Origin of the sequence: Albimonas marina (assembly GCF_029223255.1) — a bacterium.
In the GTDB taxonomy this organism is placed as follows: Bacteria; Pseudomonadota; Alphaproteobacteria; order Rhodobacterales; family Rhodobacteraceae; genus Albimonas.
This window is the reverse complement of record NZ_JARHUC010000005.1, coordinates 55,578-112,285: the sequence shown is the minus strand read 5'-3', so window position 1 is coordinate 112,285 and position 56,708 is coordinate 55,578. Positions and strand designations below refer to the sequence as shown.

Annotated in this window: 49 protein-coding genes (2 of these 49 cut by a window edge); 24 read left to right on the top strand and 25 right to left on the bottom strand. The window is 72.7% G+C overall.

Annotated elements, in window-relative coordinates:
- From P2H44_RS15260 to P2H44_RS15225, 8 genes are all read right to left on the bottom strand, one after another.
- Positions 1 to 82, bottom strand: partial view of an amidohydrolase family protein gene (locus tag P2H44_RS15260; RefSeq protein ID WP_275764729.1) — the start only. It extends 1,157 nt beyond the left edge of the window; the window shows 82 of its 1,239 coding nt (coding positions 1–82); its start codon is at positions 80 to 82; its stop codon lies off the left edge, out of view.
- Positions 79 to 654: a hypothetical protein gene (locus tag P2H44_RS15255; RefSeq protein ID WP_275764728.1), complete on the bottom strand. Its 576-nt coding sequence runs from the start codon at positions 652 to 654 to the stop codon at positions 79 to 81. The genes P2H44_RS15260 and P2H44_RS15255 overlap by 4 nt, the downstream gene beginning before the upstream one ends.
- Before the next feature lie 3 nt (positions 655 to 657).
- On the bottom strand, positions 658 to 1,806 hold the full coding sequence (locus tag P2H44_RS15250; RefSeq protein WP_275764727.1) for an iron-containing alcohol dehydrogenase: 1,149 nt from the start codon (positions 1,804 to 1,806) through the stop codon (positions 658 to 660).
- Positions 1,807 to 1,812: 6 nt separating this feature from the next.
- Positions 1,813 to 3,192, bottom strand: coding sequence for an aldehyde dehydrogenase family protein (locus P2H44_RS15245; RefSeq protein ID WP_275764726.1), 1,380 nt, complete (start codon positions 3,190 to 3,192; stop codon positions 1,813 to 1,815).
- A gap of 334 nt (positions 3,193 to 3,526) precedes the next feature.
- The gene (locus P2H44_RS15240; protein WP_275764724.1) at positions 3,527 to 4,891 is read right to left on the bottom strand and encodes a glutamine synthetase family protein; all 1,365 of its coding nucleotides are present in this window, start codon (positions 4,889 to 4,891) and stop codon (positions 3,527 to 3,529) included.
- Between the two features lie 76 nt (positions 4,892 to 4,967).
- A complete protein-coding gene (locus tag P2H44_RS15235) occupies positions 4,968 to 6,005 on the bottom strand; it encodes a TRAP transporter substrate-binding protein (RefSeq protein ID WP_275764723.1) in 1,038 nt (345 codons plus the stop codon).
- Between the two features lie 71 nt (positions 6,006 to 6,076).
- Entirely contained in the window at positions 6,077 to 7,402 is a 1,326-nt protein-coding gene (locus P2H44_RS15230) for a TRAP transporter large permease (RefSeq protein WP_275764722.1), read from the bottom strand.
- A gap of 49 nt (positions 7,403 to 7,451) precedes the next feature.
- Entirely contained in the window at positions 7,452 to 8,006 is a 555-nt protein-coding gene (locus tag P2H44_RS15225; protein WP_275764721.1) for a TRAP transporter small permease subunit, read from the bottom strand.
- A 580-nt stretch (positions 8,007 to 8,586) separates the two neighbouring features.
- On the opposite strand from P2H44_RS15225, the gene P2H44_RS15220 reads away from it, so the two are divergent.
- The 5 genes from P2H44_RS15220 (at position 8,587) to P2H44_RS15200 (ending at position 17,961) form a co-directional block, all read left to right on the top strand.
- On the top strand, positions 8,587 to 10,557 hold the full coding sequence (locus P2H44_RS15220) for a calcium-binding protein (RefSeq protein ID WP_275764719.1): 1,971 nt from the start codon (positions 8,587 to 8,589) through the stop codon (positions 10,555 to 10,557).
- A 217-nt stretch (positions 10,558 to 10,774) separates the two neighbouring features.
- On the top strand, positions 10,775 to 12,553 hold the full coding sequence (locus P2H44_RS15215) for a calcium-binding protein (protein WP_275764718.1): 1,779 nt from the start codon (positions 10,775 to 10,777) through the stop codon (positions 12,551 to 12,553).
- A gap of 143 nt (positions 12,554 to 12,696) precedes the next feature.
- Positions 12,697 to 14,499, top strand: a complete 1,803-nt coding sequence (locus tag P2H44_RS15210; protein ID WP_275764717.1) for a calcium-binding protein — start codon at positions 12,697 to 12,699, stop codon at positions 14,497 to 14,499.
- 62 nt (positions 14,500 to 14,561) lie between these two features.
- Positions 14,562 to 16,241, top strand: a complete 1,680-nt coding sequence (locus P2H44_RS15205) for a calcium-binding protein (RefSeq protein ID WP_275764716.1) — start codon at positions 14,562 to 14,564, stop codon at positions 16,239 to 16,241.
- 166 nt (positions 16,242 to 16,407) lie between these two features.
- Positions 16,408 to 17,961 (top strand): calcium-binding protein, encoded by a 1,554-nt coding sequence (locus P2H44_RS15200; RefSeq protein ID WP_275764715.1) that lies wholly within the window; start codon positions 16,408 to 16,410, stop codon positions 17,959 to 17,961.
- A 60-nt stretch (positions 17,962 to 18,021) separates the two neighbouring features.
- Here P2H44_RS15200 and P2H44_RS15195 read toward each other — a convergent pair whose 3' ends face one another.
- From P2H44_RS15195 to P2H44_RS15185, 3 genes are all read right to left on the bottom strand, one after another.
- Positions 18,022 to 18,873: an ion transporter gene (locus P2H44_RS15195; protein WP_275764714.1), complete on the bottom strand. Its 852-nt coding sequence runs from the start codon at positions 18,871 to 18,873 to the stop codon at positions 18,022 to 18,024.
- Between the two features lie 260 nt (positions 18,874 to 19,133).
- Complete coding sequence (locus P2H44_RS15190; protein WP_275764713.1) at positions 19,134 to 21,101, bottom strand: TRAP transporter permease; 1,968 nt, start codon at positions 21,099 to 21,101, stop codon at positions 19,134 to 19,136.
- Between the two features lie 251 nt (positions 21,102 to 21,352).
- Positions 21,353 to 22,498 (bottom strand): TAXI family TRAP transporter solute-binding subunit, encoded by a 1,146-nt coding sequence (locus P2H44_RS15185; protein ID WP_275764711.1) that lies wholly within the window; start codon positions 22,496 to 22,498, stop codon positions 21,353 to 21,355.
- 354 nt (positions 22,499 to 22,852) lie between these two features.
- On the opposite strand from P2H44_RS15185, the gene P2H44_RS15180 reads away from it, so the two are divergent.
- On the top strand, positions 22,853 to 23,011 hold the full coding sequence (locus P2H44_RS15180) for a hypothetical protein (RefSeq protein ID WP_275764709.1): 159 nt from the start codon (positions 22,853 to 22,855) through the stop codon (positions 23,009 to 23,011).
- 89 nt (positions 23,012 to 23,100) lie between these two features.
- Positions 23,101 to 23,250 (top strand): hemin uptake protein HemP, encoded by a 150-nt coding sequence (gene hemP, locus P2H44_RS15175; protein WP_275765090.1) that lies wholly within the window; start codon positions 23,101 to 23,103, stop codon positions 23,248 to 23,250.
- A 101-nt stretch (positions 23,251 to 23,351) separates the two neighbouring features.
- Here hemP and P2H44_RS15170 read toward each other — a convergent pair whose 3' ends face one another.
- Complete coding sequence (locus tag P2H44_RS15170) at positions 23,352 to 24,122, bottom strand: GntR family transcriptional regulator (protein ID WP_275764708.1); 771 nt, start codon at positions 24,120 to 24,122, stop codon at positions 23,352 to 23,354.
- Between the two features lie 293 nt (positions 24,123 to 24,415).
- Between P2H44_RS15170 and P2H44_RS15165 the strand changes: the two genes are divergently transcribed.
- The 7 genes from P2H44_RS15165 to P2H44_RS15135 all read left to right on the top strand — a co-directional run bounded on the left by P2H44_RS15165 (position 24,416) and on the right by P2H44_RS15135 (position 31,555).
- Positions 24,416 to 25,405 carry an ABC transporter ATP-binding protein gene (locus P2H44_RS15165; RefSeq protein WP_275764707.1) on the top strand — a complete coding sequence of 330 codons (990 nt, stop codon included), beginning with the start codon at positions 24,416 to 24,418 and terminating at the stop codon, positions 25,403 to 25,405.
- A gap of 91 nt (positions 25,406 to 25,496) precedes the next feature.
- Positions 25,497 to 26,798 (top strand): ABC transporter substrate-binding protein, encoded by a 1,302-nt coding sequence (locus P2H44_RS15160; RefSeq protein ID WP_275764706.1) that lies wholly within the window; start codon positions 25,497 to 25,499, stop codon positions 26,796 to 26,798.
- A 208-nt stretch (positions 26,799 to 27,006) separates the two neighbouring features.
- Positions 27,007 to 27,855, top strand: coding sequence for an ABC transporter permease (locus P2H44_RS15155; protein ID WP_275765088.1), 849 nt, complete (start codon positions 27,007 to 27,009; stop codon positions 27,853 to 27,855).
- Between the two features lie 3 nt (positions 27,856 to 27,858).
- On the top strand, positions 27,859 to 28,701 hold the full coding sequence (locus P2H44_RS15150) for an ABC transporter permease (protein ID WP_275764705.1): 843 nt from the start codon (positions 27,859 to 27,861) through the stop codon (positions 28,699 to 28,701).
- A 5-nt stretch (positions 28,702 to 28,706) separates the two neighbouring features.
- Positions 28,707 to 29,387 (top strand): aspartate/glutamate racemase family protein, encoded by a 681-nt coding sequence (locus tag P2H44_RS15145; protein WP_275764704.1) that lies wholly within the window; start codon positions 28,707 to 28,709, stop codon positions 29,385 to 29,387.
- Positions 29,388 to 29,595: 208 nt separating this feature from the next.
- Entirely contained in the window at positions 29,596 to 30,474 is an 879-nt protein-coding gene (locus tag P2H44_RS15140) for a GNAT family N-acetyltransferase (RefSeq protein ID WP_275764702.1), read from the top strand.
- 247 nt (positions 30,475 to 30,721) lie between these two features.
- A complete protein-coding gene (locus P2H44_RS15135) occupies positions 30,722 to 31,555 on the top strand; it encodes a helix-turn-helix domain-containing protein (RefSeq protein WP_275764701.1) in 834 nt (277 codons plus the stop codon).
- 91 nt (positions 31,556 to 31,646) lie between these two features.
- Here P2H44_RS15135 and P2H44_RS15130 read toward each other — a convergent pair whose 3' ends face one another.
- Entirely contained in the window at positions 31,647 to 32,027 is a 381-nt protein-coding gene (locus tag P2H44_RS15130; protein ID WP_275764700.1) for a hypothetical protein, read from the bottom strand.
- A gap of 395 nt (positions 32,028 to 32,422) precedes the next feature.
- On the opposite strand from P2H44_RS15130, the gene P2H44_RS15125 reads away from it, so the two are divergent.
- Entirely contained in the window at positions 32,423 to 33,166 is a 744-nt protein-coding gene (locus P2H44_RS15125) for an SDR family oxidoreductase (protein WP_275765086.1), read from the top strand.
- A gap of 131 nt (positions 33,167 to 33,297) precedes the next feature.
- On the opposite strand, the gene P2H44_RS15120 is transcribed toward P2H44_RS15125, so the two are convergent.
- The 4 genes from P2H44_RS15120 to P2H44_RS15105 form a co-directional block, all read right to left on the bottom strand.
- A complete protein-coding gene (locus P2H44_RS15120; RefSeq protein ID WP_275764699.1) occupies positions 33,298 to 33,978 on the bottom strand; it encodes a class II aldolase/adducin family protein in 681 nt (226 codons plus the stop codon).
- 323 nt (positions 33,979 to 34,301) lie between these two features.
- Positions 34,302 to 35,852, bottom strand: coding sequence for a glycerol-3-phosphate dehydrogenase (glpD, locus tag P2H44_RS15115; RefSeq protein WP_462976297.1), 1,551 nt, complete (start codon positions 35,850 to 35,852; stop codon positions 34,302 to 34,304).
- A 204-nt stretch (positions 35,853 to 36,056) separates the two neighbouring features.
- Entirely contained in the window at positions 36,057 to 36,614 is a 558-nt protein-coding gene (locus P2H44_RS15110) for a histidine phosphatase family protein (protein ID WP_275764697.1), read from the bottom strand.
- Positions 36,615 to 36,734: 120 nt separating this feature from the next.
- Entirely contained in the window at positions 36,735 to 37,568 is an 834-nt protein-coding gene (locus P2H44_RS15105) for an adenosylcobinamide-GDP ribazoletransferase (RefSeq protein WP_275764695.1), read from the bottom strand.
- 259 nt (positions 37,569 to 37,827) lie between these two features.
- Here P2H44_RS15105 and P2H44_RS15100 point away from each other — a divergent pair, with 259 nt between their 5' ends.
- The 3 genes from P2H44_RS15100 (at position 37,828) to P2H44_RS15090 (ending at position 40,517) form a co-directional block, all read left to right on the top strand.
- Positions 37,828 to 38,421 (top strand): pyridoxamine 5'-phosphate oxidase family protein, encoded by a 594-nt coding sequence (locus tag P2H44_RS15100; RefSeq protein ID WP_275764694.1) that lies wholly within the window; start codon positions 37,828 to 37,830, stop codon positions 38,419 to 38,421.
- A gap of 8 nt (positions 38,422 to 38,429) precedes the next feature.
- Positions 38,430 to 39,635 (top strand): cobalt-precorrin-5B (C(1))-methyltransferase, encoded by a 1,206-nt coding sequence (locus P2H44_RS15095; protein WP_275764692.1) that lies wholly within the window; start codon positions 38,430 to 38,432, stop codon positions 39,633 to 39,635.
- Positions 39,636 to 39,770: 135 nt separating this feature from the next.
- Entirely contained in the window at positions 39,771 to 40,517 is a 747-nt protein-coding gene (locus P2H44_RS15090) for a precorrin-6A/cobalt-precorrin-6A reductase (protein WP_275764691.1), read from the top strand.
- 196 nt (positions 40,518 to 40,713) lie between these two features.
- On the opposite strand, the gene P2H44_RS15085 is transcribed toward P2H44_RS15090, so the two are convergent.
- From P2H44_RS15085 to P2H44_RS15060, 6 genes are all read right to left on the bottom strand, one after another.
- Positions 40,714 to 40,992, bottom strand: a complete 279-nt coding sequence (locus P2H44_RS15085; protein ID WP_275764690.1) for an HPr family phosphocarrier protein — start codon at positions 40,990 to 40,992, stop codon at positions 40,714 to 40,716.
- 5 nt (positions 40,993 to 40,997) lie between these two features.
- A complete protein-coding gene (locus P2H44_RS15080) occupies positions 40,998 to 41,411 on the bottom strand; it encodes a PTS sugar transporter subunit IIA (protein ID WP_275764689.1) in 414 nt (137 codons plus the stop codon).
- Positions 41,412 to 41,648: 237 nt separating this feature from the next.
- A complete protein-coding gene (rapZ, locus tag P2H44_RS15075; RefSeq protein WP_462976300.1) occupies positions 41,649 to 42,491 on the bottom strand; it encodes an RNase adapter RapZ in 843 nt (280 codons plus the stop codon).
- 553 nt (positions 42,492 to 43,044) lie between these two features.
- Entirely contained in the window at positions 43,045 to 43,611 is a 567-nt protein-coding gene (locus P2H44_RS15070) for an HPr kinase/phosphorylase (protein ID WP_275764687.1), read from the bottom strand.
- Complete coding sequence (locus P2H44_RS15065; protein WP_275764686.1) at positions 43,608 to 45,680, bottom strand: sensor histidine kinase; 2,073 nt, start codon at positions 45,678 to 45,680, stop codon at positions 43,608 to 43,610. Before P2H44_RS15065 ends, P2H44_RS15070 begins: the two co-directional genes overlap by 4 nt.
- A gap of 7 nt (positions 45,681 to 45,687) precedes the next feature.
- The gene (locus P2H44_RS15060; protein WP_092857550.1) at positions 45,688 to 46,389 is read right to left on the bottom strand and encodes a response regulator transcription factor; all 702 of its coding nucleotides are present in this window, start codon (positions 46,387 to 46,389) and stop codon (positions 45,688 to 45,690) included.
- Positions 46,390 to 46,785: 396 nt separating this feature from the next.
- Between P2H44_RS15060 and P2H44_RS15055 the strand changes: the two genes are divergently transcribed.
- Positions 46,786 to 48,393 (top strand): phosphoenolpyruvate carboxykinase, encoded by a 1,608-nt coding sequence (locus P2H44_RS15055; RefSeq protein WP_275765083.1) that lies wholly within the window; start codon positions 46,786 to 46,788, stop codon positions 48,391 to 48,393.
- A gap of 489 nt (positions 48,394 to 48,882) precedes the next feature.
- On the opposite strand, the gene P2H44_RS15050 is transcribed toward P2H44_RS15055, so the two are convergent.
- The gene (locus tag P2H44_RS15050; protein ID WP_275764684.1) at positions 48,883 to 49,491 is read right to left on the bottom strand and encodes an alpha-ketoglutarate-dependent dioxygenase AlkB family protein; all 609 of its coding nucleotides are present in this window, start codon (positions 49,489 to 49,491) and stop codon (positions 48,883 to 48,885) included.
- A 220-nt stretch (positions 49,492 to 49,711) separates the two neighbouring features.
- Between P2H44_RS15050 and P2H44_RS15045 the strand changes: the two genes are divergently transcribed.
- The 5 genes from P2H44_RS15045 to P2H44_RS15025 all read left to right on the top strand — a co-directional run bounded on the left by P2H44_RS15045 (position 49,712) and on the right by P2H44_RS15025 (position 56,500).
- Entirely contained in the window at positions 49,712 to 50,734 is a 1,023-nt protein-coding gene (locus tag P2H44_RS15045) for an LLM class flavin-dependent oxidoreductase (protein WP_275764683.1), read from the top strand.
- 157 nt (positions 50,735 to 50,891) lie between these two features.
- Positions 50,892 to 51,497, top strand: a complete 606-nt coding sequence (locus P2H44_RS15040; RefSeq protein WP_275764682.1) for a hypothetical protein — start codon at positions 50,892 to 50,894, stop codon at positions 51,495 to 51,497.
- A 423-nt stretch (positions 51,498 to 51,920) separates the two neighbouring features.
- Entirely contained in the window at positions 51,921 to 53,846 is a 1,926-nt protein-coding gene (dnaK, locus tag P2H44_RS15035; RefSeq protein WP_275764681.1) for a molecular chaperone DnaK, read from the top strand.
- Positions 53,847 to 54,058: 212 nt separating this feature from the next.
- Positions 54,059 to 55,213 carry a molecular chaperone DnaJ gene (dnaJ, locus tag P2H44_RS15030; RefSeq protein ID WP_275764680.1) on the top strand — a complete coding sequence of 385 codons (1,155 nt, stop codon included), beginning with the start codon at positions 54,059 to 54,061 and terminating at the stop codon, positions 55,211 to 55,213.
- A 168-nt stretch (positions 55,214 to 55,381) separates the two neighbouring features.
- The gene (locus P2H44_RS15025; protein WP_275764678.1) at positions 55,382 to 56,500 is read left to right on the top strand and encodes an SIMPL domain-containing protein; all 1,119 of its coding nucleotides are present in this window, start codon (positions 55,382 to 55,384) and stop codon (positions 56,498 to 56,500) included.
- 64 nt (positions 56,501 to 56,564) lie between these two features.
- Here P2H44_RS15025 and P2H44_RS15020 read toward each other — a convergent pair whose 3' ends face one another.
- Positions 56,565 to 56,708, bottom strand: partial view of a capsular biosynthesis protein gene (locus P2H44_RS15020; protein WP_275764676.1) — the 3' portion only. The gene runs 1,071 nt beyond the window's last position; 144 of the gene's 1,215 nt are visible here — the last part of the coding sequence; the start codon falls outside the window, past its right edge; the stop codon is at positions 56,565 to 56,567.

Here is a 56,708-nt window from a genome sequence, read left to right as displayed (position 1 = left end):
TCGCCACGTCCACGGGCCCGTCCCGCGCCGCCTCCGGCCCCGGGAAGAGACGCAGGTTGCGCAGGACGAGCTCGGGCCTCATTCCTCGGGCGCCTCGGCTTCCCAGAGCTTCCTGGCGATCTTGCGGAACTCGGCCGGGGGCAGGCGCGGCTTGTCGCCGGCGGCGGCCTTCATCGCGGCGCGGTCGGCCTCGAAGATCGCCTTGGCCCGGTAGCGCGCGTCGAGCATCACCAGCACCACCGCCTGCCACTCGGCCTCGTCCTTGCCCAGGCGCAGGGGGCCCGTGGCCTCGCCCTTGGCGCCGCGCACGGCGAGGCGCAGCTTGCGCCCGGCGGCGTCGGTGGCGTCGTAGTTCGCGTCGGGCTCGGCCAGCGTCAGGCCCAGCAGGCGCGCCGCCTCGGCCGCGCCCAGGCCCTGCGCGGCGCCCAGCGGCCGGCCGGTCGCCTTGCGGAAGGCGAGCGCGGCCATGCGGGCCTGCTTCAGCGCGCCGGGCAGACCGCCGCCGCCGCCGCCGCCGCCGCCACCCTTGCCGCCGCCGCCGCCGCCTTCGCCGCGGCCCTGGCCCCGACCCTTGCCGCCGCCGCCGCCGCCTTTGCCGCCGCCGCCGCCCTGGCCGCCGTTCCCGTTGCCGCGCTTCTTGAGTGCGAGCGCCATGAGTTACATCGCCTTCCTGTAGAGATCCGCGAGCGAGCCCGCGTCGACCGGCACCGGGTTCCCCCCGCAGGAGGGATCCTCGGCCGCCTCGGTCGCCAGCTGTTCGATGTCGGGGTTCTCGACGCCCAGCGCAACCAGCGTCGGCGGAACGCCCAGCTTTTCCCGGAAGGCGATCAGCGCCTCCATGAACCCGTCGAAGCCGCCGGGCACGCCCAGGTAGGCGGCCAGCGCCTCGATCTTCGCCTCGACCGCGGGGCGGTTGAAGGCCAGCACCACCGGCAGGAACACCGCGTTGGTCATGCCGTGATGGGTGTTGAAATGCGCCCCGATCGGGTGGCTCAGCGAATGCACCGCGCCCAGGCCCTTCTGGAAGGCGGTGGCGCCCATGGCGGCCGCGCTCATCATGTGGGCGCGCGCCTCGAGGTTCTCGGGCTCGGCCGTCGCGGTCGCCAGGTTCTCCCACACCAGCCGCAGCCCTTCGAGCGCGATGCCCTGGCTCATCGGGTGGTAGTGGGGGGAGCAGTAGGCCTCCAGGCAATGGGCGAAGGCGTCCATGCCGGTGCCCACGGTGATCGCGCGGGGCATGCCCACGGTCAGCTCCGGATCGCAGATCACCACCGAGGGCAGCAGCCGGGGGTGGAAGATGATCTTCTTCACATGGGTGGCCGAGTTGGTCAGCACGCCCGCGCGCCCGACCTCCGAACCCGTGCCGGCGGTGGTCGGGACCGCCACGATGGGGGCGATGGCGGCGGCGTCGGCGCGCGTCCACCAGTCGCCGATGTCCTCGAGGTCCCACACCGGGATGCTCTGGCGGGCCATCAGCGCCACCAGCTTGCCGAGATCGAGGCCCGAGCCGCCGCCGAAGGCGATCACCCCGTCATGGCCGCCGCCCAGGAACGCTTCGATCCCGGCCTCGAGGTTGTGCTCGTTCGGGTTGGGATCGACGTCGGAGAAGAGCGCCCGCCCCAGCCCCGCGGCCTCCAGCAGGTCGAGCGCCTGCGTCGTGATCGGCAGGGGGGCGAGGCCGCGGTCGGTCACCAGCAGCGGCTTGCGGATGCCGGCGGCGGCGCAGGCCTCGGCCAGCTCCTTGATGCGTCCGGCGCCGAAGCGGATGGCGGTGGGATAGCTCCAGTTCGCGGTCGGCGAGGCCATGCGTCGTCAGCCTTTCTTGAGGTGGTAGGATTTCGGCCGGGTCAGGTTGTGATAGCCGATCTGGGACAGGGCGCCGCCGCGGCCGGTGTCCTTGCAGCCGGTCCAGCACAGCGCCGGGTCGAGGTAGTCGCAGCGGTTCATGAAGACGGTGCCCGTCTCGATGCCGGCGCCGATCTGGGCGGCGGCCTCGGCGTCGGCGGTCCACAGCGAGGCGGTCAGCCCGTAGGGGCTGTCGTTCATCAGCCGCAGCGCCTCGGCGTCGTGGCGCACGGGCATGATGCCGACCACGGGGCCGAAGCTCTCCTCGCGCATCACCGACATCGAGTGATCCACGTTCACCAGGATCTGGGGGGCGAGGTAGGCGCCGCCGTCGTCGGGGAAGCTCTTGGGGTTGATCAGCGGGCGGGCGCCGGCGGCGATCGCCTCGGCGGTCTGCTCGCGCACCACGCGGGCGAAGCGCTCGTGCGCCATCGGCCCCAGGGTGGTTCCGGTCTCCAGCGGGTTGCCCAGCACGTAGTCGTTGACGATTTCGACCGCCTTCTCGACGAAGGCCTCGAACAGCTTCTCGTGCACGTAGATCCGCTCGATCCCGCAGCAGCACTGGCCGGAGTTGAACATGGCGCCGTCGATCAGCCCCGCGGCGGCGGCCTCGACGTCGGCGTCGTGGCGCACGTAGCCCGGATCCTTGCCGCCCAGCTCCAGCCCCATCGGGGTGAAGGTGCCCGCGGCCGCGCGCTCGATGGCGCGCCCGCCGGCGACCGAGCCGGTGAAGTTCACGAAGTCGAAGGCCCGCTCGCCCAGCAGCCGCTCGGTCGTGGCATGGTCGAGGAAGACGTTCTGGAACAGCGCCGGCGGGATCCCCGCCGAGGTGAAGGCGCGCACCATCCGCTCCCCCGCCAGCAGGGTCTGGGTGGCGTGCTTGAGGATCACCGCGTTGCCCGCGATCAGGGCCGGGGCGACGGTGTTGATCGCGGTCAGGTAGGGGTAGTTCCAGGGCGCGATCACCAGGACCACGCCGTGCGGCTCGCGCAGGATGCGCCGCTCGAAGGCGTCGGAGTCCTCGGCCACGATGGGGGCCAGCGCCTCGCCGGCGAGCTTCGCCATGCCCAGCGCCCGCTCCTTCACGCCGCCCATCTCGCCGCCGTAGCGCACCGGGCGGCCCATCATGCGGGCGAGTTCGGGGACCATCTCGTCGGACATCGCGTCCAGCGCGGCGACGCCGGCCTCGACCAGCGCCACGCGCTCGAACAGGGGGCGGGCGGCCCAGTCCGCCTGGGCGGCGCGGGCGCGGGCCACGGCCTCGAGCACCGCCTCATGGCCGGCGACCGGGCGCTCGGCGAAGACCGAGCCGTCGATCGGCGAGATGCACGTGAGAACCTGGGTCATCGACCTCCCCCGATGGATTGGGCCCCGATGGATTGCACCGGCATGGCGAGCGGCCCGCTGCGGCGCGGCGCGCCGGGCCGGCCTCCGGACCCGGCGCCGCCGCAGGACGGCGAGACGGAACCCTGCGGCCCGAAGCGCCCCGATTGCAAGGCGATCCTGCCTTGCGCGCCGCGCATGTCCCGACGGCTGCGGGATGTGCGGCGCCCGCCTGATGCGCGCCGGCCGCGGCCCCCGCCGCCGGCGCGACGCCGGCCCGCCGCGGCGGGCGTCCGGCCGGCCGCGGGCGGGCGCGTCGCGCCGCGGCTCCCGCGCGCCGCGCGGCGGCCGGTCCGGGTCACGCCCGCTCGAAGCCGCGCCTGAGCTCCCAGTCGGTGACCCGGCGGTCCATCTCCATCTGCTCGATCCGCGCGGCATGGACGTAGTGGTCGACCACCTCGTCCCCGAAGGCCCCGCGCAGGAAGGACGATCCGTCCACGATCGCCATCGCCTCGCGCAGGGTCCCGGGGATCTCGGGGATCTTCTGGGCGAGATACGCGTCGCCGCGATGCTCGGGGGGCAGGGTCAGGCCCTTCTCGACCCCGTCGAGCCCCGCCGCGATCATCGCCGCGATCGCCATGTAGGGGTTCAGGTCGGCGCCGCCGATCCGGCACTCCAGCCGCACGGCCCTGGTGCCCTCGCCCACCACCCGGAAGCCGGCGGTGCGGTTGTCCATCGACCAGCAGATCTTGGTCGGCGCGAAGGTGCCCGCCACGAAGCGCTTGTAGCTGTTGATGTAGGGCGCGAGGAACAGGGTGATCTCGGCCGCGTGCGCCAGCTGACCCGCCAGGAAGCTGCGCATCAGCTCCGACATGCCGTATTCGGCGTCGGGGTCGTGGAACAGCGGCTCCCCCTCCGGCCCCGCCAGCGACATGTGCACGTGGCTGGAGCTGCCGGCGTGGTCGTAGCTCCACTTGGCCATGAAGCTCACCGACTTGCCCTTGGCCCAGGCGATCTCCTTGATCCCGTTCTTCAGGATCACGTGCCGGTCGGCCATGGTCAGCGCCTCGGCGTAGCGGACGTTGATCTCCTCCTGGCCCGCGTCGGCCTCGCCCTTCGAGTTCTCGATGGGGATGTCGGCCGCGTTCATGCCGGTGCGGATCGCGCGCATCACATCCTCCTCCTTGGTGGTCTGGAAGATGTGGTAGTCCTCGTTGTAGGCGCTGACCGGGGAGAGGCCCAGGTGGTCCTTCGCCTGCGCCGCCTCGTAGCTTTCCTTGAACAGGAAGAACTCCAGCTCGGTCGCCACGTTGGCGCTCCAGCCCTTCGCGGCCAGCCGCTCGGCCTGGGCGCGCAGCACGTTTCGGGGCGCGTGGGGGACGGGGTGGTGATGGTGGTCGAGCACGTCGCACACCACCAGCGCCGTGCCCTCCAGCCAGGGGATCCGCCGCAGGGTGCCCAGGTCCGGCTTCATGACGTAGTCGCCGTAGCCCTTCTCCCACGAGGTGGCGGCATAGCCCGCCACCGTCTCCATCTCCATGTCGGTGGCCTGGAGGTAGTTGCAGGAGTGGGTCTCCTCGACCGCGCCCTCGAGGAAGAACTCGGCCTGGAAGCGCTTGCCCATCAGGCGGCCCTGCATGTCCGGCTGCACCGCCAGCACGGTGTCGATCTCGCCGTCCTCGACGGCGGCGCGCAGCTCTTCCAGGGTCAGTTTGCCGGGCATGGTCGTCTCTCTCGGGCTCGGTCGGGAGGGGGGAAGGGGGCCGGGCGCCGGCCCCCCTCGTCACGGGCGTGCGGGCTCAGCCCAGGCCGTAGGGCGGGCCGGCCTTCTCGATCACGGCGTTGTAGTCCTCGAAGATCTTAACCACGCGCGCGGCGCGGTCCGAGATCTGGGACTTCTCCTTCCAGAAGACCTTCGCGGCCTCCTCGACCTGCTTCCACTCCTCGGCCGGGATCTCGGTCAGCTCCAGCTTCTCGCCCGAGGCGCGCAGCTTCGCCTCGCCGCCCCAGTACCACTGGGTCCGGTAGAAATGGCCCATGTCGATGCAGGCCGTCACCAGCTGCTGAAGCTCGGGCGTCAGCTTCCCCCAGCTGTCGGGGTTCACGTAGAACGACCCGATCCACGCCCCGCAGATGTTGTTGAGCAGGAAGTAGTCGGTCACGTCCGCCCAGCCGACGGTGTAGTCCTCGGTGATCCCCGACCAGGCCATGCCGTCGAGCTCGCCGGTCTGCACCGCGACCTCGGCGTCCTCGTAGGGGATCGAGACGGGGACCACGCCGAACTGGGCCAGGAACTCGCCCGCCGTGGGGAAGGTGTAGAGCTTCAGGCCCGAGAGATCGGCCAGCGAGGTGACCTTCTTCTTGGTGTTGAAGTGGCACGGGTCCTGGCCGGCCGCGCTCAGCCACTTCACCCCGACCTCGTCGTAGGCCTCGGTCCAGATGTCGGCCAGCCCGTACTGCTTGAACAGCACCGGCACGTCCATGATCTGCTTGGTGGCCATCGGGAAGTAGCCGCCGAAGACCGAGATGTCGACGGGCGCCGCCATCGAGTCGTCGTCCGAGTGCACCCCGTCGATCACCCCGTTCTGCAGCGCGCGGAACAGCTCGCCCGTCGGCACGATTTGGTCGGCGTAGAACAGCTCGATCTCCAGCGCGCCGCCGGCGGCGGCGTTGATCGCGTCGATGATCGGCTTGGTCACGTGCTCGCCCAGCGCCGCGCCCGCATAGGTCTGGAAGCGCCACTTGATCGGGCTCTGCGCCTTCACGATCGACGGCGCGGCCAGCGCGCCGACGCCCGCCAGGCCCACGCCCTTCAGGAACTGTCTTCTGTGGTTCATTGGTCTCACCTCTCTGCTGGTTCAACCGCCCGTTGGCCGGGCGTGTCTGCTTCGACCTCAATTCCCTCCGGTCAGTTTCCGTAGACGAGCCCCGGCAGCCACAGCGCGATCTGGGGGAAGACCATCACCAGGATCAGGGCCAGCACCATCACCCCCACGAAGGGGATGATCGAGCGGTAGATGTCGTGGATCGTGATCCCCGGCGGCGCCATGGCGCGCATCAGGAACAGGTTGTAGCCGAAGGGCGGGGTCATGTAGGCGACCTGGCAGGTGATGGTGTAGAGCACCCCATACCACACCAGGTCGAAGCCCAGCGCCTTGACCAGCGGCACGAACAGGGGCGCCACGATCACCAGCATCGCGGTGTCGTCCAGGAAGGTGCCCATCAGCAGGTAGGTCAGCTGCATCAGGATCAGGATCTCCCACGGACCCAGCCCCAGCTTCTCGGTGAAGAGGCTCTCAAGCGCGCGGACCGCGCCCAGCCCGTCGAAGACCGCGCCGAAGCACAGGGCGGCGAGGATGATCCACATGAACATGCACGAGATGCCCAGCGTCTTGCGCGCGGTGGCCTCCAGCACGTTGAAGGTCAGCCGCCCCTTCAGCAGCGCCGCCAGCGTCGAGGCGACCGCGCCCACGGCCGAGGACTCGACCAGGCTGGTGTAGCCCATCACGAACAGGCCGGTCATCGAGAAGAAGATCAGCAGCGGCCAGATCCCGGCGCGGAGCGAGCGCAGCTTGTCCCCCCAGGTGATCTTCGCCCGCTCCGCCGCCGGCAGCACCGGCCCGAGCTCGGGCTGCAGCCGGCAGCGCACCACGATGTAGATGATGAACATCGTGGCCATCATCAGCCCCGGGATCGCGCCCGCGAGCCACAGCTGGCCCACCGGCGCGCGCGCGATCATGCCGTAGAGCACCAGCACCACCGAGGGCGGCACCAGGATCCCCAGCGAGGATCCCGCCTGGATCACGCCGGTCACCATGATCTTGTCGTAGCCGCGCCTGAGCAGCTCGGGCAGGGCGATGGTCGCCCCGATGGCCATGCCCGCCACCGACAGCCCGTTCATCGCCGAGATCGCCACCATCAGCCCGATGGTCCCGACCGCGAGGCCGCCGCGAAGCCCCCCCGACCAGACGTGGAACATCTCGTAGAGGTCGTCGGCGATGCCGCTCTCGGACATCATGTAGCCCATGTAGATGAACAGCGGCAGCGTCAGCAGCGGATACCACTTCATCAGCTTCATGGCCGAGGAGAAGGCCAGCTCGAACCCCCCGCCCCCCCACAGCAGCACCGCCGAGGCCACGGCGACCGCGCCGATGGCGCCGAACACCCGCTGACCGGTCATCAGCATGACCATCATCGAGGCGAACATCAGCAGGGCGATGGCCTCGTAGCTCATGCGCAGGCGCCCCTGTCCGGGCCGGCGCGGAAGGCTCTTTCGTCGAGGGTCATTCGGGGGCCTCGCCCAGGTGGTCGCGGGTCGGATGCAGGCCCGAGGGCAGCGGCTCGCCCCGCGCCTCGGCGATGTTGCGGATGAACTGGGCGATCGCCTGCAGCAGCATCAGCAGGATCGCCAGGCACATCACCACCTTGATCGGCCACATGTACGGCCGCCACAGGGACCGCGCCCGCTCCCCGAACTCGATGGAATAGGCGGTCGAGCTGATCCCGCCGGCCAGCAGGAAGCCGAGGTAGAAGATCAGGAACAGCACGGTGACCGAGTCCACCATCGCCCGCGTCCTCGGCGACCAGCGCCCGTAGGCGAGGTCCATGCGAACGTGGTCGCCCGTCTGCATCGAATAGGGGCCGCCCAGCAGGTAGTAGGCCACCATCAGGAACTGCGCCGCCTCGAGCGTCCAGACCGAGGGGGTGAAGGCCGCCTTCGAGATCGCCGACCAGAACAGCACGCCGATCATCGCGAAGATGCCCCACATGGCCGCGCGCCCCACCGCACGGTTGATCCTGTCGATCCAGCGCACGTAGGCGCGGGCGAACTCGGGCATGATCTCCCCTCGGCGTCGGGCGTGGTGCGGCGCACAAGCCTCGACTATGAGAGCGGGCTTTTCATTGGTCCACCCTCAATTTCCCCGCCGTCCGCCCTTCCGGCCGCTGCGTCTTCGCGGGGCGGGGCCGGCGGCGGGGCCGGCGCCCGGCGGGGGGATCAAGGACGCCGCCGACAGCCTCGGGCTCCAGGGCCTCTTCGCGGCGCCGTGCGGGAGGCCGCGTTCCTGTCCCGACCGTCGCCCCGCCGCGTCGCCGCCCGCGGACCGGGGCGCCTGTCAGGGGCCGCCTGGGGCCTGCCGCAAGGTCCGCTGTCACGATATCGCCGCATTCGGGCGGATTTGATGTGATCTTTACGTATGGTCGTCCCACGGCGGGGCGGCCGGGGCGGGCTCCGTTTCAGGGCCCGTCCATCCCGGGGGGGGAGCCGACGTCGCCGCGACGCCCGTCGCGACGACCTGGGGAAGTGGGAGGGACCCGACCGTCATCGGCCGCGCCGTCGCCGACGCAGGCTTCGCCCGCGTCCGCGTCCGTGCGCGCGTCCGACCGGCGCGGATCCGTCCCGAGCGACGAAGAGGCGCCATGACCGACATCGTGCAGTCCACCAGCTCGACCCAGCGCGTCCTGACCGCGTCCGACAACCTCTACGTGCCCGACGGCGTGCGCCTGAGCGTCAGCGGCGACGCGGTGGCCGCCGACACGTCCTTCGGGGGCCGCGACATCGGGATCGACGGCTCGGTGATCTCGTTCAGCGGCTACGCCATCGACCTCGGCGCCGACGCCTACGGCTCGCGCATCGCGGTCGGCGACACCGGCAACGTCCGCGGCTTGCTGAGCTATTCGGGCAGCGGCGGCATCTACTCGGCCTCCGACAGCACCCTGGTCAACAACGGCGGCGAGATCACCGGCCAGATCGGCGTCTATTCCTCGCGGGCCTCGTATTTCCATCTGATCAACGACGGGCGCATCGCCTCGATCGGCAGCACCGGCGTCTATCTCTACCAGCCCGTCGCGCCCGTCGTCACCAACTCGGGCGTGATCTCGGGGTCGACGGGGCTCTACGCCATCGACTCCGACGCGCTGATCGTGACCAACACCAGCCAGATCCTCGCCCATGCCACCGGCGGCAGCGGGATCATCGTCAGCAGCGGCACGCTCGAGTTGCGCAACGCCGGCGAGATCGTGGGCAACTATCGCTCGATCAACGCCGCCGGCGCGCAGGTCGACGTCGAGAACACGGGGCTGCTCGGCGGGAACCTCCTCCTGGGCGGCGACGCCGACCGCGTGGACAATTCCGGCGAGATCCACGGCGCGCTCGACATGGGCGGCGGCACGGCGGACCAGCTTCTGACCTCCGGCCTGATCGTCGGCGACGTGGCCTCCGACGGGCGGCTGACGCTGATCAACAGCGGCGAGATCCAGGGCGCGGTCGAGCTGACCGGGGCGCTCGGCTCCCGGATCGTCTCGGAGGGCGACATCACCGGCCTCCTGTCCCTGGGCTCGGGCGTCGACATCGTGCATCTCGGCGGCCTCGTGGGCGGGGCGATCGCGACCGGCGGCGGCGCGGACGAGCTTTACGTCGAGGGCACGGTCGTCGGCGGGATCGCGATGGGCGCCCAGTCCGACCTCGCCGTCATCCGCGGCTGGGTGCAGGGCCCCCTCTACAGCTTCGGCGGCGGCGACGTGATCCGCGTCGGCGGCCGGGTCGAGGGCGACGTCGACGCGGGCCACGGCGGCGCCCGGGTCGTCGTGCGCGGCGAGACCGGCGGCGACGTGACCACCGGCGGCGGCAAGGACCAGGTGCGCGTCCACGGCGCGGTGGCCGGCGACGTCGAGACCGGCGTGCAGAACGACGTGCTGGTGGTGACCGGCGCGCTCGACGGCGCGGCGCAGATGGACGCCGGCCTCGACCTGGTGCGCAACCGCGGCGAGATCGGCGGCGCGGTCGAGCTCGGCGCCGATGCCGACCGGCTGGTGAACACGGGCGTCGTCGGCGGCTCGGTCGACGCCGGCGACACGGCAGACGAGGTGATCAACCGCGGCCTGATCGAGGGCGACGTCCAGATGGGCGCCGGCAACGACACGTATCGCGCCACGGCCGGCGGCGAGGTCCTGGGCCGGATCCGCGGCGGCGACGACAACGACGTGCTGATCGGCGCCTCGGGCGAGGAGACCTTCGAGGGCGGCGGCGGCTTCGACCGCCTGAAGGGCCGCGCCGGCGACGACGTGATCAAGGGCGGCGCGGGCGACGACACGATCGGGGGCGGCGCGGGCGACGACGAGCTGACCGGCGGCTCCAACGCCGACGAGTTCCGCATCGGCAAGCATTCCGGCGCCGACACGATCCTCGACTGGGAGGACGGCGTCGACGTCCTCAACCTGCGCAAGCTGGGCCTGACCGGCGGAACCAAGCTGGGCGACGTGATCGCCGCCTCCGAGAACCGGATCGGGGGCACGGTGATCATCGACCTCGACGACATCGGCGGCGACGGCTCGATCACCGTGGTCGGCTGGAACACCGCCCTGATGAGCGTGGACGATTTCATCTTCTGAGCGCGCGGGCCCGCCCCGGGCCCGCGTCCGACGTAGTCCCGCGGCCCGGCCCTCCGGCCCGGCCGCTTCCCTTCCCCGGCCCCGCCGTTCCGCTGCGGGCCCCGGGACGCGCCGGTCGCGTCCGGCGTTCCGATCCCCGCCCACGCGGGACCCTGACCAAGGATCGTCCCCGCCGCCGGGGGCGGTCGTCCCCTTCGATTTTCGGCGGAGCGTACCCATGCCCAACCACATCCTGACCGCGGACACGACCACCTCCACCCCTCTCGCCAACGGCGAAACCTATTACCTGCGCCACGACGTCTCCCACATCGTCGAGGTCGGCGCGGCCGTGCTGGGCGGAGGCCTCTCGACGGGCGTTTCCGTGGGCGTCGACGGCGCGATCGTCGCCGTGGCCAATCACGGCGTCTCGCTCAGCTCCAACGGCACGGCCATCTTCCTCAACGTGCAGATCGGCGAGGCGGGGACGATCCGCGGCCTCAGCACCACCAACTTCGGGGCCATCCGGCTCGATTCCGGGGGCGGAAGTTCGCAGGTCGCGAACATGGGCGAGCTGACGGCGGACGCCGGCGTGATCCTGATCGACGGCCGCTACACGGTGGACAACGGCGGCCGCATCACCGCCCAGGACGGCTACGGCGTGTGGGTCTCGACCAGCGCCGGCTCGGTCGTCAACAACAGCGGCGTGATCCAGGGCGAAAGCGCGGTGCGCTTCGACGGGCTGTCGGGGACCGGCGCGGTGAACAACACCGGCCAGATGATCGCGGGCGCCGGCAACGCGGTCTACGGCGCGGGCGCCTCCGTCGTGCTGGAGAACGCCGGCGAGATCGTCGCGCGCGACGGCTTCGCCTACTACGCCTCCGTCGGCGGCAGCGTGCTGAACACCGGCGAGATCACCGGCGTGATCGACTTCGGAACCGGCGACGCGACCCTGATGAACAGCGGCGTGATCAACGGCTACGTGCAGATCGGGTCCGGCACGACGTCCATCGTCAACACCGGCGAGATCCTGGGCGACATCGCCTCCGGCGCCGGCCTCGACCGGTTCGAGAACTCGGGCGTGGTCACCGGCCAGGTCAACCTCGGCGCGGGGACCGCGGACGTCGAGAACAGCGGCGAGATCGGCGGCGACCTGCGGCTGGGCACCTCGGGCGACACGGTGCTCAACTCCGGCGTGGTGATGGGCCGGGTGCTGCTGAGCAACGGCGCCGACACGCTCGTCAACGCCGGCGTGGTGGTCGAGGGCGTCGCCGGGGGCAACGACGCGGACAAGGTGATCAACCGCGGCTCCGTCCAGTCGCTCAGCCTGATCGGCGGCGACGACCTGGTGCGCAACAACGGCGTCGTCGACGACTTCGTGCTGTTCTCGTCGGGCGAGAACGTGCTGCGCAACCACGGCCTGATCGGCGGCCCGGTCGGCGGCGGCTCCGGCGCGGACCTGGTCGTCTCGACCGGGACGATCGGCGACGACGTGAACCTCGGCGCCACCGCCGACAAGATGTTCCTGCGCGGCGGCGTGGCGACCGGCGACGTCAACCTGGGGCAGGGCAACGACACCTTCCGCGCCACCGGCGGGGCCGAGGTGCTGGGCGTCATCCGCGGACAGGACGACAACGACCGGATCCTCGGCTCCTCCGAGATCGACCGGATCGAGGGCGGCGGCGGCTTCGACACGCTCAAGGGCCGCGGCGGCGACGACGAGATCAAGGGCGGCGCGGGCGACGACGAGCTGACCGGCGGCATCAACGCCGACGAGTTCCGCATCGGCAAGCATTCCGGCGCCGACACGATCCTCGATTGGGAGGACGGCGTCGACGTCCTCAACCTGCGCAAGCTGGGCCTGACCGGCGGAACCAAGCTGGGCGACGTGATCGCCGCCTCCGAGAACCGGATCGGCGGCGCGGTGATCATCGACCTCGACGACATCGGCGGCGACGGCTCGATCACCGTCGAGAACTGGAACACCGCCCTGATGTCCGTGGACGATTTCATCTTCTGAGCGCGCGGCCGCGGCGCGCCGGCGAGTTCATCGCAGGCCCCGCGGCCGGCCCGCCTCTTCCCGGAGCGTTTCCCCGGGCCCCCGACGCCGGAGCTTCCCTTTTCCGGGGGCGCTCGTCCCCATCGACCCTTTCGGAACCGATCATGTCCGATTTCATCCTGACCGCCGACTCGACCGCGCTGGTCACCCTCGCCGGCGGCGACAACTATTACCTCCGCCAGGACGTCTCCCACATCGTGACCACGGGGCCCGCGGTTTATGGCGCGGGCATCCTGGGCACGGTCGACGCGGGCGTCGACGGCGCGATGATGGCCACCATCGGCCACGCGCTCGACCTGCGCGCCGGCGACTTCGGCGCCACCCTCAAGGTCCAGGTCGGCGAGGTCGGCACGGTCCGCGGCCTGGGCGGAGATACCTACTACGCGGTGCGCCTGGACGCCGGCGGCGGGAGCGCCTCGGCGGTCAACCTGGGCGAGCTGACCGCGGGCAACGGCGTCTACATCGCCCGCGCCGACGCGGAGCTGGACAACGGCGGCTCGATCGTCGGGGCAGAGGGCTACGCGGTCCGCATCACCGAGGGGTCCAGCGCCCGGGTGTCGAACGTCGGCGTCATCCAGGGCGCCGAGGGCCTGCGCTTCGACGCGATGACCGGCGACGGCGCGCTGGTCAACAACGGCGTCGTCGCCGCCCGGTCGGGCGCGGCGGTGTTCATGGACGGCGGCTTCCTGACCGTCGCCAACACCGGCGAGATCACCTCCTTCGGCTCGGCGATCTACGCCGCGGACGGCGCCGATCTCGCCAATTCCGGCGAGATCGTGGGCAGCGTCCACTTCGGGGCGGGCCAGGGGGCGCTGCGCAACTCCGGCACGATCGAGGGCGACCTCTACGGCGGCGCCTCCGGCGGGCGCTACGAGAACACGGGCGACCTGATCGGCCTGCTCGACGGCCAGGACGGCGACGACACGCTCGACAACGACGGGCGCATCACCGGCGCGATCGACCTCGGCGAGGGCGTCGCCAGCGTCGACAACAGCGGCGAGATCGGCGGCGACCTGCGCACCGGCGCCTCGGCCGACACGGTCGGCAACTCGGGGCGGGTCGCCGGCACGATCTACATGGGCGACGGCGCCAACACCCTGGTCAACTCCGGCGAGATCCTCGGCTACGCCTTCGGCGGATCGGGCGACGAGGCGCTGGTCAACCGCGGCTCCCTCGCCGGGATCGCGCTGTCCTACGGCGCCGACACGGTGCGCAACTTCGGCATCGTGGACGACTACGTGAACCTGTTCGACGGCGCCAACGTGCTGCGCAACCACGGCGTCATCGGCGGCAAGGTCTCGACCACCGCCGACGGCGACCTGGTCGTGTCGACCGGCGACATCTTCGGCGACGTGACCACCGGCGGCTCGGCCGACAAGGTGCTGCTGCGCGGCGGCATGGTCGGCGGCGACGTCGAGCTGGGCGCCGGCAACGACACCTTCCGCGCCTCCGCCGGGGCCGAGGTGCTGGGCTTCATCCGCGGCCAGGACGACAACGACCGGATCCTCGGCTCGTCCGAGGACGACCGGGTCGAGGGCGGCGGCGGCTTCGACACGATCAAGGGCCGCGGCGGCGACGACGAGATCAAGGGCGGCGCCGGCGAGGACGTCATCGTCGGCGGCGCGAGCGACGACGAGATGACCGGCGGCTCGCAGGGCGACGAGTTCCGCGTCGGCAAGCATTCCGGCGCCGACACGATCCTCGACTGGCAGGACGGCGTCGACGTGCTGAACCTGCGCAAGCTGGGCCTGACCGGCGGGACCAAGCTGGCGGACGTGGTCGCGGCCTCCGAGAACCGCGCCGGCGGCGCGGTGATCATCGACCTCGACGACCTCGGCGGCGACGGCTCGATCACCGTCGAGAACTGGAACACCGCCCTGATGACCGTGGACGACTTCATCTTCTGATCCCGCGCCGCGCGGTCCCCCTGCCGGGGGCGCGCGGCGCGCCCCCCCCGAAAGGAATTTTCATGACCGACATCGTGCAGACCAACGCCTCCTCCACCGTCGTGGTGGGGGGAGGCGACTCGCTCTACGTGCCCAGGGACGTGCTGGTCACCAGCTCCAACAGCGGCATCACCAACAACGTCGTCGCCGGGACGCTCCAGGTCGCCATCGACGGGACCGTCGCCTCTCTCAACGACTACGGCGCGTTCTTCCTGCTCGACGACGCCATCGACCTCAGCTTCTCGATCGGCGCGACCGGCGTGCTGCGCGCCGCCCCCGGCTCGGGCGGCATCGGCCTCGATGTCTCGGGCTCGACCGAGGTCGACATCTACAACGACGGCTCGATCTTCGGGAACGAGGGCGTGCACCTGGCGATCTCCGGGCCGAGCTCGCGCCTGACCAACCGCGGCACGATCCAGGGCGTGGACGCGTCGGGCATGCGGGTGGTGCACAGCGGCACGGCCTACCTGAGCAACTCCGGCGAGATCGGCGGCCGCTCGGGCGCCGAGCTCTTCACCGGCTCCTTCAAGATGATGAACAGCGGCCTGATCGAGGCGGTCGACCAGGTCGGCATCCTGTTCTCGGGCACGCGGCTGGACCTGACCAACACCGGCGTCATCCTCGGGTCCGCCGCCGCGGTGCGCACCTACGCCGGGACCCTGTTCGTGGACAACCTGGGCGAGATGCGGGGCTCGGTCACCGGCGGGTCGGAGTCCGACTACATCTCGAACGTCGGATCGATCTACGGGTCCGTCAGCCTGGGCGGGGGCGGCAACACCGTCCTCAACTCCGGGCTGATCGAGGGCACCGTGGCCTCCGCCGAGCTGATCGACAACATCACCAACTCCGGCGAGATCCTGGGCGCCATCGACGCGGGGGCCGGCGCCAACAACATCCTCACCACCGGCCTGGTGCTGGGATACATCTTCACCGGCGCGGACCTGGACGAGGTGACCAACCGCGGGGTCGTCGGCGGGCAGGTGATCCTCTCGGGCGGCGACGACGTGCTGCGCAACTCCGGCGACATCGAATCCTACGTCGACCTCGGCGACGGCTCCAACGTCTTCATCAACCGCGGCGCGGTGGCCGGGACGGTCTCCGCCGACGACGGCTTCGACCGCATCGTCAACCGCGGCGTGATCGAGGGCGACGTGGACGTCGGCGACTCCGCCGACCGGATCGTCAATTCCGGCGTCTTCGGCGGCGACGTGAACCTCGGCGCCGGCAACGATCGCTACGTGGCCCGCGGCGACGGCTCGACCGAGGGGCGCGTGCAGGGCGGCGACGAGAACGACACGCTGATCGGCGGCGCGCTGGACGACGACTTCGAGGGCGGCGCCGGCTACGACATGCTCAAGGGCCGCGCGGGCGACGACGTGCTGGTCGGCGGCGCCGGCAAGGACACGCTCGTCGGCGGCGCCGGCGACGACCAGATGACCGGCGGCGGCTTCCGCGACGAACACCGCTTCGGCAAGCACTCCGGCGCCGACGTGATCACCGACTGGGTCGACGGCGAGGACGTGCTGAACCTGCGCAAGCTGGGCATGACCGGCGGAACCAAGCTGGGCGACGTCATCGCCGCCTCCCAGAACCGCATCGGGGGCGAGGTGATCATCGACCTCGACGAACTGGGCGGCGATGGCTCGATCAACGTGGTCGGCTGGAACACCGCCCTGATGAGCGTGGACGACTTCATCTTCTGACGCCCGGCGGCCGCGGGCGGCGCTTGCGGCGCGGGGATGAACGTCCGGTTGACGTTGGGTTGAAAAGCCGGGGCGAGGGGCGTCTTCGCCCTTGCCCTTGCGGCGCCCTCCCGGCTCTGATCGGGGCGGGGGGGCGCTTCGCTCCGCGAAAACGGGGAGACGCGACATGGCGACCATCTTCGAAACCGGCGGCACGACCCCCCGCGTCCTGGCGACGAACGATCGCTACTACGTCGCGCCCGGGATCGTGCTGAACACCTTCTCCGACGCGGTGCAGGGGAACAACGCCAACAACGTCCAGGCCACCATCGACGGCACGGTGGTCTCGCTGGCCGACGACGGCGTCTACCTCAGCGCCAACGGCGACGTCAGCGCCAACCGCGTGGTGGTCGGCCAGACCGGCATCGTGCGCGCCGAGCAGTCGGGCGCCGCGAACTACGGCGTCTACCTCCAGGCCCTGCGGGTCGAGCTGAGCAACGCCGGCCAGATCACCGGCGGCTACGGCGTCTACGCCACCATCGCCGACGCCATGCGCTTCTCGAACTCCGGCCTGATCGAGGGCCTGCAGGCCGCGGGCTTCCGCGCCGCCTACATCGACTACGTCGTCTTCGAGAACGCCGGTCGCCTCGTGGGCGAGAGCGCGGCCGCCGAGATCTACGACTCCGCCGTCTCGGCCCTGAACACCGGCGCCATCGTCTCCGCCGACGGCGGCGCCGACGGGTTCGCGATCGCCAACGGCTCGGGCCAGACGGTGGACCTTGTGAACCTGGGCGAGATATCCGGCGGCCGCCGCGGCGTGCTGGTCGGCGGCTACGGCGACGTCTCGATCGACAACGCCGGCGACGTCGCCGCCCTCTACCAGGCCGGCGTGCGCCTGTCCTCGAACGAGGCGCTGTCGCTGGTCAACTCGGGCCGCATCGCGGGGGGCGCCGGCGTCTCGCTGGTCCAGAACGCCGCCACGATCCTCAACACCGGCGAGATCGTCGCCAACACCGACGTCTCCTCGCCGATCTTCGGCGTGATCACCGGCTGGGCGATCGAGGGCTCGGGCATGGTCGGCGCGCTGAAGCTGATCAACCAGGGCCTGATCGCCGGGCCGCTCTTCGCGCTCGAGACCGACGACGCCAACGACTCCGTGCGCAACGCCGGCGAGATGCTGGGCGACGTCGCCCTGAACGGCGGCGCCGACCAGTTCCGCAACGCCGGCGGCACGGTCGTGGGCGACGTGAACCTGGGCGACGGCAACGACGCCTACGTCGCCCGCGCCCAGGGCTGGGTCGACGGCCGCGTGCAGGGCGGGAACGACAACGACACGCTCAAGGGCGGCGCCTTCGACGACGTCTTCCAGGGCGGCGGCGGCTTCGACCTGCTGAAGGGCCGGGCGGGCGACGACGACCTGGTGGGGGGCGCGGGCGCCGACACCCTCGTGGGCGGCGGCGGCGACGACGAGCTGACCGGCGGCGGCCAGGCCGACGTCTTCAAGTTCGGCAAGCATTCCGGCGACGACGCCGTCACGGACTGGACCGACGGCGAGGACAAGCTCGACTTCCGCAAGCTGGCGATGTCGGGCGGGACCAAGCTCGCCGACGTCGTCGCCGCCTCCGAGAACCGGATCGGCGGCGAGGTGATCATCGACCTGAGCGAGCTGGGCGGCGACGGCTCGATCAACGTGGTCGGCTGGAACACCGCGCTGATGAGCGTCGACGACTTCATCTTCTGACCCGCGCGGCCCGCGGCCCGAGGCGCCCCCCGGGCCGCGGCCGCCCTCAGACCTCGGACCTCAGACCTCTGGGCTCGGCGCGCCGCGCCCGCGCATCTCGCTGCGCAGCTCCGCGATCTCGGCCCGCAGGGCGCGCAGCTCGGCCAGGGTCTCGGCCGCCGCGCCGTGCGGGTGGCCCGAGGCGGCGGAGGCGACGGCCGCGTCGTCCTCGGCCTCGTGATGGGTCTGCATGGCGTCGACCATGATGCCCACGAACAGGTTCAGCACCGCGAAGGAGGTGATCAGGATGAAGGGCACGAAGAAGGCCCAGGCCATCGGGAACGCCTCCATCACCGGGCGCACGATGCCCATCGACCAGCTCTCGAGCGTCATCACCTGGAACAGCGTGTAGGCGCTCTCGCCCATGGTCTCGAACCACTCGGGGAAGGCGCCGCCGAAGAGCTTGGTGGCCATGACGGCGAAGACGTAGAAGATCAGGCTCATCAGCAGCACGACCGAGCCCATGCCCGGGATCGCGCGCAGAAGCCCCGTCACCACCCGGCGCATCGAGGGCACGGTCGAGACCAGCCGCAGCACCCGCAGGATGCGGAAGGCGCGCAGGATCGACAGCGGCCCCGAGGCCGGGATCAGCGCCACGCCCACCACCACCAGGTCGAAGATCCGCCAGGGATCGCGGAAGAAGGCGAGGCGGCGCACGTAGAGGCGCAGCGCGATCTCGGCCACGAACACCGCCAGGATGGCGCGGTCCAGCGCGACCAGCACGGGGCCGATCGCCTCCATGGCGCTGGGCGATGTCTCCAGCCCCAGGATCAGGGCGTTGGCGACGATCAGCGCCACGATGGCGCGTTCGAAGGCGGGGGCGTCGACGAGGTCGCGCAGGCGGTCGCGCAGAGAGGCGCGCTGGGAGGACATGGCGGAGCTCCGGGTCGGTCGCGGTCGGCGGGGCGGCGTTCGAAGCGATCTAGGAACTCGCGCCCGCCAAGGCCATGCGCCCATGCGGTCGCAGCCGCGCGCGGCCGCTGAAAAGTGAGAAGGACGGCGCGGCTCGCCGCCCGTGGAAACGGGAGAGAGACGGCGCATGACGCCGCCCCCTGAAGCGCAAGCGGGGCGGCGCATGGCGCCGCCCCGGGAAAAAAGCTGCTGGCGCGCCGGCGTCGCCGCCGGCGGGCCGCTCAGGTGACGGGCGCGCGGGTGGCGGCCCGCGTGCCGGTGGCCCTCGCCACGATCAGCGGCAGGATCGCCAGCGCCACGCCGACCCCGTTCAGGGTCCAGCGGTCCAGCCCCAGCTCCCCGTCGCCGGGCATGGCCAGCGCCAGGCCCGCGAAGAACAGCATCACCCGCAGCGCCATCCCCTTGAGGTCCGAGCCGAGGTCCCCCACCAGGCTGACGTGCCCCTGCAGCGCCGAGGCGATGAACACCACCCCCGTCAGCGCCGTGGTCAGGGTCACGCACACCTCCCAGGCCGGCGCCTCGCCGACCAGGGCGGGGTTCAGCACGAAGAAGAAGGGCGCGAGGTAGATCACGCCCCCCAGCTTCATCGCCTCGAACCCGGTGCGCATCGGCCCCGCGCCGGCCATCGTCGCGGCGGCGAAGGCGCCCAGCGCGACGGGCGGCGTGATGTAGCTGACCATGCCCCAGTAGAGGATGAAGAGGTGGACGGCGATCTCGTTCAGCCCCGCCTGGGTCAGCGCCGGCGCCAGCACCACCGCGAGGAAGATGTAGCAGGCCGTCACCGTCATCCCCATGCCGAAGATGAAGGCCGTGATCGCCCCCATCGCCAGCAGCGCGAGGGTCGAGTCGCCCGCCAGGAACACCAGCTCGTTGACCAGCGTGCCCGCGAGGCCGGTGGCCGAGAACGCGCCCACGATCAGGCCCACGCCCAGCAGCACCGCCGTCAGCTCGGCCAGCGCCCGGCCGATGCCCACGATCAGGTCGCCGAAGCTCGACAGGCTGAAGCGCTGGCGGCGGATCACCTGGTTGATCAGCAGCAGCAGCGCGATCGAGTAGAAGGGCGCCAGCGTCTCCTGCCGCAGGGCCAGCATGAAGAAGATCAGCACCGCGAAGACGGCGATGTAGGGCCAGCCCTCGGCGAAGGTGGCGCGCAGGGTCGGCGCCTCGCCCGGCGCCAGGCCCTTCAGGCCCCGGCGCGCGGCATAGGCGTCGATCTGCATGAACAGGCCGAAGTAGAACAGCAGCGACGGGATCGCCGCGGCCATGGCGATGTCGACGTAGGGCCGCGACAGGAACGAGGCCATGACGAAGGCCGTGGCGCCCATCACCGGCGGCATCAGCACGCCGCCGGTCGAGGCGCAGGCCTCGGTCGCCGCCGCGTAGCGGGCCGAGAAGCCGGTGCGCTTCATCGCCGGGATCGACACCGCGCCCGTGGTCAGCACGTTCGAGATCACCGAGCCCGACATCGAGCCCATGAAGCCTGAGGCGAAGATCGCGACCTTCGCCGCGCCGCCGCGGAAGCCGCCGACCAGCGCCAGCGCCAGGTCGTTGAAGAACTTGCCGCCGCCCGTGTGCTGGAGCACCGCGCCGAAGACGATGAAGCCGATCACCAGGCTGCCGAAGGCCCCCATCGGGATGCCGAAGGAGCTCTCGGACGAGATCATGTGATAGGCCGCCAGGTCCCAGAACGGCGAGGCGAAGCCGTTCAGCGGGTCGGGCATCACGTCGGCGATGGTGGGATAGAGCGAGAAGGCCGTCACGATCAGGAACAGCACCAGCCCGCCCGCGCGCCGCGTCGCCTCGAGGATCAGCAGGTAGAAGACGATCGAGACCCAGCGCGCCGTGTCGGGGGCGGCGTATTCCCAGCCCTCCTCCAGGCTCGTCTCGGCGGTGATCGCCATGTAGGCGCCCGCGACGAAGGACAGCGTGCACAGCGCCCAGTCCAGCGCCCCCGTCCCTTTCGAGGACGACAGCGGGTAGACCAGGAAGGCAAGGCCCATGAAGGCGGCCCCCAGGATGTACAGGTAGGCCCCCTCGATCAGGACGACCCCGAACGCCTGGATGTTGAACAGCTGGTGGATCGCCAGCGCCACGCCGGCCAGCGTGATCGCGATGGTCAGCGCGCGGGCGACGGGGGGCAGGGGCGCGGGCGCGACCCCGGCGATCTCTCTACGTTCGGCCTCGTCCATGGGCGGCGGGGTCCTTCGGGTTGGGGTGGTGCGGAGCGGTCGGGCGGGCGGCCGGCCGGGCGCGGAACGCCGCGCCGGGGGCGCGGGCGAAGGCGGGCGGGCGGGCCGGAGCAAACGGGCGGGACGGCGGCGGCGGTCTGCGGAGTCGGTCTGGGGCGTCGGTCGGCGGGCGCGCGCTTCGCGCAGGCGCCGCGGCGCGCGTCCCGGAAACGAAAACGGGGGCGGACGCCTGCGCGCCCGCCCCCGCCCGATCAGAACACGACCGACAGGCCCGCGTCGGTCAGGGCCTTGCGGCGCGCCTCGGCCCAGGCGGCCTCCCAGTCGGCGGGCTTCTGCGCCTCGAGCGCGGCCCAGGCGTCCTGGAGGACCTTCTGGCGCTGGATCAGCGCGTCGTTATGCGCCTGCGCCGCGTCCGTCCACGCGCCCGCTTCCTTGAAGTAGCGGATCGCGCCGTCGTGGTAGGGGACCACCCACTCGAAGTTCTGGTACTTCATCGCCCAGCCGTCGATGCCCGGCGCCTTGCCGGCGTACTGGTCGTAGAGCTCGAACATCGCCTTGGTCTGGTTGTAGACCAGCTCCTCGTCCTGGTCGGCGTAGGCGATCAGCACCGGGTAGGGATAGGCGGCCGAGGGGATGCCCCCTTCGGTGGTCGCGGCCACCGCGCCCTTGGTGGCGACGACCGGCTGGAAGTAGGGCGCGATCGCCAGCATGCGGTCGAGCCCCTCCTTGTTGTTCGGATCGATGTGCGGCCACATCAGCCCGCGGGGCGAGGCCTCCATCTGGAAGGCGGAGCCCGAGGTCATGATCGCGTAGGCGGCGTCCACGTCGCCGTTGACCATGCCCTTCCAGCTGTCGCCGTAGCCGCCGAACTCGACCACCTCGACGTCGTCCCAGGTCAGGCCGCCGTAGGCGAGGTAGGCCTCCATGTTCACGTTCAGCGCGGGCGCGCCCTTCACGTAGGCGACGCGCTTGCCCTTCAGGTCGGCGTAGGTCTCGACGCCCACGTCCTTGGCGACGCCCACGGCCAGCGCCGCCTCGCCGGAGTTGTTCATCGCGACCAGGCGCACCGACTGCGGGCCCCAGCGGTCGGTGCCGAACTCGAACACGCCTTCCTGCAGCATGTAGATGCCCACGCCCATCGCCGAGAAGGGCGCCTTGCCCTGGCGGACCGGCTCCATGCGGGCGATATCGTTCTTGCCGGGCAGGATGCGCAGGTTGGTGCCGGTGGCGTCCTGCATGGCGGCGCCGATGGCCACCGACTGCGCGTAGCCGGACGAGCCGGTGTCGTAGGCCGTCCAGACCAGCTGGTCGGGCAGGGTCAGGTCGGCCGCGTGGCCGGGGGCGGAGAGCGCAACGGCGGCGGCGCCCGCGACGCAGAGCGCGCGAAGATGCTTCATGGGTGTCCTCCCAGTTTCGTCTCGACCGCCTCGGCGGCGGCCGGGTCTCGGCGACCGCGTTCATCGCGGTCTTGGTCTTGTCGTGGCGGCGCCAGAGTTTCGGCAATCCTGCCGGGCGTCAAGGTGACGGGCGCGGCGCCGGCGCGGATTCACGTCGCGCGGGCGTGAGCGGCGCGGCGTTCCGCCTCCGGTCGCGAGGCCCGGCATGACGTTGCGGCGGCCTATTCCTGAGTGAGATCATCGGGATTGACGAATCCGACTGTTTCGCTCAGAAAATTGAGGGACGACGGCGCGGCGGGGTTTTCTCCCCCCTGCGGGACCGGCGTCGTATGCGACTGGACGCGGAGCGAACGCATGCTGCGGAACTGGATCAGGCGGACGGCCGCCCCGGCGGGCCCGGCCCGACCGACGGCGGAACGGACCGAGGCCTGGACGGCGCTGCTGACCGGCGACCTCGCCCCGCTCGACATCTCCGTCGAGCGTTGGCTCGACCGGCTTGAGGAGGCGAGATGAGCTATCTCCGACCGATTTCCGAACCCGGCTCCCCCGCCACGCCCGCCCGGGCGACCGAGGCGCGCCGCCCCGAGTTCAGCCGCGGCGAGATCCTGCGCCGGGAAGCCGAGCTGAAGGCCCCGCCGATCCACGACGCCCGCGAGCTGACCGCGGGCGGGGCCGAGGCCCGCATCGTGCTCGACGGGTCCGTCTACACGCTGCGCGTGACCCGGCTGAAGAAATTGATTCTCACGAAGTGATTTCGCCCCCGGCCTCGCCGGGATAGGACCCGCGGAGGGGGCGCACGCAGTCCCCTTCGCGCATTCCGCCCTAGGCCCCGCAGGGCAGGGCGGCGCGGCGCTCAGCGGATCGGGTCGGTCCGGGTCAGCGCCTGGGCCAGCGACATCGCCGGCGCCGGCCGCTCGTCCAGGTCGAGGCCCGAGCGCAGGTCGACGATGTGCCCCCGCATGATCTCGGCCGCCGCCGTCCCGTCGCGGGCCTCCAGCGCCTCGACCAGCGCCAGGTGCGCATGGCTCTCGCAGGTGGCGTCGGCGCGCCGCCAGTAGAGCGCGATGATCAGCGACGAGCGCGCCACCAGCGCGCGCACCATCCCCGCCAGCACCTGCTGATCGGCGATGTCGCAGATGCGGACGTGGAAATCCCCCGACAGCGCCAGCGCCCGGCCCTTGTCGTCGGCGGCGACCGTCTCGTGCTCCCGCTCCAGGTGCGCGCGCAGGGCGGCGCATTGCGCGGGCGTGGCGGACTGGGCGGCCAGGGTCGCGATCCGCGGCTCGACCAGCGCGCGGGCCTCGAACACCTCGTTCGCCTCGCGCCGGGAGGGGCGGGCGACGAAGGCGCCGCGATTGCGCTCGATCGTCACCAGGCCGGAGTGCGCCAGCGCGTGCAGCGCCTGGCGGGCGACGGTGCGCGAGGCACCGAACAGCTCCCCCACCTCGTCTTCCGACAGCTTCGCGCCGGGGCTGACCCGATGCTCCAGGATGGCGTTGTGCAGGCGGGTGCAGATGTCGAGCGCGCGGCCCGGCGGCAGGGAGAACAGCCGCCCGGCCTCGCCGTCGTCCGCGGAGTCCGTCTCGATCTCGTCGAGGCGGGCGTCGTCATCGCCCAGCGTCATCGCCGTTCATCCCTCTGGTCTCCGCAAGCTCTAGCCGATGGCGCCCGGCGGTGCAAAGGCGGACGATTGGATACGATCCATGACGTTGCGGATACGAAGAGAACTATCATCGTGTTCAATCTGCACAGCAATGCGGCGCCTGAAAGGCCGTCGGCGCCCGCGCGGGCGGCAGATGCGCCCGGAACGCGCGCCGACGCCCGGATCAATCTGCGCCAGCGCCGGCCCGCGCGCAACTGGCACGCCGCTTGCTCCGTTCCGGGCTTCGGACGCGGCATCCCAGGGAACGGCAGGGCATGGTCGAGGACAAGACGCTGGAGCTGGTCTCCGTCACCAAGCGCTACGGCACGGCGCTGGCGGTCGAGGCCATCGACCTCAAGATCGCCTCGGGCGCCTACTGCTGCCTGCTGGGGCCCTCGGGCTGCGGCAAGTCCACCACGCTCCGCATGATCGCGGGGCATGAGAGCGTCACCGACGGCGACATCTTGCTGGGGTCCCACCGCATCCACCACCTGCCGCCCGCCAAGCGCGGCACCTCGATGATGTTCCAGAGCTATGCGCTGTTCCCGCACCTGACCATCGTCGAGAACGTGGCCTTCTCGCTGAAGATGAAGGGCGCCTCGAAGCAGGAGCGCCAGGCCAAGGCGCGCGAGATGCTCGACCTCGTGGACATGGGCCAGTTCGGCGAGCGTCTGCCCTCCCAGCTCTCCGGCGGTCAGCAGCAGCGCGTGGCGCTGGCGCGCTCGCTCATCACCCGTCCCCAGGCCCTGCTGCTGGACGAGCCGCTCTCGGCGCTCGACCCGTTCCTGCGCATCCGCATGCGGGGCGAGCTGAAGAAGATCCAGCGCGACCTCGGCCTGACCTTCGTGCACGTCACCCACTCCCAGGACGAGGCGCTGGCGCTCGCGGACCTGGTGGTGGTGATGAACGCGGGCCGGATCGAGCAGGCCGCGCCCGCGCGCGAGGTCTTCGACGCGCCGCGGACCGAGTTCGTCGCCCGCTTCATCGGCGGCCACAACGTCATCAAGGACGGCCCCGGCGCGATGGCCGTGCGCGCCGACCGCATCCAGGTCTCGCGCTCCGGCGCGGGGACCGAGGGGCTGGCCGCGGTGGTGCGCGACGTCGAGTACCTGGGCGCGTCCGTCTCCGTGGCCGCGGCCACGGGGGCTGCGGGCGAGATCACCGCGGTGATCCCCGACCACGCCTATTTCAGCGACCCCGTGCAGATCGGCGACGCGGTGACGCTCGCCTGGAAGCCCGAGGACGCCCACCGGCTCGCCGCCTGAGGGGGCGGCGCGCGGCCCGAAGCACGATCCGTTCGACACGAGCCCGGGGCGGTCGGCCGACCGCCCCGCAACAGGGAGAAGGAAGCAGACCATGACCGAGACGACGAAATACACCACCAAGAACGGCGGCTGGTCCCGCCGCGCGATCCTGAAGGGCGGCGCGGCCGCGGTGGGCGCCGCGGCCGGTTCCGGCGTGCTGGGCGCGCCGATGATCTGGGCGCAGGACATCAAGGACGTGACGCTGCGCCAGTTCGGCACGGGCGTGTCGAACCTCAACGAGGTGGCGCAGAAGGTGAAGGAAGACCTCGGCTTCACGCTCGAGATGACGGCGCTGGATTCCGACTCCGTCACCCAGCGCGCGGCGACGCAGCCCAACTCCTTCGACATCGCCGACATCGAGTACTGGATCTGCAAGAAGGTCTGGGGCGCCGGCAACCTGCAGGCGATGGATACCTCGAAGATCAAGAACTACGACAAGATCGTGGGCATCTTCAAATCGGGCAAGCTGACGCCCGAGAGCGTCATCGCCCAGGGCACCGCCCCCCACACCGTCGGCTTCACCGAAGGCCCGGGCTCCAAGAAGTTCGCCGACACCGAGACCGGCTGGATGACGCTGATCCCCACCATCTACAACGCCGACACGCTGGGCATCCGCCCCGACCTGATCGGCCGCCCGATCAACAACTGGCATGAGCTGCTGAACCCCGAGTTCCAGGGCAAGGCCTCGATCCTCGACATCTCCTCGATCGGGATCATGGACATGGCCATGGTCTGCGAGTCGATGGGAGAGATCGCCTACGGCGACAAGGGCAACATGACCAAGGAGGAGATCGACAAGACCATCGCGATCTTCACCGACGCCAAGAAGCGCGGCCAGTTCCGCGCCTTCTGGAAGAGCTTCGACGAGAGCGTGAACTTCATGGCCTCGGGCGAGGTGGTGATCCAGTCGATGTGGTCGCCCGCGATCACCGCGGTGAAGTCCAAGGGCATCCCCTGCGTCTACCAGCCGCTGGAAGAGGGCTACCGCTCCTGGGGCGGCGGCATAGGCCTGTCGGCGGCGCTCTCGGGCCTCGAGCTCGAGGCGGCCTACGAGTACATCAACTGGTATCTCTCGGGCTGGGTCGGCGGCTTCCTGATGCGCCAGGGCTACTACTCGGCCGTGCCCGAGACCTCGAAGGAGTTCATGTCCGCGAACGAGTGGGGCTACTGGTTCGAGGGCAAGGAGGCCGTGGAGCCCATCACCAACCCCTTCGGCGACGTGATGGCCCAGCCCGGCGAGACCCGCGACGGCGGCTCCTTCTACGAGCGCATGGGCTCGGTCGCCTGCTGGAACGCGGTGATGGACGAGAACAAGTACCTCGTCCGCAAGTGGAACGAGTTCATCGCCGCCTGAGGATCCGGGGCCGGCGGGACGGCTCTGTCGCGGGCTCCGCCCGCGAGGCGCCCGCCCGCCGACCCCGCCCATGACTTCCGGTCCCCGCCCGCCGCGGCGGGGACCGGGCCTTCCCAGGCCCGCCAGACGCAGGGACGCGCCCATGACCGACATGCCCCTCGACGCCGCCCCGCCGGCCGAGAAGACCCCAGGCTCCGAGGTGCGCACGATGCCCGGCTGGCTGGCGTCGTGGCTGCTGGTCGCCCCGCTGGCGCTGGTGCTGGCGGCGTTCCTGCTGATCCCCATCGCGGTGATCTTCATCGTCAGCTTCTGGGGCTACAACGAGTGGGACTTCTTCCCCGACTTCACCTTCGAGAACTACGAGTACCTGCTGACCTCGTCGGTGACCTGGGCGACCTATCTCAACACCCTCAAATACGTGGCGCTGTCGTGGGCCTTCACCGCCGTGATCGGCTTCACGGTGGCCTATTTCCTGGCCTTCCACGTGCGCTCGGTGGTCTGGCAGACGGTGCTGTTCCTGGTCTGCACGGTGCCGTTCTGGACCTCGAACATCATCCGCATGATCTCCTGGGTGCCGTTCCTGGGGCGCAACGGGCTCGCCAACCAGTTCCTGCAAGGAATCGGCGTGATCGACGAGCCGCTGGAGTTCCTGCTGTTCTCCGACTTCGCCGTCGTGCTGGCCTTCGTGCACCTCTACACGCTGTTCATGGTGGTGCCGATCTTCAACTCGATGATGCGCATCGACCGCAGCCTGATCGAGGCGGCCCGCGACCAGGGCGCCTCGGGCTTCCAGATCCTGACCAACGTGATCCTGCCGCTGTCGAAGCCCGGGCTGATGATCGGCTCGATCTTCGTGGTCACGCTGGTGATGGGCGACTTCATCACCGTGCGCTTCATGAGCGGATCCCAGTCCGCCTCCGTGGGGCGCATCATCCAGAACGAGATCGCGCTGCTGCAATACCCGGCCGCCGCGGCCTCGGCGGTGGTGCTGCTGATCACGGTGCTGATCATGATCGCCGTGATGCTGCGGCTGGTCGACATCCGCAAGGAGCTCTGAGCCATGTCCGAGAAGCGCGGCGCCTCCTTCTACATCCTCGCGGGCGTCTTCGCCCTGTTCGTGGCCTTCCTCTACGGCCCGATCCTGACCATCGGCATCCTCAGCTTCCAGGGGCCGCAGGGGGGGCTGACCTTCCCGATGAACGGGGTCTCCACCCACTGGTTCTTCGACCTGTTCGAGCAGCAGGCGGTCGGCGACTTCTGGGGCTCCTTCTCGCGCTCGCTGCGGCTGGGGCTGATGGTGATGGTGGTGACCGTCGTCGTCTCGGTGATGGCCGGGCTCGCCTTCCGGCGGAAGTTCGCGGGCGCGGGCTGGCTGTTCTACCTGGCGGTCACCTCGCTGATCATCCCCTCGATCCTGGTCTCGCTGGGCGTGGGGCTGATGTTCGACATCGCCGGGATCACGCCGAACTGGTTCAGCTCGGCCTTCGGCTCCCAGCTCACCTGGACGCTGCCCTTCGGGCTGCTGATCATGTTCGCGGTGTTCAACCGCTTCGACAAAAGCTACGAGGAGGCGGCGCGCGACCTGGGCGCCTCGCCCTGGCAGACGGTGCGCTACGTGGTGCTGCCGATCATCGGGCCCAGCCTGGTGGGCGTGGCGCTGTTCGGCTTCACGCTGAGCTACGACGAATTCGCCCGCACGCTGATGACGTCGGGCTCCAAGAACACGCTGCCGCTGGAGATCTTCGGCATGACCACCAACGTCACCACGCCGGTGCTCTACGCCCTGGGCACGCTGACCACGGTGTTCAGCTTCGTCATCATCGGCGGCTCGATCGGCGCGGTCGCGCTGATGCGCCGGCGCAAGGCGCGCGCGCCCTCCGACGCCGGCAAGGGAATGGTCTGAGCGGAATGCGCCTGCTGATCCTCAATCCGAACTCCACCGCCTCGATGACCCGCTCGATCGCGGCGGCCGCCCGCGCCGTGGCCGCGCCGGGGACCGAGATCGCCGCGACCAACCCCGCCGGCGCGCCCCCCGCGATCCAGGGGGCCGCGGACGGCGAGGCGGCGCTGCCCCATGTCCTCGCCCTGCACGCGGCCGAGACGGCGCGCAACGCCCCCGACGCCGCGATCATCGCCTGTTTCGACGACACCGGCGCGTGGGAGCTGAAGGCGACCGCCCCCCACCCGGTGATCGGCATCGGCGAGGCGGGGATGATGGCCGCGGTCCTGCGCGGGCGCCGCTTCTCGGTGGTGACGACGCTCGCGGTCTCGGTCCCCGTGATCGCCGCGAACGCCGCGCGCTACGGCTTCGGCGAGCGCTGCGCGAAGGTCCGCGCCTCGGGCGTGCCGGTGCTGGCGCTGGAGGACGACCCCGAGGCCTCGGCCCGCGCCGTGCGCGAGGAGGTGCTGCGCGCGGCCGCCGAGGACGGGGTCGAGGCGGTGGTGCTGGGCTGCGCGGGCATGGCCCATCTCGCCCAGGGCATGGCCGCCGACGCGGGCCTGCCGGTGATCGACGGCGTCGCCGCCGCCGTGCGCCTGGCCGAGGCGATGCACGGCCTGCCGGGCCTCGCCGCCGCCCGCGCCGCCTGAGCCCGGGGCCGCCTGAGCCCGGGGCCGGCGGGGCGGCTCTGTCGCGGGCTGCGCCGCGCGAGGCGCCCGCCCGCCGACCCCGCCCCCGACGCGTCGCCCCCTCCCGGGGCGAGGGGCGTCCACGCGCGGCGCGCGGCCCCCGCGATCCCTCCAATTCCAGGCGCATCGCGCTTGACAGGCGCCCGGCCGCCGGGGCCTCTGCTGGGGCATGTCGAAGCTCTACGTCCCCCCGCCCGGCCTCACCCTCCGCCCCGCCAGCAGGGACGAGTTCGCCCTCGCCATCGACTGGGCGGCGGCCGAGGGCTGGAACCCCGGCCTCGACGACCTCGACGCCTTCGCCGCCGTCGATCCCCGCGGCTTCTGGATGAGCTGGAAGGACGGGGTCCCGATGTCCTGCATCTCGGTGGTGCGCTACACGCCCGCCTTCGGCTTCCTGGGCTTCTACATCGCCGCGCCCGCGGCGCGCGGAACCGGCTGCGGCCTCGCGGTGTGGGAGGCGGGGATGCACCACCTGGGCGACCGGACCGTGGGCCTCGACGGGGTGCCGGCCCAGCAGGACAACTACCGCCGCTCGGGCTTCGAATGGGTGGGGCGCAACATCCGCTTCACCGGCGTGCCGTCGGTGGGCGAGCCGCCGCGGGGCGTCGTGCTGCGCGCGCCCGAACAGGCCGACCTGCCGGCGATCCTGTCGCTCGACCGCGCCTGCTTCGGCGCGCCCCGCGACCGCTTCGCCGCCGACTGGGTCCTGCCCGGCCCCGGCGTGCGGCGGCGCAGCCTCGCGGCCTTCCGCGGCGGCGCCCTCGCCGGCTTCGGCACGATCCGCGAGTGCCGGGAGGGCTTCAAGATCGGCCCCCTCTTCGCGACCGAGCCCGAGGCCGCCCACGCCCTCTTCGCCGGCCTCTGCGCCCTCGCGCCCGCCGGCGCGTCCGTGAACCTCGACGTGCCCGAGGCGAACGCGCCGGCGGTGGCGATGGCCGAGGCCGCGGGCCTCGCCTATTCCTTCGAGACGGCGCGCATGTACCGGGGCGAGGCGCCCGACCTCCCCCTCGGCTGGACCTGGGGCGTCACGACCTTCGAGCTCGGCTGAGACGCCCGCCCCCCCCCGCATCGCGACGGGGTCGGCGGGCGGGCGCCTCGCGGGCGCAGCCCGCGACAGCGCCGCCCGACCGGCCCCGAGCGGAGGGACGGCGGCTCCGAGCGACGCGCCAGGGCCCCGGCCGACCCGCAACAGGCTCACCGCACCCCCGCGCGATCGTCGCTTCCATTACCTCCCAGGTCATCGACCCGCTTCCCCGCCGGGCCTACCCTGCGCGCTTCGGCAAGGGAGGCCGCGCATGACCCAGACCCCCGCTCCACCCCCTTCGGGCGCCCCGACCGTGGGCGACCACCTGCGTGCCTGGCGCCGCCGCCGCCGGCTCAGCCAGCTCGCCTGCGCGCTCGAGGCCGACGTCTCCCAGCGCCACCTCTCCTTCGTCGAATCCGGCCGCGCGAAGCCCAGCCGCGAGATGCTGCTGCGCCTCGCCGACCGGCTCGAGGCGCCGCTGCGCGAACGCAACGCCATCCTCCTCGCCGCCGGCTTCGCCCCGGTCTATCCCGAGCGTCCGCTCGACGCGCCCGAGATGGCCGCCGCCCGCGCCGCGGTGGAGCGGATCCTGAAGGGGCACGAGCCGTTCCCAGCCCTCGCCGTCGACCGCCGCTGGACCCTGCTCGCGGCCAACGCGGGCGTCGAGGCGATGCTGGCGCTGGTCGAGGATCCCGCGCTGCTGGCGCCGCCGGTCAACGTGCTGCGGCTCAGCCTGCATCCCCGGGGCCTCGCCCCGCGGATCGTCAACCTGGCGGAGTGGCGGGCCCATGTGCTGGAGCGGCTGCGCGGCCAGGCGATCCTCGCCCCCGACGCCGCGCTCGACGCGCTGATCGAGGAGCTGGCCGACTACCCCGCGCCCCGCCCCTCGCCCCGCCCGCATCCCGACCCGCTGGCCGGCATCGCGGTGCCGCTGAAGCTGGCGATGGGGGGGCGGGAGCTGTCGTTCCTGACCACCACCACCGTCTTCGGGACGGCGGCCGAGGTGACGCTCTCCGAGCTGACGCTGGAGTGCTTCTTCCCCGCCGACGCCGCCACGGCCGAGGCGCTGACCGGCCTCGCCCCCGCCCCGCGCGCCGAAGCCTGAGCTCGCGCGAGGCGCGAGTTGACAGCTGTCAACTCGACCACGGGCGCCCTGGGCGAGGCCGCCGCGGGCCGGGACCCGCGGCGGCCTCGGGTCACGCGGCCAGCGGCGCGCGGGCGAGGGCCCGGCCCTCGGTCCAGGCGAAGCCCGCCACCACCGCCGCCTGCGCCAGCACCAGCGCCGCGCCGGCCGCGTTGGGCGAAGTCAGGGCCAGCACGCCGAGGCTCGCCGCCGCCCAGGCCCAGTTGCCGACCACGACCAGCCGGGCCAGCGGCCGCGAGGGCGCGCGCCGCCCGGCCGCGAGCAGCATCAGCCCGGCGCAGGGGAACAGCAGCAGACCCGCCCAGAACAGCAGGCCCGGCGGCAGGTCGAGCGCCGCGCCGAGCGGGCCGGCGCCCAGGCTCAGGACCAGCCCGCAGAGCGCGCCGATCAGCGCGTCGAGCCGCAGCAGGGTGCGAAGGGAAAGCGCGTCCATCTCTCATCTCCATTTCCGACAGGGACCGCGCCGAAGCTGGCGCCGGCGGGGAGTCGGGTCGATTACCTGGCGGGTCGTGAGGCGTGGATCGTGAGGCGTGGGTCAGGGGCCGGGGGCTCGGGACGCCGCGACGGAGGAACGAGGGCGGCGGCGCGCCTCGCCCGGCCCCCCGCGGCAGGAGGTCATGGCCCGGCGGGTTCCGCCCTCGGTTGCGGGGACCGGGCGGGGCAGGTCCGGGGCCGTGCGCGCGCCGCGGGGGCGCGGCTTGCAATCGGCGGGCGGGCGGGCTTCTCTCGACCCGCATCCCTCCGGGGCCGCCTTGCGGGCCGGGCCTGCGGGGGCGGGAGACGAGGAACGGGCCGCAGGGCCCCAGGGAGGGACGAGGCATGGCGCAGATGCGGTCGATCGTGATCACGGGCGCGGGCTCGGGCATCGGGCGGGCCACGGCGCGGCGGTTCCTGGCGGCCGGCTGGCGGGTGGCGCTGGCGGGCCGGCGGATCGAGGCGCTGGAGGAGACGGCGGGCGAGGCCGCGGCCTCCGGCCAGGCGATCTGCGTGGCGACCGACGTGAGCGACCCCGAGCAGGTGACGGCGCTCTTCGACGCCGCGCAGGCGGCCTTCGGGCGGATCGACGCGCTGTTCAACAACGCCGGGATATTCACCAAGTCCGCCACCATCGACGAGACGCCGCTGGAGGACTGGTTCCGCTCGGTCAACGTGAACCTCACCGGCTCCGTCCTCTGCGCGCGGGAGGCCTTCGGGCGGATGCGCCGGCAGGATCCGCAGGGCGGGCGGATCATCAACAACGGCTCGATCGCCGCGCAGTCGCCCCGGCCGGGCTCGTTCCCCTATTCGGCCACCAAGCACGCGATGACCGGGCTGACCAAGGCGCTGTCGCTGGACGGGCGGCCCTTCGACATCGCCTGCTGCCAGATCGACATCGGCAACGCGGCCTCCGAGATGACCGAGGCGATGGGCAAGGGCGTGCCCCAGGCCGACGGCTCGGTGCGGCCGGAGCCGCTGATGGACGTCGAGCACGTGGCCGACTCGGTCCTGCACATGGCCGAGCTGCCGCTGAGCGCGAACATGCAGTGGCTGACGATCATGGCGACGAAGATGCCGCTGGTCGGGCGGGGGTGAGCGGATCGCGCCGCCTCCCCCTTCGCCTCGGCGGTGGGGGTGGCGTTGCGATTTAATATTTTGGTATCAAATGGATAGTCGGTCGGATGCGGACGCCCGCGCGCAGGGCGTCCGCGGCGGCCGGCCCGGTCTCAGCCGTTCCCGTAGTTCAGCGAGCGGATCATCTCGCGCGTCTCGTCCATCTGGCCGGGGGTGAGGATCGCGGGGCCGCCGATCTGCAGGGCGAGGTGGTGCTGGCGGGCCAGCGCCTCGAGCTCGACGGCCAGCGCCATGGCCTTCTCCAGCGACGGGCCGCAGGCGAGCAGGCCGTGGTTCGCGAGCAGGCAGGCCTTGCGGCCCTCGAGCGCGCGCAGCGCGTTGTCGGACAGCGCCTGGGTGCCGAAGGTCGCGTAGTCGGCGCAGCGCACGTCGTCGCCGCCGAAGAGCGCCACCATGTAGTGCGAGGCCGGGATGCCCCGCCGCGTCATCGCCAGCGCGGTGGCGTAGGGGGCGTGGCAGTGCACGACCGCGTTCACCTCGGGCCTGGCGCGAAGAATGTCGCGGTGGAAGCGCCATTCGGAGGAGGGGGCCTTGGGGCCCTGCGCGTCCTCGCGCCCGCCGGAGAGGGGCATCAGGGCGATCATCTCGGGCGTGGTCTGCGCGTAGGGGATGCCCGAGGGGGTGATCAGCATCGCCTCGCCCCGGCGGACCGAAATGTTGCCCGAGGCGCCCTGGTTGAGGCCCGCGGCGTTCATCGCCAGGCAGTGCTCGATGATCGAGCGGCGGAGGGCCAGGTCCTCGGGGTCGGATTTCTTGCGCTTGGGCGAGGGCATGGGTCGGGTCTCCGCTGGGTCGGCGGGAGGATGGCGGCGGCGCGCCGGACTGTCCAGCGCCGGTCCGGGGGCGCCCTCCCGCCCGCTGCGCGGCCGGATCGCCCGCCCGCCGGACCTGCCGCCGGCGGGGCGGCGCGGACGGAGAGCCGGGGGACGCGAGCTGGCCTGCGGGAGACGGTCGCCCCCGGCGCCCCGGCCGGGATGCGCCGCGCGCGGGACGGCGGCCGCGGGCGCGCGGGCGGACGCGGCGCCTGCGCGAGGGATGCGGGGGGCGGCGTCCGGGGGCGGTCCGCCCCGGATCGCGGGCGGGCCTGGGGCGGGGCTCAGGCGGGGACGGTCTCGGCGGCCATCCAGGCGTCGAGCGCCTCGACTTCCTGCGGAGAGAAGCGCAGGCCGAGGCGGGAGCGGCGCCAGAGCACGTCCTCGGCGGTGCGCGCCCACTCGTTCGCCATCAGCCAGCGGACCTCGGTCTCGGTCAGGTCCCAGCCGAAGCGGGCGCCGAGGTCGCTCTCCTGCGCGGCGCCGGCGAGGATCTTCCTCGCCTCGGTCCCGTACATGCGCGCCAGGCGCCGGGCCCAGCGCTCGGTCAGGAACGGGTGGGCGGCGCGGAGCTCGGCGACCAGCGCGGGCACGCCGTCCCAGGGCATGTCGCCGCCGGGCATGGGCGCCTCGGCCGTCCAGGGCCCCTTCATCTGCGGGAAGCCGGTCGAGAGCTTCTCGAGCGCGGCCTCGGCCAGCTTGCGGAAGGTGGTGATCTTGCCGCCGAAGACGTTGAGCAGCAGCGCGCCGCCCTCGTCCTCGAGCTGGAGGACGTAGTCGCGGGTGGCCTGGGTCGCGGACTTGGCGCCGTCGTCGTAGAGCGGGCGCACGCCGGAGTAGGTCCAGACCACGTCGTCCTTCTCGATGGGCCTGGCGAGGTACTGGGAGGCGACCTCGCGCAGGTAGTCGGCCTCCTCCTCGGTGCATTTCGCGTCCGCGGGGTCGCCCTGGTGGTCGCGGTCGGTGGTGCCGACGAGGGTGAAGTCCTCCTCGTAGGGGATCGCGAAGACGATGCGCCCGTCGGAGGTCTGGAAGATGTAGGCGCGGTCGTGGTCGAAGAGCTTCTTCGTCACGATGTGGGAGCCGCGGACCAGGCGGATATGGGCCGGCGCGTTGCGGCCGAGCCGATGGCGCAGCACCTCGTCCACCCATGGGCCGGCGGCGTTGACCACGGCCTTGGCGCGGATCTCTCGGATCGTGCCGTCGGGGCCTTCGAGGCGCAGGCGCCAGGCGCCGTCCTCGCGCGAGCCGCCGACGAGGCGGGTGCGCGTCTCGATCGTCGCGCCGCGGGCGGCGGCGTCGCGGGCGTTGAGCACCACCAGGCGGCTGTCCATCACCCAGCCGTCGGAATATTCGAAGCCCTTCACGAACTCCGGCTTCAGGGGCTTGCCGACCTCGGCCTTGCGCAGGTCGAGGGTTTTGGTGGCGGGCAGGATCTTCCGGCCGCCCAGGTGGTCGTAGATGAACAGGCCGATGCGCAGCAGCCAGGCGGGGCGCAGGCCGGGATGGTGGGGAAGCACGAAGCGCAGCGGCCAGGAGATGTGAGGCATGGCGCGGATCAGCGTCTCGCGCTCGATCAGCGCCTTTCGCACAAGGCCGAACTCGTAGAACTCGAGGTAGCGCAGGCCGCCGTGGAACAGCTTGGTCGAGGCCGAGGAGGTGGCCTGCGCGAGGTCGCCGGCCTCGCACATGTGCACCTTCAGGCCGCGGCCGGCCGCGTCGCGGGCGATGCCCGCGCCGTTCACGCCGCCGCCGACGACGGCGAGGTCGTATACGGGGATCGCGGGCGCGGGATCTGCGCTCGGTCCGGGGGCGGGCGATGCGGCGTCGGTCAAGGCGGTCTCCTCGCTGGCGGGGCGGCCGTAGGTTTCAGCCAAGCATGGATGTAGGGCCGGGTAAACCTGCGTCAGGGCGGAGAGTCGCCGCAGGGCCGCCGGAGAGGGGCGGCGGAGCGGCGCTCGCCGGCGCTGCGCGCGCGGCCTCGCCCGCCCGCCGACCCCGTCGCCGGGGCGCTCGGGGCGGGGATTCCGGGGCGGGGATCAGCCGGGCGGGGCGGGGTCGAACGGGGTGGCGTAGGGCACGGGGCGGGCGAAGGCCTGGTCGAAGCTCAGGCCGCGCAGGGCCATCAGAATCGCCCGGATCGGGCCCGCGTGGCACAGGAGCAGCGCGCCGGGCGGCGCCTCGGCCAGCGCCCGGGCGGTGCGGTCGGCGAGCGCCTCGAAGGTCTCTCCGCCCGGGGGGGCGCGGCGGCGGGGATCCTCGGCCCAGGGGTCGCTCTCGTCGCGGGGGATCTCGGACCAGGGACGGCCTTCCCAGGCGCCGAAGTCGAGCTCGCGCAGGCGCGGGTCCTCGGCGAGGGGCAGGGAGAGGGCGGCGGCGAGACGGCGGGCGGGCTTGAGGCAGCGCGGGGCGGGGCTCGTCACGATGCAGGCGGGGCCGGAGGGGGCGCGCAGGCCGGGGGCGAGCGCGTCGATGCGCGCCTCCCATCCCGGCGCGAGGCCGGGATCGTGGCGGCCGTAGCACAGGCCCGGCGCCGCCGCGGTGCGCGGGTGGCGCATCACCAGCAGGGTAGGGCGGGAAGAGGGCGGGGCGCTCATCGGGGCGGTCGGGTCCGGGGCGGGGACAGGCTGGGCGGAGGCGGGCGGGGCGCGTTCGGGGTTGCGATAACCGGCCGCTGGCCGGCGGGTCGGGGCGGCGGCGGGCGCCTCCCCCCTGGATCAGAGGGGCAGGAGGGCGGCGAGGACCAGCAGGGCCGCGATCTCGCCCGCCTGCTCCATCGCGCCCAGCCCGTCGCCGGTGTAGCCGCCGAGCCGCCGGCGCAGCCGCCACAGGACCAGCGCCCCGGCGGCGTAGGCCGCGCAGAGGGCGGCGAGGCCCGCCCAGCCCGCCGCCAGCGCGCAGATCAGGGCGGCGAGCAGGACCGAGGCCGGGAACACCCCCGCCGGCGCCCCCGCCGCGACGGTCGAGGCCGCGCCCTCGGCCCGCGCGTAGGCGGCGAAGCGGATGGCGGGGATCATCGCGGCGCGGCCGGCGGCATGGGCGGCGACGAGGGCGGCGAGCCCCTCGGCCGGGGCGAAGGCGGTCAAGGCGCCGGCGCGGATCAGCAGGCTCGTCGCCAACCCCGCCGCGCCGTAGGCCCCGATGCGGCTGTCGCGCATGATCTCGAGCGCCCGCTCCCGGGTGAAGCCGCCGCCCAGCCCGTCGAGCGTGTCCGAGAGCCCGTCCTCGTGCAGCGCCCCGGTCAGCGCCATCGAGACGGCGAGCGCCATCCCCGCGGCGGCCAGCGGCGGCAGCGCGAGGGCGCCGAGCGCGAAGACCCCGCCCGCGATCCCCCCCACCAGCGCCCCGGCCAGCGGGAACCATCGCGCGGCGCGGGCCAGCCGGTCCGGCCCGTGGCCGGCGGCGGAGGCGGGGACGGGCAGGCGGGTGAGGAACTGGAGGGCGTAGAGCAGGAGCGAGACTTCTTCCCACGCGCGCCCCGCCGCGCCGCCGCGGCGGCGGGCGGTCTCGTCCGCGGCGAACTGGGGATCGGGATCCTGGGGGTGGGACATGCGGCCTCCGGCGTCTCGCGCCCTTCTCTATCAGCCGCGGGGCCGGGCGCCACCCTGCCTGCGGGGGCGCCGCCGCCTGCGTCGGAGCGCGGCGGTCTTCCTCCCGGGTCCGCTCCGCCTCCATCGCATCGCGGGGCGGGCGCCGGCGCGCCCGCCGACCCGCCCCGAGGCCGCCGGCGCCCGCGCGGCCCGCGGCGGCTGGCGTGCGGGGCGCGGCTCGCCTAGTCTCGCCCCCGCCCACCCAGCCGGAGGATCCGCGATGCCGTTCTACGACCCGAAGATGCGCGAGCTTCAGGACCGCTACGAAGGCCGCGCCGTCGCCGACCGGCTGGAGCAGGTGCGCCGGCACGACGCCTTCGCCGAGGCCGACCTGGCGATGATCGCGCAGGCCTCGTTCTTCTTCCTCGCGACCTATTCCGACACCTCGGTGGACTGCTCCTTCAAGGGGGGCGCGCCGGGGTTCGTGCGGGTCACGGGGCCGAACACGCTGGAGTTCCCCGACTACGACGGCAATCGCATGTACCGCTCGCTGGGCAACATCGCGGCCACGGGGCGCTGCGGGCTGCTGTTCATCCGCATGGACGGGGCGCGGTTCGACGGCTCGGCCGCGCGAATGCGGATCTCGGGGCGGGCGGAGGTGGTGGACGACCCCGCCGCGGTCGAGGGCCTGCCCGGCGCCCGGCGGCTGGTGCGGGTGACGGCCGAGCACATCTTCCCCAACTGCCCCCGCTACATCCCGGTGATGGGGGAGGCCGAGCCCTCGCCCCACGCGCCGCGCCCCGGCCACACCCCGCCCGAGGCGGCGTGGAAGTCGGCCGACTGGATGCGCGACCTCTTCGAGACGGAGGGCTGAGGGCGCCGATGGCCGTCGACCCGCCCCAGGACGGTGACCCGGACGCGGCGCCCGGCCCCGCGGCCGGCGAAGGCGCGGCCTCCGGGGGCGAGGCCGCGGGCCCCGACGCGGACGCCGCCGCGCGCGCCGGGCGCACCGGCGGCGCGGGGCTGCGCACGGGCTTCACCACCGGCGCCTGCGCCACCGCCGCCGCCAAGGCCGCCTGGCGCGCGCTGCTGGGCGGCGGGTGGGAGGACCCCTCGGCCATCGTGCTTCCCAGGGGCGCGCGCGTCGGCTTCGCGCTGGAGCGGCGGGCGCTCTCCGACGGTCTCGCCTGCGCCGCCGTGCGCAAGGACGCGGGCGACGACCCCGACGTGACCCATGGCGCGATCATCGAGGCGCGGGTGCGCCGCGGCGCGCCCGGGGCGGGCGTGACCTTCCGCGCGGGTCCCGGCGTGGGAACCGTCACCCGCCCCGGCCTGCCGATCCCCCCGGGAGAGCCCGCGATCAACCCGGTGCCGCGGCGGATGATCGAGGAGGCGATCGCCGAGGTCTCGGCCGAGCTCGCGGAGGCGCCGGACGCGGAGGTGGAGATCTCGATCCCCGGCGGCGAGGCGTTGGCGCAGAAGACCTGGAACCCGCGGCTGGGGATCGTGGGGGGGCTCTCGATCCTGGGCACCACCGGGATCGTGCGGCCCTATTCCTGCGCGGCCTGGATCGCCTCGATCCACCGGGGCGTGGACGTGGCGCGGGCGGCGGGGCTGAGCCACGTGGTCGGCTCGACCGGTTCGAGCTCGGAGGCGGCGGCGCGGGCGCGGTTCGATCTGCCGGTGCATGCGTGCCTCGACATGGGGGATTTCGCGGGGGGGCTGCTGAAGTACCTCGCCCGCCACCCGGTGGCGCGGCTGACGATCGCGGGCGGGGCGGCGAAGCTCGCGAAGCTGGGGCAGGGGGCGATGGACCTGCATTCCTCGCGCTCCCAGGTGGATTTCGCGCGGCTGGCGGCGCTGGCCGAGGCGGCGGGCGTGCCGGAGGCGGGGCGGATCGCGCAGGCCAACACGGTGCTGCAGGCGTTGCAGGAGGCCGGCGCCGCGGCGCCGGCGCTGGCCGAGGCCATCGGGCGCGAGGCCGCCCGCGTGGCGCAGGCCGCGCTGGGCGAGGCGCCGGTGGCGGTGGACGTGCTGGTCTGCGACCGGGCCGGCGCGCCGCTGGCCTTCGTGGAGGCGCAGAGGTGAGGGGCGCCCCCGGCGCGCGGCCGGCGCGCGTGCGGCCGGCGCCCCGCCGTCCGGGCGCGCCTCCCGCCCGCCCACCCCGGCGCGCCCGGACGGCGGCGCGCCTCCGGGGGCGCGGGTCGACCGTGGAGCGGGCGCATGGGGGCTGAGCCGCCGGCCCTGCTGGTGCTGGCCGGGAGCGCCGAGGCGCGCGCCGTGCTGGAGGCGCTGGGCGGGGAGGCGGCGGCGGGGCGGCTGCGGATCGTCGCCTCGCTCGCCGGCGCCACGCGGGCGCCGCGGGCGCTGCCGGTCGAGACGCGCGTGGGCGGCTTCGGCGGGGCGGACGGGCTGGCGGCGTTCCTCGAGGAGCGTCGGATCGGCGCGGTGCTGGACGCGACCCACCCGTTCGCCGCCCGGATCAGCGCCAACGCCGCCGCCGCCTGCGCGGCGCAGGGCGTGGCGCGCGCGCAGTTGCGCCGGCCGGGGTGGGAGGGGCCGGCGCGGCGCTTCCCCGATCTCGCCTCGGCGCTGGCCGCGGCGCCCGCGGGCGCGCGGGTGCTGGCGGCGACGGGGCGCGGTTCGGCGCCGCTGCTGGCGGGGCGGGGGGACCTCTCGATCCTGGTGCGGGTGGCGGAGGCGGGGGACGAGATCGCCGGGGTCGAGACCCTGGTCGCCCGCCCCCCGCACGACGCCGAGGCGGAGCGGGCGCTGATGCGTGGGCGCGGGATCACCCATCTGCTGGCGCGGGACTCGGGAGGGATCGACGGGGCCAAGTTCGCGGTCGCGCGGGAGCTGGGCGTCGAAATCCTGCTGGCGGAGCGGCCGCCGGCGCAGCCGGGCCCGGTGCTGCCGGACGTGCAGGCGGCGCTGGGCTGGGTGCGCGAAACGCTGGGGCTTGGCGGCTAGACGGGCGGCGAGCCTGCGGCGGCGCGGGATCCGGCCGGGGAGATGACGCCACGGACGCGCCGGGACGTCCGCGGAAGGATCCTGCGGCCGCACGAGCCCACGCGAGCGCGGTCGCCTTCAGGGACGCCGGCCGGGACGGGGTCGGCGGGCGGGCGTCCCGGCCGCGCAGCGGCCGGCAGCGCCCGTCGGCCCCGCCCTATTCGCCTTCGCCGAAGCGGCCGGCGACGAGGGATTCGAGCGCGTCCATAAGCTGCTCGGCCTGGGGGCCGGAGGTCTCGACCTCGATCTCCTCGCCCTGGGCCGCGGCCAGCATCATCAGGCCCATGATCGAATCGCCCGAGACCTCCATCCCGTCGCGCCGCACGTAGGCGGCGGCGTCGTGGGATTCGACCACGTTCACGAACTGCGCCGAGGCGCGCGCGTGCAGCCCCTTGCGGTTGACGATCGTCAGCCGCCGCGCCGTCGTCGACGTCATCGAGCTCAGGCCCGCATCTTGCGGCGCGCGGCGAGAATCCCGCCGGCGCTGTCGAGATACTTGCGCGCCGCGCCCAGCGCGCATTCCACCGCTTCCTCCAGCGGCATCCCCCGGCATTTCGCCAGCTTCACCAGCAGGGGCAGGTTCGCGCCGTAGACGACCTCGGCCCGCGGGCGCGACAGGGCGCCCATGGCGAGGTTCGAGGGGCTGCCGCCGAACATGTCGGTGATCAGCACCACCCCGTCGCCGCAGTCGACCTCCTCGGCCGCCGCGTCCACCTCGGCCTGGCGGGCGCGCAGGTCGTCCTGCGGCCAGATGCCGATGGCGCGCGCCCGCTCCAGCGGGCCCACCACATGCTCGGCCGCCGCCAGCAGCTCCGCCGCCAGGCCGCCATGGGCCACGATCACCAACCCGATCATGCCGCGCACCCCTGCACGGCCATCCAGCTCTTCATGCGTTCCTCCCGAGCGCCGCGCACCCCGGCGCGGCCTGCGATCTGCATCCTTGCGGACGGTTCCGGCGGGTCGTCCCCTTCCGCCGGAACCGGGTGCGCGTGACTTCTACCGCGGCCGCCGCCGCCCGATTGCCGTGCGCGGCCCCCGCCGCGCGATCCCCGTCGTCTCCGTCCCCTCCGCGGGCGGCGCGGTCCCCGCCCCTCATGCCGCGGCCCGGTCGAGTTCGCGGTGGCGCACCGTGGCGGGCCATCCGGCCTCGGCCAGGCGCGCCGCCAGATCCTCGGCCACCGCCACCGAGCGGTGACGCCCGCCCGAGCACCCCAGGGCCATACAGTAGTAGGCCTTACCTTCGCGTCTATAAGCCGGCAGCAGCAGGAGCGTAAGCTCCGTCACGCGCTCGACGAAGGCGGCGTAGAGCGGGTCGCGGCGCACATGCTCGGCGACCGGCGCGTCGCGCCCGGTCAGGGGGCGCAGGTCCTTGTCCCAGTGCGGATTCGCCAGGAACCGGCAGTCGATCACCGTGTCGGCCTCGCGCGGGGCGCCGCGCTTGAAGCTGAAGGACTGGATCGACAGCGACAGGCTGCGCCGGGCGCCGGGGGCGGCGAGATGCGCCAGCCGCGCCTTGAGGTCGTGGGGCGAGAGGTCGGTGGTGTCGAGCACCAGGTCCGCCTTCTCGCGCACCGGCCACAGCAGGTCCCGCTCGCGCGCGAGGCCGGCCTCGGGGCTGTCGTCGGGGGCCAGCGGGTGGCGGCGCCGGGTGGTCTTGAAGCGGTCGAGCAGCGCGGTGTCGGCGCAGTCGAGGAAGATCAGCACGGGCGCGAGATCGGCGCGCGCGCGCATCACGTCCAGCCGCGACAGCAGCGCGGGGGCCGAGAAGCCGCGGGTGCGCACGTCGAGGCCCAGCGCGACCGGGCGGGGATCGCGCGGCTCGGTCCCCGTGGGGGGGAACAGGCGGTCGATGAAGCCCAGCGGCAGGTTGTCGATCGCCTCGTAGCCCATGTCCTCGAGCACGCGGATGGCGGTCGAGTTTCCGGCCCCGCTCATGCCGGTGACCAGCGCGAGCGGGATCGGCGCGAGGGCCGGGCAGGCGTCGCCGTCGCCGGGGGCGTCGGGGCGGGGCTGGGATTCGGAGCCGTCGGGCGGGGTCATGCCTGGGGCCGTCGCGTCCTCGATCTCGGGTCCTGGGCGCCGGGAGGCGCCTGCGGGGGCTGCGGCGCCCGGCTGGGGCGCCGCGGGGCGGCGTCGCGGCGCGAAGGGCGCCGCGGGATCGCCGCAGGGGCGAGCATGCGCCGCGGCACGCGCCGGGGCAAGGGCGTGCCGCAGTGCGGCGCCGAAAAACGCGAGGTGCGGCGCCGACGTCGCGCTTGGCGGAATTCGGCCCGTGCCGCGCCGCGGCGCCGGACCGCCGGCCTGGCGCAGCAGATAGGGCGCGCCGGGGCCCCGCGCCGCCCCGATCAAGCGAGCGTGACGGGGCGGTGAGCCGGGGCCGGCGGCCGCGCGGCGGCGGGTCGTCTCCCCGCGGCGCGAACCGCCGCTTCAACTCCCTGCGGCGCGAACCGCCGCATCATCTCGCCGCGGCGCGAACCGCCGCTTCAAGTCACCGCGGCGCGAACCGCCGGCCGCCGGCGCGCAGCAGGGCATGCAGGGCGGCGGGCGAGGGCGACAGGATCAGCGGCAGCGCGTGGCCCAGCAGGGTCAGCCGGCGCAGGGGCGGCAGCCGCTCGGGCTCGGGGACCGAGAGGTCGACGACCAGCGCCGGCGCCGCCTCTGGCAGGGCAGGCAGGGACAGGAGGCCCACGCCCCGCGCCTCGATCAGTCCCGAGAGGGTCGCGGGCGCCGAGGCGACGAGGCCCCCGGGCCCGGCCTGCACCCGACAGCGGTCGTCGGCCACCAGACGCGCCCCGCGGGAGATCAGCTCCAGCGCCAGCGCCGACTTGCCCGCGCCGGAGGGGCCGAGGATCAGGGCGGCGGCGAAGACGGGGGCGCCGGTCGGGCCCTCGGCTTCGAGGGCGACGCAGGAGGCGTGGAGGATCGCCGCGCCCCGGGCGTCCGGGCGCGCGGCGGCGGCCGCCTCGGCGGCCGGCGAGAGGGGCAGGGCGGGCGGTTCGCCAGAGGCGGGGGCCGCGGCGCGGGCCGAAGCGTCGCCGCGGCCGTCGTCCCTCACCCCGGAAGCTCCACCACGAAGCGGGCGCCGCGGCGATCGTGCCCGGCGGGGCGGATGTTCTCGGCGGCGATCGAGCCGTTGTGCGCCTCGACGATCTGGCGCGAGATCGCGAGGCCGAGGCCCGAGTGGTTGCCGTAGGCCTCGGTGTCGGGGCGCTGGGAATAGAAGCGCTCGAACACCGATTCGAGGTTCTCGTCGGGGATGCCGGGCCCCTCGTCCTCGACCGTCACGCGGATCCGGCCGTCGCCGCCGCGGGCCGCGGCCACGCGGATCTCCGACCCCTCCGGGCTGAAGCTGAGGGCGTTCTCGATCAGGTTCACGAAGACCTGCGCCAGGCGCCCCTCGATGCCGCGCATGCGCAGCTTGTCGTCCACCGCCTCGTCGCGGATGCGCACCGCGCGCTCCTGCGCCTTGGGCTGGGTGAACTCGACGATCATGGTCAGCAGGTTCGAAAGGTCGAAGGGCTCGCGCTCCTCGCGCACCAGCTCGGCGTCGAGACGGGAGGCGTTGGAGATGTCGGTGACCAGCCGGTCGAGGCGGGCCACGTCGTGGTTCATCACCTTCATCAGCCGCAGCTTGTCGGCCTCGGTGCGCGCGTAGCCCAGCGTCTCGACGGCCGAGCGCAGGGAGGATAGCGGGTTCTTGATCTCGTGCGCCACGTCGGCGGCGAAGCTCTCGGTCGCCTCGAGGCGCTGGTAGAGCGTGTCGGTCATGCGCTTGAGCGCGCCCGAAAGGTGGCCGATCTCGTCGCCGCGCGCGGTCATGTCGGGCAGCTCGACCCGGGTCTTGCCGCGCTGTCCGCGCTCGGCCGCGAGCGCCGCTTCGGCCAGGCGCTCGATCGGGCGGCCGATGGCCTTGGCGAGCAGGACCGAGAGCACCACCGACACGGCGAGCGCCACGAGGAAGACCTGGAGGATCGAGACCCGCTCGGAGCGCACGATGGCGTCGATGTCGCCGCCCTCGGTCGAGAGGACCAGCGCGCCGTGGACCTTGCGCAGGGTCTGAATGGGCACGGAGACGGAGACGATCAGCTCGCCGCGGGCGTTCACCCGCTCGCCGCGGGCCACGGCGCCGCCGAGGGCCGCGTAGACCTCCTGCATGCGGGCGACGCCGCCCAGGATCTCGGTCGCCACCGGCTTGCGCGTGTCGCCCAGCGCGAAGTCGCGCAGGAAGCGGCCGGCGCCCTCGATCCAGGCCATGGGGCCGTCGGGGGCGTCGTAGCGGTCGAAGCGGGAAGCGGGCAGGTTCTCCATCTGCACGCCGCCGGTCTGGCCGGCGGCGAGATGGGTGTCGACCATCAGCCGGGCGCCGCGGTCGAAGATCTGGGCGCGCACGCGCGCGGGCTCGATCACGCGGGCGAGCACGACCTGGGCCTTGGGCGGGTCGATGCCCAGCGCGCCGTCGTCGCGCCCCGCGGATTCCGCCAGCGTGATGGCGATGATCTCGCCCTGCGTCTCCAGCGCCTGGGTGCGCAGCTCGATCAGCTTGCCGCGGAAGTCGTTCAGCGCCAGCACGCCCGCCACCAGCAGGCCGAGGCCGATGAGGTTGAACGAGACGATGCGCCGGGTCAGGCGGGAGGGGTTGCGCGCGGGCGGCTCGTCGTCGCCGTCGTCGCCGTTCGCGCCGGCGCGCGCGCGGCGGCGCGCCTCGCGCAGCTCGGCCGCGCGGGCGGTGCGCTTGTCCGCGCGCGCCGAGCGGGCGCGGGCCGCGCGGGCGAGGAGCCGCTCGCGCCGGGGTTTCGGCGCGGGGGCGGGCTCCACCTCGGGCTCGGGCGAGGGGCGGTTCGCCGGGCCCTCGAAGGCGACGGAGTCGGGATCGGAGAGCGGGGGATCCGGCCGGGTCTGGTCGAACGGGGTCTGGTCGAACGGGGCCTGGTCGAGCGGGGCCTGGGCGGGCGCGGCAGGTTCGGCGCGCGGCTGCGCGGCGGGGGCCGCGTCCTGCGCGGTCCGCTCCGAGGACGCCTCGTCCTCCTCGGTCTCGTCCAGGGGCGGAGGCGGGGCGTCTGCGCGCGCCTTCCAGCCTCGGCCCCCGGAAGACGACCGGTCGACCCCGTCGGCGACGTCGGTCATGCCCCCCTCAGACCTCCTTGTAGCGGTAGCCCACGCCGTAAAGGGTCTCGATCGAGGCGAAGCTGTCGTCGACCTGGCGGAACTTCTTGCGGATGCGCTTGATATGGCTGTCGATGGTGCGGTCGTCCACATAGACCTGGTCGTCGTAGGCCGCATCCATCAGCTGGTCGCGGCTTTTCACGAAGCCGGGGCGCTGGGCGAGGGCCTGCAGGATCAGGAACTCGGTCACCGTCAGGGTCACCGGCTCGTCGTTCCACAGGCAGGAGTGGCGCAGCGGATCGAGGCTCAGCTTGCCGCGGGTGATGGCGCGGTCGGCCTCGGCGCGCTCGGCGTCGCCCTGGGCGGCGGCCTCGCGGCGGCGGAGCACGGCGCGCACCCGCTCGACCAGCAGGCGCTGGGAGAAGGGCTTGCGCACGTAGTCGTCCGCGCCCATCCGAAGGCCCAGAACCTCGTCGATCTCCTCGTCCTTGGAGGTGAGGAAGATCACCGGCAGGTCCGACTGCTGCCGCAGGCGGCGGAGAAGCTCCATGCCGTCCATGCGGGGCATCTTGATGTCCAGGACCGCGAGATCCGGCGGCTGCGAGGTCAACGCCGCCAGCGCCGCGGCGCCGTCGGTGTAGCAGCGCACCTCGTAGCCCTCGGCTTCCATGGCCATGGACACCGAGGTGAGGATGTTGCGGTCGTCATCCACGAGCGCGATGTTCGTCATGCTTGCTCCGTACCTGCGTTCCGCCCGCCCCCCTGGGCGACGGCCGGCGCCGGCGCGCGGGGCGATCTTCCGCCCTGCGGCGCCCGATGCGCCTGATCCTGAGATGGACCTTCCATATCATTTCTCAACGTATCGGGTGCGAAAGCGGCCCCATTGCGGCCGAACTGCGCCATTTCGCCCAGCGCCGGGGCGCTGTTGAAGTGTTGTCGTTATGCTATAGCCCGCGCATCTTGGAAGCGGATCGGAATCGTGACGCGCCCAGGCGAGGGGTCAGGCTGTGTGGGGCCGCCCCGAACGGAACGAGACCGGGTGAACGGCCGGGCGAGGACGCCGCGTCGACAGACGCCGACCCCGCGACGCGGCCGCAAGAGGAAGCGATCGAAGGAGCCCATGAGCATGGAGCGAGGCGTGTTCAACCCCGCGCGGAGCCTTGAGACCCAGGGGGTCACGGGTCTGAAGGCCGCCCACTACAACCTGCTTGAGCCCGCCCTGATCCAGGAGGCGGTGCAGCGCGGAGAGGGCGAGATCGGCCGCGGCGGGGCGTTCCTCGTCTCGACCGGCAAGCACACCGGCCGCTCGCCGCAGGACAAGTTCGTCGTGCGCGAGCCCTCGGTGGAAGACACCATCTGGTGGGAAAACAACAAGCCGATGGACCCCGCCGGGTTCGCCGCGCTGAAGGCCGACATGCTCGAGCACCTCAAGGGCCGCGAGCTGTTCGTGCAGGACCTCTACGGCGGCGCCGACCCGGCCCACCGCCTGAACGTGCGCCTGTGCACCGAGCTCGCCTGGCACGCGCTGTTCATCCGTCACCTGCTGCGCCGCCCCGCGCAGGAGGAGCTGGAGAGCTTCGACCCCGAGTTCACGATCATCAACGTCCCCTCGTTCAAGGCCGATCCCGCCAAGCACGGCTGCCGCTCGGAGACGGTGATCGCGATCTCGATGGAGCAGAAGACCATCCTGATCGGCGGCACCTCCTACGCCGGCGAGAACAAGAAGTCGGTGTTCACGCTGCTCAACTACATCCTGCCCGGCAAGGGCGTGATGGCGATGCACTGCTCGGCCAACCACGCGATCGGCGACACCTCGGACGCCGCCGTGTTCTTCGGCCTGTCGGGCACCGGCAAGACCACGCTCTCGGCCGATCCCTCGCGGATCCTGATCGGCGACGACGAGCATGGCTGGACCGACCAGGGCATCTTCAACTTCGAGGGCGGCTGCTACGCCAAGACCATCGACCTGTCGCCCGAGGCCGAGCCCGAGATCTTCGCCACCACCTCGATGTTCGGCACGGTGATCGAGAACATGGTGTACGACCCGTACACCAAGGCGCTCGACTTCCATGACGACAGCCTGACCCCGAACATGCGCGCGGCCTATCCGCTCGACTACATCTCCAACGCCTCGGAGTCGGGCCTGGGCGGCGCGCCCAAGAACGTGGTGATGCTGACCTGCGACGCCTTCGGCGTGCTGCCGCCGATCGCGCGGCTGACCCCGGCGCAGGCGATGTACCACTTCCTGTCGGGCTTCACCTCGAAGGTGGCCGGCACCGAGAAGGGCGTGACCGAGCCGCAGCCGACCTTCTCGACCTGCTTCGGCGCCCCCTTCATGCCGCGCCGCCCCGAGGTCTACGGCGCCCTGCTGCGCGACAAGATCGCCCAGTTCGGCGCGACCTGCTGGCTGGTCAACACCGGCTGGACCGGCGGAGCCCACGGCGTCGGCTCGCGCATGCCGATCAAGGCCACCCGCGCGCTGCTGACCGGGGCGCTCGACGGCTCGCTGAACGGGGCGGAGTTCCGCAAGGACCCGTTCTTCGGCTTCGAGGTGCCGGTGGCGGTGCAGGGGGTCGACTCGACCCTGCTGAACCCGCGCGACACCTGGGCCGACAAGGACGCCTACGACGCCCAGGCGGCCAAGCTGGTGAAGATGTTCGCCGACAACTTCGCCCAGTACGACCCGTTCGTGGGCGACGAGGTCCGCGCGGCGGCCCCCGGCAAGGTGGCCTGATCCAGGCCTGCCTCGCGCGGGAACGAAGAAACCGGCGGTCCGTGGAAACGGGCCGCCGGTTTTCGTTGAGGAGGCGCCCTGCGGGCGGGCTTGGGCCTGCGGCTGGGGGGTGTGCCCGGTCTTCGGGGGGGTGGGAGCCTCCGGCGGGCTCCTGACTCACCAAAGAACAGGGGCCGCGCCTGTCCTTCGGAGCCGTCTCTCGCTGAAGATGCCTGAGCGACTCGTCGGGAGGGGTCAAGGACAAGCCCCGCTTGCGCGGGGTCGCTTCGCGATCCCTGACCCCTCCCGCCGAGTCGCTCTTCACGGCATCAGCGAGAGACGGCTCCGAAGAACAGGCGCTTCGTGCGGGCCTGCGGGCGTCGCGCCGGGGCGCCTGGGCCGCGGGCCGGGAGACGGGGGCCACGGGCGCGGGGGGCGGGGGGCGCCGCGGGCGAGGGGGCGGCGACCGGCGCGACGGGGGACGCGGCGCCTGCGCGGCGGGCGGGCGGCTCAGGCGCTGGTCACCACGCGCAGGGTGAGGTTGATGCGCCCGCCCTCGGGCAGCAGGGTCGAGCCGCCGAAGCGGATCCGGTCGACGCCGTGATAGGCGAGCCGGGCGGGGCCGCCCAGGATCGCCACGTCGCCGCTCTCGAGCGGGATGGAGCGCGTCGGGGCCTTGCGGTCGAGGCCGCCGATCCGGAACGTGGCCGGGTCGCCCAGCGAGATCGAGAGCACCGGCGCGGCGAACTCGCCCTCGTCCTCGTCGCGGTGCAGGCCCATGCGGGCGCCCTCGCCGTAGAAGTTCACCAGGCAGGAGTCGGGATCCGCGGGCCAGCCGGAAAGCTCGCGCCAGACGGCGAGGATCGAGGCCGGGATCGGCGGCCAGGGGGCGCCGGAGGGATGCGCCTCGGCATAGCGGTAGCGGCCGCGGTCGATCACCCACCCCAGCCGCCCGGCCGCGGTCATGCGCACCGTCATCGGCTTGCCCCAGGCGGTGGTGTAGCGCTGGAAGGGCGCGGCGCGGGCCAGCGCGCGCACGTCCTCGACCATCGCCTCCTGCGCGAGGCGGTCGAGATGCGCCTTCCAGATCGTCACGCCGTTGAGGTCGAGGGGCGGCAAGGCGGCTCTCCATACCTGGGGGAGTGGACCGACAAGATGGGGGCGGGGGCGGAGGAGGCCAACCCGTTTCCTGACCGGGACGTTGCGCGCCCCGCGAGGGGAATTGGCGCCGGGGCGCGGACGCTCTGTGTCCGGAGCCGCGGCGCCGCCGTGGGTGACAGCGGGGCCGGGCGGCGCCATGTGCTGGGGCCTGCGCCGCCGCCGGAAGAGGGCCCTCGCCATGAAAAAGATCGGTTTCCTGTCCTTCGGGCACTGGTCGCCCTCGCCGCAGTCGGGCACGCGCTCGGCCGGGGACGCGCTGCTGCAGTCGATCGAGCTGGCGGTCGCGGCCGAGGAGCTGGGGGCCGACGGCGCCTATTTCCGGGTGCATCACTTCGCCCGCCAGCTGGCCTCGCCCTTCCCGCTGCTGGCGGCGGTGGGCGCGCGCACCTCGAGGATCGAGATCGGCACCGCCGTGATCGACATGCGCTACGAGAACCCTTTCTACATGGTCGAGGACGCGGGCGCGGCGGACCTGATCGCGGGGGGGCGGCTGCAGCTGGGCCTCTCGCGCGGCTCGCCCGAGCAGGTGATCGACGGCTGGAAGCACTTCGGCTACCGCCCGCCGGAGGGGCAGAGCGACGCCGACATGGGCCGTGCCCACGGCGCGATGTTCTTCGAACTGCTGAGGGGCGAGGGCTTCGCCCAGCCCAACCCCCGCCCGATGTTCCCCAACCCGCCGGGCCTCTTGCGCGTGGAGCCGCATTCCGAGGGGCTGCGGGATCGGATCTGGTGGGGCTCCGGCTCGAACGCCACCGCGGTCTGGGCGGCGGAGCAGGGGATGAACCTGCAGAGCTCGACCCTCAAGGACGACGAGACGGGCGAGCCCTTCCACATCCAGCAGGCCCGCCAGATCCGGGCCTATCGCGAGGCCTGGGCGAAGGCGGGGCACAAGCGCACGCCGCGGGTGTCGGTCAGCCGCTCGATCTTCGCGATCACCTCGGACCTCGACCGGCGCTATTTCGGGCGCGGGGGGAAGGAGCAGGACTCGGTGGGGATGCTCGACGAGACCACGCGGGCGATCTTCGGGCGCGGCTATGCCGACGAGCCGGACCAGCTGGTCGAGCAGCTGAAGGGCGACGAGGCGGTGGCCGAGGCCGACACGCTGCTGCTGACCGTGCCCAACCAGCTGGGCGTCGCCTACAACGCCCATGTCATCGAGGCGATCCTGACCCACGTGGCGCCCGGCCTCGGCTGGCGCTGAGGGCGGGGTCGGGGGCGGCGCTGCCGTCCGCTGCGCGGCCGGGACGCCCGCCCGCCGACCCCGCTCGCGACGGCGCGGCCCCGGCCGGTTTCGGTCGCCGCGCGGCAGGGCTATTTCTTGGGCGGGCGCCGTTTGGAGGCCGCCGGGAGAGGATGCGATGCGTCTGCTGCGTTTGTCGTGGAAGCTGGTCTGGTTCCTGGCCTTCCTGGGGATGCTGGCGTTCAACGTCGCGGCGTTCACGGTGGCGGGCGTCTCGGCGGCGGTGAACGGGGCGATGGCGGCGGTGGGGGTGACCACGGTCGCGGCGCGCGCCTCGGCGCGGGCGGCGACGGCGGTCTCGACGCGGGCGGTGGCGCGCTCGGCCGCGCGGCGGGTCTCGACGCGGGTGGCGCGCGGGGCGGCGCGCTCGGTCGGGTCGGTGGTGGCGCAGAGCGTGCCCTTCGTGGGCGCCGCCGCGGTGGTCGGGGTGACCGCCTGGGAGATCTCGGACGCCTGCGCCATGCTCGACGACCTGCACCAGCTGGAGCGGGCGCTGGACGCGCTGGAGCCGCCGATGGCGCCCGACGGCAAGGGCGCCTCGCTGGCCGGGACGCCGCCCGGCGAGGCGGAGCGGGAGGAGGTCTGCGGCCAGCAGGTCCCGACCGTGGCCGAGGTGCGCGACGCCATCGCCGAGGCGCCGGGCGAGGCCTGGGCGCAGGCGCAGCGCTGGTTGTCGGAGGATGCGGCGCCGCCGCCGCTGGGCGTGCCGCCTGCGGAGGACTGAGGCGGGCGGCGGGGTCGCCGGCCGCTTGAGGCCTGCCTCGGCGGAGACGGCGTCGGCGCCTCGCCGGCGCTCCGCGCGACGCGGTCGGGCCCGCCCGAAGGGCGCTCATGGGCCCCGGCCGCGGCGCGTCGCGGCCGTCCCCTGCCGCGCCGCGGGGCGGAACCGGGCGCCGGCCGGCGGCAGGGGGCGCGGCGGCCTGCGGCAGGGCGCCGCTTCGGGGCGCCGGAGACATGCTTTCCGCCCTCTCCTTCGCTTGCAGCCCCGTCGGTTGGCGCCTATATCCGCCCCGAACGTCGCGCTCCGCTTTTCGTGATCCTCGCAGGCCTCGGCCAGGGGGGAGACCGGGGACGGGGCGCTGGGATCGAGGGCGGGGGCCGCAGTCGGACCCGACCCTCTCACATCGCCGAACGAAAGGACGTCGCTATGTCGAAAGTCATTGGCATCGACCTCGGGACCACCAACTCCTGCGTCGCCATCATGGATGGCTCGACCGCGAAGGTGATCGAGAACTCCGAGGGCGCGCGCACCACCCCCTCGATGGTGGCCTTCACCGAGGACGAGCGCCTGGTGGGCCAGCCGGCCAAGCGCCAGGCGGTCACCAACCCGGAAAACACCCTCTTCGCCGTCAAGCGCCTGATCGGGCGCCGGTACACCGACAAGGCGGTGGAGAAGGACAAGGGGATGGTCCCCTACAAGATCGTCGAGGGCAAGAACGGCGACGCCTGGGTCGAGGCCCGCGGCGAGAAGTATTCGCCCTCGCAGGTCTCCGCCTACATCCTTCAGAAGATGAAGGAGACGGCCGAGTCGTACCTGGGCGAGAAGGTCGAGAAGGCGGTCATCACCGTCCCCGCCTACTTCAACGACTCCCAGCGCCAGGCCACCAAGGACGCCGGCAAGATCGCCGGCCTGGAAGTGCTGCGCATCATCAACGAGCCGACGGCGGCCGCGCTCGCCTACGGGCTCGACAAGAAAGAGGGCAAGACCATCGCGGTCTATGACCTCGGCGGCGGCACCTTCGACATCTCGATCCTCGAGATCGACGACGGCCTGTTCGAGGTGAAGTCGACCAACGGCGACACCTTCCTGGGCGGCGAAGACTTCGACATGCGCATCGTCGAGTACCTCGCCGAGGAGTTCAAGAAGCAGTCCGGCGTCGACCTGACCAAGGACCGTCTCGCGCTTCAGCGCCTCAAGGAGGCGGCTGAGAAGGCGAAGATCGAGCTGTCGTCCTCGTCCCAGACCGAGATCAACCAGCCCTTCATCTCGATGGACCCCGAGACCCGTCAGCCGCTGCACCTGGTGCTGAAGCTGTCGCGCGCCAAGCTCGAGAGCATCGTGGGCGACCTGATCGCGCGCACGCTGAAGCCCTGCGAGGCGGCGATCAAGGACGCGGGCGTCTCGAAGTCCGAGATCGACGAGGTGGTCCTGGTCGGCGGCATGACCCGCATGCCCAAGGTCATCGAGGAGGTGACCAAGTTCTTCGGCAAGGAGCCGCACAAGGGCGTGAACCCCGACGAGGTCGTGGCCATGGGCGCCGCGATCCAGGCGGGCGTGCTCCAGGGCGACGTGAAGGACGTGGTCCTGCTGGACGTGACCCCGCTGTCGCTGGGCATCGAGACCCTGGGCGGCGTGTTCACCCGGCTGATCGACCGCAACACCACGATCCCGACCAAGAAGTCCCAGGTGTTCTCCACCGCCGACGACAACCAGACGGCGGTGACCATCCGGGTCTTCCAGGGCGAGCGCGAGATGGCGGCCGACAACAAGCTGCTGGGCCAGTTCAACCTCGAGGACATCCCGCCCGCGCCCCGCGGCATGCCGCAGATCGAGGTCAGCTTCGACATCGACGCCAACGGCATCGTGTCGGTCGGCGCCAAGGACAAGGCGACCGGCAAGGAGCAGAAGATCACGATCCAGGCCTCGGGCGGCCTCAGCGACGACGACATCGAGAAGATGGTCAAGGACGCCGAGGAGAACGCCGACGCCGACAAGAAGCGGCGTGAGATGGTCGAGGCCCGCAACCAGGCCGAGTCCATGGTCCACGGCGCCGAGAAGTCCCTGGCCGAGCATGGCGACAAGGTCGACGAGGAGACCAAGGCCGCCATCCAGACCGCCATCGACGACCTGAAGAAGGCCATCGAGGGCGAGGACCTGGAGGAGATCAAGGCCAAGACCCAGGCCCTGACCGAGGCGTCCATGAAGCTGGGCGAGGCGATCTACAAGGCCTCGTCCGAGGCCGAGCAGGCCGCCGCCCAGGAGGCCGCCGCGCGCGACGCGGCCAAGGACGGCGACGACGTGGTGGACGCCGAGTTCACCGAGGACAAGGACGACGATCGCAAGGCCAGCTGAGGCCTGCGGTCCGACGCGATGCGCGGCCCCGCCCCGAAGGGGCGGGGCCGTTGCGTGAAATTGGGCATGCGCGCTTGACCCGCGCGGCGTGCCGGTGGACCTTCGGCCCCGACGCCTCCCGGTTTCCCGCCCCTGGCGGGCCCGGCGCGGGCGGGGCGGGCCGACCGCCACGCGGACCGCGACGGACCGGCTAGACGGGAGAGACCCCAGGAATGTCCAAACGGGATTTCTACGAGGTGCTGGGCCTGTCCAAGGGCGCCTCGGAAGACGAGATCAAGAAGGCCTATCGCAAGAAGGCCAAGGAGCTTCACCCCGACCGCAACCCCGACGACGCGGGCGCCGAGGCGAAGTTCAAGGAGGTCAACGAGGCCTACGACCACCTCAAGGACCCCCAGAAGAAGGCCGCCTACGACCAGTTCGGCCACGCCGCCTTCGACGGCGGCATGGGCGGCGGCGGCTTCCGGCCGGGCGGCGGCCCGGGGCAGGGCGACTTCGGCTCGGCCTTCTCGGACGTGTTCGAGGACCTGTTCGGCGACTTCATGGGCGGCCAGCGCGGCGGCGCGCGGCGCCGCGGCGGGGCCGCGCGCGGCTCGGACCTGCGCTACAACCTGCGCGTCACGCTGGAAGACGCCTTCAAGGGCAAGACCGAGACGATCAACGTCCCCGGCTCGGTCCAGTGCGACGCCTGCTCGGGCACCGGCGCCGAGGGCGGCGCGCAGCCGACCTCCTGCCCGACCTGCTCGGGGCTGGGCAAGGTGCGCGCCCAGCAGGGCTTCTTCACCATCGAGCGGACCTGCCCGACCTGCGCGGGCCGCGGCTCGGTCGTGAAGAACCCGTGCAAGGTCTGCAACGGCGCGACCCGCGTGCAGAAGGATCGCCGCCTGAACGTGAACATCCCCGCGGGGGTGGAGACGGGCACCCGCATCCGCCTGGCGGGCGAGGGCGAGGCCGGCGTGATGGGCGGGCCGTCGGGCGACCTCTACATCTTCATCGAGGTCTCCCCCCACCCGATCTTCGAGCGGGAGGGGCCGGACCTGCACTGCCGGATCCCGGTGCCGATGACCACCGCCGCGCTGGGCGGGGAGATCGAGGCGCCGCTGATCGACGGCGGCCGCAGCCGCGTGAAGGTTCCCTCGGGCGTGCAGGCGGGCAAGCAGCTGCGCCTGCGCGAGAAGGGCATGCCCACGCTGCGCGGCGGGCGTCGCGGCGACCTCTACCTCGAGCTTGCGGTGGAGACGCCGGTGAACCTGACCGCCCGGCAGAAGGAGCTGCTGAAGGAGTTCGAGGCGGCGGGCAAGGACAACTCCCCCGGCACCACCGACTTTTTCTCGAAGGTGAAGTCCTTCTGGGACGGGATGACCGGCTGAGGCGACGGAACCGCGCCGCTGGAACGTTCGAGACAGGCCCCCGCATCGCGGGGGCCTTTTCCGTATGATGGCGCCCGGCGCGGCGCCACGGAATCGACCCCTTCCGGCCACGCGCCTGCGCCCGTGCAGGCCTAGGTGCGGGACCCGAAACGGACAGGAGGAGCGTCCATGACCCCCCCGGCTAAACCCCCTCGCACGACCGGCGACCGACCCGCGCCGGCGCCCCGCGCCATCCGCCGCTCCCGCGCCCTGGCGCGGCAGGCGACCTACGCGCCCTCGATGCTGTCGGTGATCGCCGTGGCGGCGCTGCTGGCGTCGTCCGTGGCGCTCGCCGTCCCGGCCTTCGCGGCCCAGCCCCTGGCCGAGGCCTCGGGCAAGGCGGAGAAGAAGGAGATGCGGCGCGAGGCGCGCGAGGAATGGCTCGACCAGGCCGACGCCGCCGCCGACCGGCTGGAGAAGGCGATCAAGCAGGCCGGGCGCGAGAGCGAGGACCTGGACGCGCGCATCGGCAAGGCGATGGAGGCGAACCAGGCGCTGGCCCAGAAGATCGAGCTGGCCCAGGCCCAGCCGGCCCAGCAGCCCGCGCCCAAGCCCGCCCCGGCCCCCGTCGCCCGCCCCGCCGAGAAGCCCGCGAAGCGCGCGGTCGAGGAATGCCGCGGCCGGCTGATGGTCGAGGGCGAGGGGATCGAGACCGCGACCCCCGACGTGCTGCAGGTCACCTTCGGCGCCGACGCCCGCGCCGAGCAGCCGGGGCAGGCGCTGAACGACGCCTCGGAGGCGACGCAGGCGCTGCTCGACGCGGTGCTGGCGGCCGGCGTCGAGAAGACGGACGTCTCGACCACCCAGGTCTCGCTGAACCCGGTCTACGACCGCTCGGAGCGCGACCGCGCCCCGGAGATCGTGGCCTGGGAGGCGGGCTCGAGCCTCGCGGTGACGCTGCATGACGTCTCGGCCTTCGGCAAGCTCGCGACCGCGGCGACCGAGGCGGGGGCGACCCGGATCTCGGGCGTGACCTTCGCGGTTTCGGACGAGGACGAGCGGCTGGAGAAGGCCCGCGCCGCGGCGGTGAAGGCGGCGCTCGCGCGCGCCGACCTGCTGGCCGAGGCCGCCGGCGCCCGCGTCGGCGCGATCCTGGAGCTGAGCGAGACCGGCGTCTACCGCCCCGGCCCGCGGCCGATGTTCGCCCGCGCGGCGGTGGGCGAGGCCTCGATGGCCGACATGCCCATCGCCGAGGGCAGCCAGGAGCTGCGCGCTTCGGTGACCGCGACGGTGGAGCTGTGCCAGTGAGCTGACGCGCGCTCCCGCATGCGACGGGGCGTCCGGGCCGGAAGGCGCGGGCGCCCCTTTTCTTTCAGGGGTGGCGGCGGGGGGCGAGGATGCGCTCGGCGAGGTTCGCCGCGCCCTCCGCCGCGCCCGTGCCGTCGAAATTCCCGCGCACGAGGCTCGTCCAGGCGAGCGCCTTGAGGAACGTGTCGGCCCGGCCGGGCTCGGGCGG

Coding starts and splice junctions, on each gene's coding strand:
- P2H44_RS15255 (WP_275764728.1), bottom strand. CDS start 654: ATGGCGCTCGCACTCAAGAAGCGCGGCAACGGGAACGGCGGCCAGGGC.
- P2H44_RS15250 (WP_275764727.1), bottom strand. CDS start 1,806: ATGGCCTCGCCGACCGCGAACTGGAGCTATCCCACCGCCATCCGCTTC.
- P2H44_RS15245 (WP_275764726.1), bottom strand. CDS start 3,192: ATGACCCAGGTTCTCACGTGCATCTCGCCGATCGACGGCTCGGTCTTC.
- P2H44_RS15240 (WP_275764724.1), bottom strand. CDS start 4,891: ATGCCCGGCAAACTGACCCTGGAAGAGCTGCGCGCCGCCGTCGAGGAC.
- P2H44_RS15235 (WP_275764723.1), bottom strand. CDS start 6,005: ATGAACCACAGAAGACAGTTCCTGAAGGGCGTGGGCCTGGCGGGCGTC.
- P2H44_RS15230 (WP_275764722.1), bottom strand. CDS start 7,402: ATGAGCTACGAGGCCATCGCCCTGCTGATGTTCGCCTCGATGATGGTC.
- P2H44_RS15225 (WP_275764721.1), bottom strand. CDS start 8,006: ATGCCCGAGTTCGCCCGCGCCTACGTGCGCTGGATCGACAGGATCAAC.
- P2H44_RS15220 (WP_275764719.1), top strand. CDS start 8,587: ATGACCGACATCGTGCAGTCCACCAGCTCGACCCAGCGCGTCCTGACC.
- P2H44_RS15215 (WP_275764718.1), top strand. CDS start 10,775: ATGCCCAACCACATCCTGACCGCGGACACGACCACCTCCACCCCTCTC.
- P2H44_RS15210 (WP_275764717.1), top strand. CDS start 12,697: ATGTCCGATTTCATCCTGACCGCCGACTCGACCGCGCTGGTCACCCTC.
- P2H44_RS15205 (WP_275764716.1), top strand. CDS start 14,562: ATGACCGACATCGTGCAGACCAACGCCTCCTCCACCGTCGTGGTGGGG.
- P2H44_RS15200 (WP_275764715.1), top strand. CDS start 16,408: ATGGCGACCATCTTCGAAACCGGCGGCACGACCCCCCGCGTCCTGGCG.
- P2H44_RS15195 (WP_275764714.1), bottom strand. CDS start 18,873: ATGTCCTCCCAGCGCGCCTCTCTGCGCGACCGCCTGCGCGACCTCGTC.
- P2H44_RS15190 (WP_275764713.1), bottom strand. CDS start 21,101: ATGGACGAGGCCGAACGTAGAGAGATCGCCGGGGTCGCGCCCGCGCCC.
- P2H44_RS15185 (WP_275764711.1), bottom strand. CDS start 22,498: ATGAAGCATCTTCGCGCGCTCTGCGTCGCGGGCGCCGCCGCCGTTGCG.
- P2H44_RS15180 (WP_275764709.1), top strand. CDS start 22,853: ATGCTGCGGAACTGGATCAGGCGGACGGCCGCCCCGGCGGGCCCGGCC.
- P2H44_RS15170 (WP_275764708.1), bottom strand. CDS start 24,122: ATGACGCTGGGCGATGACGACGCCCGCCTCGACGAGATCGAGACGGAC.
- P2H44_RS15165 (WP_275764707.1), top strand. CDS start 24,416: ATGGTCGAGGACAAGACGCTGGAGCTGGTCTCCGTCACCAAGCGCTAC.
- P2H44_RS15160 (WP_275764706.1), top strand. CDS start 25,497: ATGACCGAGACGACGAAATACACCACCAAGAACGGCGGCTGGTCCCGC.
- P2H44_RS15155 (WP_275765088.1), top strand. CDS start 27,007: ATGCCCGGCTGGCTGGCGTCGTGGCTGCTGGTCGCCCCGCTGGCGCTG.
- P2H44_RS15150 (WP_275764705.1), top strand. CDS start 27,859: ATGTCCGAGAAGCGCGGCGCCTCCTTCTACATCCTCGCGGGCGTCTTC.
- P2H44_RS15145 (WP_275764704.1), top strand. CDS start 28,707: ATGCGCCTGCTGATCCTCAATCCGAACTCCACCGCCTCGATGACCCGC.
- P2H44_RS15140 (WP_275764702.1), top strand. CDS start 29,596: ATGTCGAAGCTCTACGTCCCCCCGCCCGGCCTCACCCTCCGCCCCGCC.
- P2H44_RS15135 (WP_275764701.1), top strand. CDS start 30,722: ATGACCCAGACCCCCGCTCCACCCCCTTCGGGCGCCCCGACCGTGGGC.
- P2H44_RS15130 (WP_275764700.1), bottom strand. CDS start 32,027: ATGGACGCGCTTTCCCTTCGCACCCTGCTGCGGCTCGACGCGCTGATC.
- P2H44_RS15125 (WP_275765086.1), top strand. CDS start 32,423: ATGCGGTCGATCGTGATCACGGGCGCGGGCTCGGGCATCGGGCGGGCC.
- P2H44_RS15120 (WP_275764699.1), bottom strand. CDS start 33,978: ATGCCCTCGCCCAAGCGCAAGAAATCCGACCCCGAGGACCTGGCCCTC.
- P2H44_RS15110 (WP_275764697.1), bottom strand. CDS start 36,614: ATGAGCGCCCCGCCCTCTTCCCGCCCTACCCTGCTGGTGATGCGCCAC.
- P2H44_RS15105 (WP_275764695.1), bottom strand. CDS start 37,568: ATGTCCCACCCCCAGGATCCCGATCCCCAGTTCGCCGCGGACGAGACC.
- P2H44_RS15100 (WP_275764694.1), top strand. CDS start 37,828: ATGCCGTTCTACGACCCGAAGATGCGCGAGCTTCAGGACCGCTACGAA.
- P2H44_RS15095 (WP_275764692.1), top strand. CDS start 38,430: ATGGCCGTCGACCCGCCCCAGGACGGTGACCCGGACGCGGCGCCCGGC.
- P2H44_RS15090 (WP_275764691.1), top strand. CDS start 39,771: ATGGGGGCTGAGCCGCCGGCCCTGCTGGTGCTGGCCGGGAGCGCCGAG.
- P2H44_RS15085 (WP_275764690.1), bottom strand. CDS start 40,992: ATGACGTCGACGACGGCGCGGCGGCTGACGATCGTCAACCGCAAGGGG.
- P2H44_RS15080 (WP_275764689.1), bottom strand. CDS start 41,411: ATGATCGGGTTGGTGATCGTGGCCCATGGCGGCCTGGCGGCGGAGCTG.
- rapZ (WP_462976300.1), bottom strand. CDS start 42,491: ATGAGCGGGGCCGGAAACTCGACCGCCATCCGCGTGCTCGAGGACATG.
- P2H44_RS15065 (WP_275764686.1), bottom strand. CDS start 45,680: ATGACCGACGTCGCCGACGGGGTCGACCGGTCGTCTTCCGGGGGCCGA.
- P2H44_RS15060 (WP_092857550.1), bottom strand. CDS start 46,389: ATGACGAACATCGCGCTCGTGGATGACGACCGCAACATCCTCACCTCG.
- P2H44_RS15055 (WP_275765083.1), top strand. CDS start 46,786: ATGGAGCGAGGCGTGTTCAACCCCGCGCGGAGCCTTGAGACCCAGGGG.
- P2H44_RS15045 (WP_275764683.1), top strand. CDS start 49,712: ATGAAAAAGATCGGTTTCCTGTCCTTCGGGCACTGGTCGCCCTCGCCG.
- P2H44_RS15040 (WP_275764682.1), top strand. CDS start 50,892: ATGCGTCTGCTGCGTTTGTCGTGGAAGCTGGTCTGGTTCCTGGCCTTC.
- dnaK (WP_275764681.1), top strand. CDS start 51,921: ATGTCGAAAGTCATTGGCATCGACCTCGGGACCACCAACTCCTGCGTC.
- dnaJ (WP_275764680.1), top strand. CDS start 54,059: ATGTCCAAACGGGATTTCTACGAGGTGCTGGGCCTGTCCAAGGGCGCC.
- P2H44_RS15025 (WP_275764678.1), top strand. CDS start 55,382: ATGACCCCCCCGGCTAAACCCCCTCGCACGACCGGCGACCGACCCGCG.